This window comes from Streptomyces sp. NBC_00503 (genome assembly GCF_036346895.1).
In the GTDB taxonomy this organism is placed as follows: Bacteria; Actinomycetota; Actinomycetes; order Streptomycetales; family Streptomycetaceae; genus Streptomyces.
Genome location: NZ_CP107855.1, coordinates 3,679,983 through 3,734,850, shown reverse-complemented (window position 1 = coordinate 3,734,850; position 54,868 = coordinate 3,679,983). Strand labels below are relative to the sequence as shown.

The window sequence follows — 54,868 nt, the reverse complement described above, 5'->3', positions numbered from 1 at the left end:
GGTGGCGTGGGCGCGGCGTAGGCGCGGGACGCCAGGGCTACGACGCCCAGGTGGACGGTGGCGATCACGCCGGCCCGGAGCCGGAGGCTAGCGGGCATAGGTGAACCCTCCGAACTCCTTGATGGCTTTGCTGATGTCGTCGGAAGGGGACGCGACCGCGTCGCCGGGGACCGGCGCCGGACCGTCCTGCTGGCTGTCGGAGAGGACCTTCCAGTCTCCGCCCGCCCAGACGAGTTCGAAGGTCCAGGTCTTCCAGGTGGTGCGCACCGGGTCGGTGGACTTCGCGCCGGACATGCCGATGAGGCCCGTGTACCAGACGGCGACCTTCGCGTTGGTGGGGCTGTAGTTGTCGATGCGGGTGCCCACGGGGACGGCGCGGGTGACGAAGGTGTTGCCCTGCGGGGGGCTGCCGTTCGCGTCGAGGCCCAGTCTGGCCAGGAACGCGGGCGAGTAGGCCTCGTCCTGGGGGCCCTTGAGCCGGGCCGCGGCGTCCGGGGTGTAGATCCCGTCCACGAGGGCGTGTCTGGTGTTCTTCTTGAACATGCCGTCAGAGCCCAGCGCCACCGCGTAGTTGGCGGCCGCCGACTGGGCGCCCTGTTCGTTCTGACCGAAGCCCCTGGGGATGCCTGCGGATTTTCCGTCCACCGGGGGGACGCCTGTGGCTGCCGTGGGGTTGGCGGTTGCCGGTTTGTCCGAGGTGGGGGGTGTTTCGGGGGTGTGGGACTGGTTCGCGAAGGCGATGGCTGCGATCAGGAGGACCACCACGCCCACGACTGCGATCAGGCCGCGGGAGGGGCGGCGGGGGGTGGTGTAGGGGTCTGAGGATTCTGGGAGGCGGGTGCGGGTTTGGCCCGTGCCGCCTACTTCGCCGTGGCCCGCGCCGCCGCCACCGTATTGGTCGTCGTTGCTCATTCGGTGTTCGCCCCCTCCGCGTCGTACGACGGTAGCGCTGATATCCGCGTAGGCGCGGCGTAGTGAGTCCGCATCAGGGCTCTGGCTAGACAGCCATTCCGTAGACGATGGTGAAGAGGGTGCCGAGGGAGCCGATGATGAAGACGCCCGTCAGGCCGGCCACGATGAGGCCCTTGCCCTGTTCCGCGCTGAAGGTGTCGCGCAGGGCCGTCGCGCCGATGCGCTGTTTGGCTGCGCCCCAGATGGCGATGCCCAGGCAGAGGAGGATGGCGACGGCCATGACCACCTCGACCATGACCTTCGCTTCGTTGCCGAGACTGCCGAACGGCCCCCAGTTCGGGGCGATTCCGCCGATGATGGTGGTGATGTCGCCTTTTTCGGCTGCCAGGATCATGTAACTCACCGCCCCTGCACGGGTAGTTCTTGTTGCCCGTGCCCGGACGGCAGGGGTCACGCACTATCTTCGCTGATGAAACAGCCGTCGTATGTCGACTTGGCGGCTCTCTTTACCCGATCTGCGTTCCCGGGTTGCGCCCGTGTGCTCTGACCTGCGTCAGGGCGGCGTGTGGGGGAAAGAACGTATGGTCACTCTGTGTATCACGGTGGGTGACCCCGGGCAATGATTGCGTGCCCGCCGTACGGGGTGACTGTCGAGGGGCCGCCGTTCGGCTCAGTGGGCCGGTGTGTCGTTCGACCAACCCGATGACATATGTCCGACATTCCGTCAGTCGTTCCATCCGCGCGCGGTGTTGCGGGGGATGCTCCTCGTCGTTCGGTGTGCCGATGCAAGGAGTGAACGGATGGGTTCCGTGAGCAGAGTGGGTCGCAAGGCATGGCTGGCCGGTGGTCTCGCGGTGCCGCTGGTGCTGGCGTCGTTCGCGGGTGGCTCCGCTCCCGCGATGGCCGCGGGGACGTCGGTCAGGGGCGGTGGCTGTGACGACGCGGTGGTGCGGACGCTGCCGGCGCCGGCCTCGGCGGGGTCTGCCCGGGCGGCGACGGGGCGGGGTGGCGGGTGTCCCGGGCCGCGGGGGCCCAAGGGGCCGAAGGGTGACCGCGGGCCCAAGGGGGATCGGGGGCCGGCGGGTGCGCCCGGGCCCTGCTCGGACGTGGACACGGCCAGGGGGCAGAGCAACCTGGAGTTCACGGCGGCGCTGAGCGGGGGCAAGGCCTTCCTGGGGAGGCGCGAGACGAGGCCGTCGAACGGCCCCTACGTGTGGAAGGACCTCACCACCGCGGCGAACCCGGGGTTCCCCAGGAACGCGTGCAGTGTCTCGCTCGGTATCGACGTGTTCACCGCGTACGTGAAGGTGCTGACGACCACGGGGGACGTGTACGAGAACTTCTGCACCTACACCCCCGCGGGCGTACTGACCTGTCCGTCGGGCTGGACGGCGATCGTCAAGCCCTGACTGACGGGCGGTTGTGTCTTCCGTCGGTGTCGCGTTCGGGGCACGAGCCGGGCGCGGCGCCGGCGGGACGAGGGTGCACCGGCGTCGGTGGTTGGTTACGCGAGCCAGTGCGCCGGGTGGGTCAGGTGGGGCGGGAGCTGGGTGGCGGGGGTGCCCTTGGCCGCGTTGAGCTGGGGCTGGGTGAGGAAGAGGGTGTCCCTGAGGTCGGTCCCGCGCAGGTCGGTGTCGCGGAAGTCCGCGCCGATCAGGTCGGCGGAGCGCAGGTCGGCGCCGCTGAGGTCGGCCGCGATCAGGTAGGCCCCGCGGAGGTTCGCGCCGCGCAGGTCAGCGCCGGAGAGGCGGGCGCCCATCAGGTCGGCGCCGCGGTGGTTCTTCTTGCGGCCGGGCACCTTGGCCCGTACGAGCTCGCTGGCCTTGAGGAGGAGGGCGTTGACCTCCTGGCGCAGGGGGCCGATGTCGAGGGTCGCGAGGGCTTCGGGGGTGGCCTCCGTCCAGCGCGCGGTGTCGGCCTGTGCCGTGCGCAGCTGCGTGTGGACGGGGCGGGCGGCCGGGAGGGCGAGAGCTTCGGAGATGTAGAGGAGCAGCTCGTGCAGGTGCCGCATCACGGGGAAGACCTCGTACATGGCGGCGGCGGTGCCGGGGTGGGTGCGCCAGTCGCGGCCGCCGAAGGTGACCTGTGAGACCTGCTGTCCCGCGCCGAAGCAGTCGAAGACCGTGCAGCCCTGGAAGCCGGTGTCGCGCAGCCGGGTGTGGATGGAGCAGCGGAAGTCCTGCTGGAGGTTCTTGCAGGGGGTGCCGGCGGGCTTGTTCACGGCGAAGTCGGTGGACTTCGCGAACGGCAGGGCCACGCAGCACAGCGCGAAGCAGTTCCCGCAGTCCGCTTGCAGGACGGGGAGCGGGGAGTGCGGGGGCGAGGGGGGAGCGGGGGGAGGAGGCTTGGGCACGTCGCCATTGTCCCCCGGTGGGGGAGATGGGGTGGCAGGGGGAGTCCGGTGGGTGCGGGGATGCGGAAAGCGCTTGATCGTGGGGGAGGGCGCGGCGAGCATCGGTTCATGACCGAAGTGCTGGCAGTCGCCCTCATCACCTTCCTCGCCGTCATCAGTCCCGGTGCGGACTTCGCCATGGTGGTCCGCAACAGCTACCTCTACGGGCGCCCCACCGGGCTGCTCGCGGCCGCCGGGGTCGCGGCGGGCGTGCTGGTGCACGTCTCGTACACGATGCTCGGGGTCGGCCTGCTGATCGCCTCCTCGGCCGGGCTGTTCACGGCGATCAAGCTCGCGGGCGCCGCGTACCTGGTGTGGGTCGGTGTGAAGACCTTCCGGTCGCGGGCCGAGGTGACCGTGGACCTGGAGGAGAAGGCCGGGCTGACGCCGTTCGGGGCGCTTCGGACCGGGTTCCTGACCAATGTGCTCAATCCGAAGACCACGCTGTTCGTCGTGTCCACCTTCACCCAGGTGGTCGGGCCGGGGACGCCGGTGTGGCAGCAGGCCGGGTACGGGCTGTTCATGTCGGCGGCGCACCTGGGCTGGTTCGGGGCGGTGGCGCTGTTCTTCTCCAACTCCCGTCTGCGCGACCGGATGCTGAAGGCGCAGAAGGCGCTCAACCGGGCCATCGGCTCGGTGCTGGTGGGGCTCGGGGTGGGGCTGGGCTTCGCCCGCTGAGGCGTGCTGAGGCCCGCGGAGGCCCGCTGAGGCCCGATGAAGGTCTGGCGGGGGCGGGTTACCTGTCGGTAGCGTGCCGCTCATGGGCGATGCAGAGGGCGTAGAGGGTGCAGAGGACGTAGAGGGGTTCTACGAGCGGATCGATGCGGGCCGGTTCCGGGCCACCGCCTACACGCGCGGGCCGTGGGATCCCGGTGCGCAGCACGCCGGTCCGCCGGCCGCGCTGCTCGGGCGGGCGATCGAGGAACGGCCGGGCGCGCGCGAGGACATGAGGATCGCCCGGATCACCTACGAGATCCTGCGCCCGGTGCCGCTCGGGCCGTTGGAGCTGACCACCAGCGTGCTCCGGGCCGGTCGTGGCACCGAGGTGGTCGAGGCAGCCCTGGCTCCGGCCGGGGCCGCGCCCGTGATGCTGGCGCGTGCCCTGCGGATCCGGACGGCGCCGGATTCCGTACCGGCCGTGGCGGCGGGGCCGGAGCTGCCGCCGCCGGGGGAGGTGGGGGTGACGCCGTTCTTCCCGGTGCCGTGGGAGACGGGCTACCACTCGGCGATGGAGACGCGTTTCACCGAGGGGGCCTTCGTCGAACTGGGGCCGGGGACCTGCTGGATGCGGATGAGGGTGCCGCTGGTCGCCGGGGAGGAGCCCAGGCCCCTGGACCGGGTCCTGGTCGCGGCGGACTCGGGCAACGGCATCAGCTCGGTGCTGGACTTCGGGCGCTACGTCTTCGTCAACGGGGACCTGACCGTCCATCTGCACCGCCATCCGGTGGGCGAGTGGGTGTGCGTGGAGGCCCGTACGAGTGTGGACGCGGCCGGGATCGGTCTCGCGGACGCGCGGTTGCACGATGAGAAGGGGCCGATCGGGCGGAGCGCGCAGAGTCTGTTCGTGGCGCCGCGGGATGCCGGGGGACGATAGAAAGTACGTCGTATTTTCGGATGAGTTGGGCCGATTCCCTCGGACACCGAGCTCAATGGCTTGCGGCGTAACGGTTTCCACGGCGCCCCCAAACGGGATGATTCGACACGGGGTGGCGGGAGCTCCGGGAAAAGCCGTTCGATGGGGGAAGGTTGGCGGGTGCGCAAGGTCTGGGTGGTCGGTGGAATCAGCTTCGGGGCGTGCCTGTGCTTTCTCGCCCTGCTCGTCGTCGGTACGTACTCGGCCGCCGCGGGCATCGCCAGTGGCGGCGGCGGTGGCCTCGTGGGGCTCAGCAAGGGGGCCGTCCCGGGGAAGTACCAGAGCCTCGTGGAGAAGTGGGGCCGGCTCTGCCCCACGCTCACCCCGCCCGTGCTGGCCGCCCAGCTGTACTCGGAGAGCGGCTGGAACCCGAGCGCGGTGAGCCCGGCGGACGCCCGGGGCATCGCGCAGTTCATCCCGGGGACCTGGGCCACGCACGGCATCGACGGCGACGGTGACGGCGACCGCGACATCTGGGATCCCAACGACGCGATCCCGTCGGCGGCGTCGTACGACTGCGAGCTGGCGCGCTACGTGTCCAAGGTGCCCGGCGACCCCGTGAAGAACATGCTCGCCGCCTACAACGCGGGGCCGGGCGCGGTGACGCAGTACCAGGGCGTCCCGCCGTTCCAGGAGACCCAGGGGTACGTGAAGACGATCACGACCCTGGCCAAGAGCTTCGAGGCCCCCGTGGGGCGGGTGGCGCCCTCGCAACAGGCCGCCGGGGCGATCTACTTCGCGCAGAAGCAGCTGGGGACGCCGTACCTGTGGGGAGGCAACGGGACGGCCGACCAGGGCGGGCGCTTCGACTGCTCGGGGCTGACCAAGGCCGCGTACGAGTCGGTGGGGATCGAGCTGCCCCGGGTGGCGAACGACCAGTACAACGCCGGTTCGCATCCCGCGCGGGCGGACCTGCTGCCGGGTGATCTGGTCTTCTTCTCCGACGATCTGACGAACTCTCGGGAGATCCGGCACGTCGGGCTCTACGTGGGCGGCGGCTACATGATCAACGCCCCGTTCACCGGCGCCGTGATCCGTTTCGACAAGATCGACACGCCCGACTACTTCGGTGCGACCCGGGTCACCAAGGACGGTGCGGAAGCACTGCCGAAGCGCGAAGGCACCGGCAACGCAGCGTGAAGCCAAGGCCCTGAGCTGCGACGATGAGTCACTCTTCGATAACGTTGGAGTGATCATTCGGTGGAGAGTGGAACGCGGCCGCCAGAACGGGCGTTCCATGGTCAAGGGGACCGAACCACATACTGGATCATCGGGTTGATCACGGGGGGCGTAGGGGCGCACACCGGGGTGCGTCCGCGGGGGTACCGAAGCAAGGGCAAGGGGCCGCATCACCATGGCTGGACTCACAACTGGTGGGCCGAACGTGGATGTAAGCCTGCTGTACGAGATCAACGGACTGGCCCGGCAGGCCCCTCAGTGGCTGGACCGGGCGGTCTCGGTCGTCGGTGAGTACGGGATCCTGCTGGCCCTCGTGCTCCTGGTGCTCTGGTGCTGGCGCGGTGCGCGCCGGCTGGACGAGGCCGCGGCCGTCGAATCCTTCGCCGCGCTCGTGTGGGCGCCGCTCGCCGCCGGGGCCGCGCTGCTCCTGAACGTCCCGCTGCGGGAGTTCGTGGGCCGGCCGCGGCCGGCCGCGCAGCACGACGGGGTCGAGGTGCTGGATCCCGGCGCCGGGATCGGACACAGCGCGTTCTCGTTCGTCAGCGACCACGCCACGCTCGCGATGGCGCTGGGCGTCGGCCTGTTCGTCGCCCACCGCAGACTCGGCTTCGTCGGGATCGGGCTGGCGCTTGTGGAAGGCTTCACCCGGGTCTACCTGGGCGTGCACTACCCGACCGACGTCATCGGCGGGTTCGCGTTGGGCACCGCGGTGGTGCTGCTGCTCGCCCCGCTCGCGATGGCCCTGCTGACCCCGGTGGTGCGGGCCGTCGCCCGGTCGCCGCGGCTGGGCGTACTGGTCCGCGCGCGCGGCCGGGTACTGGCCCGGCCGGTGGACCTGCCGCAGGCGCAGGGGCCGCGGGACAAGGGACTCGCGGCGTAGGCCGTCTGCCGGGCCCCGGGCTCGGCGGGTCAGGCGCGGCCGTAGTGGTCCCAGGCCGACAGCAGGAGCGCCGCCAGGAGGCAGAGGGCGGCCACCCCGAAGCAGAGGCGGACCGCAGCGGGGCGGGAGCGCGGGGGCGGGGTCACGGCTCGCCGCCACCGTCCGTGCCGCCGGTGCCTTCCGTGGGGGAGTCCGGGTCCTCGCGTCGGTAGCGCGAGCGCAGCCACAGGCCGGTCGCGGCGGCCGCGGTGGTGGTGACTCCGATGGCCAGGGCCACTTCGCCGGGCCCGTCGGCCGTTCCCACGGGGCTGGCCCGGGCCGGGGCGGCCGGGGCGAGCGCGATCAGCAGGGCCCAGAGGAGGGCGGCGAGTCGTGGCGCGGGTCCGGGCATGAGTCAAGGGCATCCGCTCCCGGGTGCGTCGGCCACCGGAGCCGTCCGAACGGGCGAACGGGCGAACGGGCGAACCGGGCGCCTGGGCTATGGCGTGATGTGGGCTCCCGCATCCTTGCGGGCCAGGTCGCGGGAGCGGCGGGCCGGGCCGCGCCAGCCGCAGCTGCAGACGGCGAGGCAGAAGGAGCCCCGGTCCGCGGTGCTCGTGGTGTGTCCGGCGGGCGGGCGGTCCGGTGTCCCGGGGTCGCGGGGCAGCGGCACGGCGGCAAGCGGAGCGGCAAGAGTCGCTTTCGTGTGCGGTTCCACGCCACCACGGTACCCGGGCCGGGCGGGGTACGGGACTGTCCTGCGCGGGCGGATCCTCCGGGTGCCCGGTCGGGGGCGCGACCGGCCGCCGCCCGGCCGTTTGCCCGGGTGTGTGCCGGGGTGTACGCCCCGGCGTGCGGCCCGGCCCGGGGGGCTCCCGCCGGTTCGCGCGGGGTTCACGCCGGCTTCGCAAGGGGGATTCGCGGAGTTGGCGAGCCGTTCGTGGAAGGGCCGGGGCCGTGACGGGAGCCCCGGGACCTCGTTAAGCGGAGCGGGTGGGCCTCGGGCAAACAGCGGTCACGCGTTGGGGGTTGGCAGGCGATGGTGGTGCACCGGCACGGGAGACGGCTGGGAAGCGCGGGTGAGACGGCGTTCGCCGTCGGCCTGGCTCTGACGTTGGCGGCATTGAGCGGGTGCGGCGGCGAAGCGGCCGCCGGGGACGACGGCCGCCCCGGCGGCGATCCGGTGGCCACGATCCGCGGAGCCGCCGACGTGCTCGCGAGGACCGGCAGCGCGCGGGCCCGTACGGCGATGGAGATGGCGACCGGCGGGACCAGGGTCACCATCCGCGGCGAGGGCGGGGTCGATTTCAAGAACCGGATGGGCCAGCTCCTGGTCATGCTCCCGGACGACGCCAAGGGCAAGGCCGAACACCGGCCCATCACCGAGCTGCTGGTCCCCGGCGCGCTCTACATGAAGAACCGCGGCGCGGGCGTTCCCGACGACAAGTGGGTACGGGTGGACACGACGGCCCTGGCCGACGGGAACCTCGTCACGGGCGGGGCCACCGACCCGATGGCCGCCGCCGAGCTGCTGCGCGGCGCGCAGGAGGTGACGTACGTGGGCGAGACCGAGGTGGCGGGGACCAAGGTGCGGCACTACCGGGGTACGACCGACATCGTGCGGGCCGCGGCGGATGCCTCGCCGGCGGTGAAGGCCGCGCTGGAAGCGGCGGCGAAAGGGTTCAGCAAGGACGCGGTGCCGTTCGACGCGTACCTCGACGCGGAGGGCCGGCTGCGGAAGGTCCGGCACCGTTTCACCTACGTCAACAATGGCGTGATCGATGTCTCCTCCACCACGCTGCTCTACGGGTTCGGGACTCCGGTCACCGTGGTCCTGCCGGCCGAAGGGGACATCTACGCGGGGAAGATCGCCGACTAGCGGTCCGGGCCCGTGCGGGCGGCGCGATCGGGCCACGGGCGCTCATCGGTCCCGTGTGAGGGGCCGGAAATGGTCCATCCGTGTCATGCGCGCGGCGCCCTGCCGTCCTTACTCTGAGGAACCGAGCGCCGGCGACCCGACGACGGCAAAGAGAGGTGGAACGCGTGACTCCCGCAGGCGGTACGACCGTGCAGGACTACGTGGCCCTCGCCGAGATCGAGTTGTGCGGCGAGCTGATCATCGCGGCCTCGGCCGCGAACGAGGACCGGCTCAGCCAGGACCGGATCGACGAAGTACTGATGGGGCGCTAGCCGCCCGCCCCACCCGCCACCCGCGGATCGAAGCCTCCCCCGCAGTACCGTCCCCGTCCCCGTCCCCCGCCGCCGACCCCGGGACCGTGCGGTTCAGGTGCGCAGCAGCCGCGCGATCGCCTTCGTCGCTTCCTCGACCTTGGCGTCGATCTCGCCCCCGCCCTTGACGGCCGCGTCCGCGACACAGTGCCGCAGGTGCTCCTCCAGCAGCTGGAGCGCGAAGGACTGGAGCGCCTTCGTGCTCGCCGAGACCTGGGTGAGTATGTCGATGCAGTAGACGTCCTCGTCGACGAGGCGCTGGAGTCCCCGGATCTGGCCCTCGATCCGGCGCAGCCTCTTGAGGTGCTCGTCCTTCTGGTGGTGGTAGCCGTGCACGGCTGCGGCCTCGGCCGCCTCGGTGCCCGCTTCGGCTCCGGAGCCCTCCGCCTGGATGGCAGTCATGCGTCCTCCCGTGGTCCGGATCGAGGGGTGTATACCCCTCATGGGTATATGATACCGGGCCCCGTCCGTGGGGGCAGGGGCCCGTGGTCCTCACTCTGCCTGATGGAGGACACTGGGGAACTGCCGGTTAGCCGTGGCCGGGGGATGCGCCTAGCATCAGCCTGACCGAATCCAATGCACCCCGAGGACCTCACGTGCGATTTCGTCTGACCCCCAGGGAGACGAGCTTCTACGACATGTTCGCCGCATCCGCGGACAACATCGTCACGGGCTCGAAGCTCCTGATGGAACTGCTCGGAGCGGACTCCTCCGCCCGGGCCGAGATCGCGGAGCGGATGCGGGCAGCGGAGCACGCGGGGGATGACGCCACCCACGCGATCTTCCACCAGCTCAACTCCTCCTTCATCACGCCGTTCGACCGCGAGGACATCTACAACCTGGCGTCCTGCCTCGACGACATCATGGACTTCATGGAGGAGGCGGTCGACCTGGTCGTCCTCTACAACGTGGAGGAGCTCCCCAAGGGAGTCGAGCAGCAGATCGAGGTACTGGCGCGCGCGGCCGAGCTGACCGCCGAGGCGATGCCGCACCTGCGGACCATGGAGAACCTGACCGAGTACTGGATCGAGGTCAACCGCCTCGAGAACCAGGCCGACCAGATCCACCGCAAGCTGCTCGCCCAGCTCTTCAACGGCAAGTACGACGCCATCGAGGTGCTGAAGCTCAAGCAGATCGTCGACGTGCTCGAAGAGGCGGCCGACGCGTTCGAGCACGTCGCGAACACGGTGGAGACCATCGCGGTCAAGGAGTCCTGAACCTCGTGGACACCTTCGCTCTGATCGTGACCATCGGTGTCGCGCTCGGTTTCACGTACACCAACGGGTTCCACGACTCGGCGAACGCGATCGCGACCTCGGTCTCGACCCGCGCGCTGACCCCGCGCGCCGCGCTCGCGATGGCCGCGGTGATGAACCTCGCCGGTGCCTTCCTGGGCAGCGGGGTCGCCAAGACGGTCAGTGAGGGGCTCATCGAGACCCCGCACGGCAACCGGGGGATGTGGATCCTCTTCGCGGCGCTGGTCGGCGCGATCGTGTGGAACCTGATCACCTGGTACTTCGGCCTGCCCTCGTCCTCCTCGCACGCGCTGTTCGGCGGCATGGTGGGCGCGGCGCTGGCGGGCGGCACCGAGGTGCTGTGGTCGGGCGTGGTCGACAAGGTCGTCATCCCGATGTTCATCTCGCCGGTCGTCGGCCTCGTCGTCGGTTACCTGGTGATGGTCGCCATCCTGTGGATGTTCCGCCGCTCCAACCCGCACAAGGCCAAGCGCGGTTTCCGCATCGCGCAGACCGTCTCGGCGGCCGGCATGGCGCTCGGCCATGGTCTGCAGGACGCGCAGAAGACCATGGGCATCGTGATGATGGCCCTGGTCATCGCCGATGTGCAGAACGCGGGCGACGAGATTCCGGTCTGGGTCAAGATCGTGTGCGCCGTGATGCTGTCGCTGGGTACCTACGCGGGCGGCTGGCGGATCATGCGGACCCTCGGCCGCAAGATCATCGAGCTGGACCCGCCGCAGGGCTTCGCGGCGGAGACCACCGGCGCCTCGATCATGTTCGGTTCGGCCTACCTCTTCCACGCGCCGATCTCCACCACCCACGTGATCACCTCGGCGATCATGGGTGTGGGTGCGACCAAGCGGGTGAACGCGGTCCGCTGGGGCGTGGCCAAGAACATCATCCTCGGCTGGTTCATCACCATGCCGGCTGCGGCGCTCGTCGCCGCGGTCTGCTTCTGGATCGTGAACCTGGCCTTCGTGCAGTAGCCGTGGCGCGAAAGCACTGAGAACGAAAGCGGGCCGGCTCCCCCCACCCAGGGGGAGCCGGCCCTTTCGCCTTGCGGTGGCACCGCCATGCAGCACCGCAGGACGCTCAGACATCCAGGGGCTTCGGTTTAGCCGAAGCGGCCCGAGATGTAGTCCTCGGTCGCCTGCACGGACGGGTTCGAGAAGATCCGGTCCGTGTCGTCGATCTCGACCAGCTTTCCGGGCTGGCCGACCGCGGAGAGGTTGAAGAAGGCGGTGCGGTCGGAGACGCGGGCCGCCTGCTGCATGTTGTGCGTCACGATGACGATCGTGAAGCGCTCCTTGAGCTCGCCGATCAGGTCCTCGATGGCGAGGGTGGAGATCGGGTCGAGGGCCGAGCAGGGCTCGTCCATCAGGAGGACCTGGGGCTCGACCGCGATGGCGCGGGCGATGCACAGGCGCTGCTGCTGGCCGCCGGAGAGGCCGGAGCCCGGCTTGTTCAGGCGGTCCTTGACCTCGTTCCAGAGGTTGGCGCCCTGGAGCGACTTCTCGACGATGTCGGTCAGCTCGGACTTCTTGAAGGAGCCGTTCAGCCGCAGGCCCGCCGCCACGTTGTCGAAGATCGACATGGTGGGGAAGGGGTTCGGGCGCTGGAAGACCATGCCGACCGTGCGGCGGACCGCGACCGGGTCCACGCCGGGGCCGTACAGGTTCTCGTCGTCCAGCAGCACCTTGCCCTCCACGCGGCCACCGGGGGTGACCTCGTGCATGCGGTTCAGGGTGCGCAGGAAGGTGGACTTGCCGCAGCCGGAGGGGCCGATGAAGGCGGTCACGGAGCGGGGCTCCACGGTCATCGAGATGTCGTCGATGGCCTTGTGGGTGCCGTAGAAGGCGGACAGTCCGCTGACGTCGATTCGCTTAGCCATGAGGGGTCACTTCGCTTTCGGGTGGTCGCGTCAGCGACCGGTCTTGGGAGCCTTCCAGCGGGCGATGCCGCGGGCCACCAGATTGAGGATCATGACGAAGGCGATCAGGACGAGCGCTGCGGCCCATGCCCGGTCGTAGGAGGCGTCACTGCCGACCTTGTACTGCTCCCAGATGTACAGGGGGAGCGAGGACTGAGCACCTTCGAAGGGGTTTCCGTTGATCAGCTGGGAGCCGAAGACCAGCAGCATGATCGGCGCGGTCTCGCCGGCGATGCGGGCGACGGCCAGCATCACGCCGGTGGAGATGCCGCCGATCGCGGTGGGCAGCACGACCTTGAGGATCATGCGCCACTTCGGCACACCAAGGGCCAGGGCGGCCTCGCGCAGCTCGTTGGGGACGAGCTTGAGCATCTCTTCGGTGGAGCGGACCACGACGGGCATCATCAGGATCGACAGGGCCAGCGAGCCGGCGAAGCCGGAGGGGCCGAAGCCGAGCATCAGGTTCCAGGTCGTCAGGATGAACAGACCCGCGACGATGGAGGGGATGCCGGTCATGACGTCGACGAAGAACGTCACGGCCTTGGCGAGCGAGCCCCGGCCGTACTCGACCAGGTAGACGGCGGTCAGCAGGCCGATGGGCGCGGAGATCGCGGTGGCCAGGCCGACCTGCTCGATGGTGCCGAGCAGCGCGTGGTAGACGCCGCCGCCGTGGTCGAAGGCGGTGACGCCGTTCATCGAGTGGCTGAGGAAGTTGCCGTCGAGGAGCTTGATGCCGCGGCTGATGGTGGTCCACAGCAGCGAGAGCAGCGGGATGACCGCGAGCAGGAAGCAGACCCAGACCACGGAGGTGGCGACCCGGTCCTTGGCCTGGCGGCGGTTCTCGATGACCGAGCTGGCCGTGTACGTGATGACCACGAACAGGATGGCGGCGAGCAGGCCCCACTGGATCCTGCTGTGGAGGCCGAAGCCGGCGCCGAGGGCGCAGCCGAGGGCGACCGAGAGGGCCGCGATGCCGGCCGGGGCCCAGCGGGGCAGGCTGCCCTGCGTCAGGCTGGTGGGGGCGACGGACTTGCGGGCCCGGGAGGGGCGCGGGTCCTGGAGTGCGTGGCTCATCAGGCGTTCGCCCCCGAGAAGTCCTTGCGACGGGCGATGATCAGCCGGGCTGCGCCGTTGACCAGCAGGGTGAGCAGGAAGAGCACGAGGCCGGAGGCGATCAGGGCGTCGCGGCCGAACTCGTTGGCCTCGTCGAACTTCGCGGCGATGTTCTGCGCGAAGGTGCCGCCGCCCGGGTCCAGGATGTGGCCGGAGATCAGGAAGCTCGGGGACAGCACGGTGGCGACGGCCATGGTCTCGCCGAGTGCGCGGCCGAGGCCGAGCATCGAGGCGGAGATGACTCCGGAGCGGCCGAAGGGCAGCACCGACATGCGGATGACTTCCCAGCGGGTCGCGCCGAGGGCCAGGGCGGCTTCCTCGTTCATGCGCGGGACCTGGAGGAAGACCTCGCGGCTGACGCTGGTCACGATCGGGAGGATCATGATCGCGAGCAGGATGCCGACGGTGAAGAGCGAGCGCGCGACGCCGACCTGGGTCTTGTCGAAGACGTAGGTCCAGCCCATGTACTGGTCGAGCCAGCTGTTGAGGCCGCCGAGGTACGGGACGAGGAAGAGCGCGCCCCAGATGCCGTAGATGATCGAGGGCACTGCGGCGAGCAGGTCGACCACGTAGGCGAGCGGGGAGGCCAGCTTGCGCGGCGCGTAGTGCGAGATGAACAGGGCGATGCCGACAGCGATCGGAACCGCGATGACCATCGCGATGATCGAGCTGACGACGGTGCCGAAGAGCAGGACGGCGATGCCGAAGACGGGGGGCTTGGCCGACGCGTTCCAGTCGAACGTGGTGAGGAAGTTGCCCTCGTTGTCGGCCAGAGCGATCGAAGCGCGGTAGGTGAGGAAGACGGCGATCGACGCCATGATCACCAGGAGCAGGATGCCGGAGCCCTTGGAAAGGCCGGCGAAGACCTTGTCACCGGCGCGGCCGGTGGACCTTCCGCTCTTGGCGACAGGCGGAGCCGTGTCTATCTGGGTGGGTGTGGTGGAAGCCATGGTCTTTCCGGTCTGGATGGGGGGCAGGCCCCCTGGCGGCGGTGCACCGGATCCCCTGGGTGGAGGGGAGGGTCCCCGGGCCGGGCCGCTCCCCGGACGGGGGGAGCGGCCCGGATGGTCCGGGGGTCGGGATTAGGCGAGCTTCGCGATGACCTCGCGGACCTTGGCGTTGATCTCGGTCGGGATCGGGGCGTAGCCGATCTCGGAGAGCGCCTTCTGGCCGGCGTCGGAAGCGGTGTAGTTCAGGAAGGACTTCACGGTGGCGAGCGTCTCGGGCTTGTTGCCCTTGTCGCAGACGACCTCGTAGGTCACCAGGATGATCGGGTAGGCGCCCTCGGCCTTGGTGGTGTAGTCGAGCTTCAGGGCCAGGTCGTCACCGGTGCCGGCGATCTTGGCGGCGGCGATGGCCTTGGAGGCGTTCTCGCTGCTGGCCTTGACCGGAGCGGCGGCGCCCGTGTTCACGTCCACGGTCTTGATGGACTGCGAGGAGGCGTACGAGAGCTCGAAGTAGCCGATCGCACCGTCAACGGCCTTGACCTGCGAGGCGACACCGGCGGAGCCGGAGGCGGCCTGGCCACCCGGGGCCGGCCACTTCTTCGCGGCGTCGTACGTCCACGCCTCGGGGGCGGCGGCCTTGAGGTACTTGCCCAGGTTCTCGGTGGTGCCCGAGTCCTCGGAGCGGTGGAAGGCCTGGATCGCGGTGGAGGGAAGCGTGACGCCGGGGTTCAGCTTCTTGATCGCCTCGTCGTCCCACTTCTTGATCTTGTCGTTGAAGATCGCGGCGATGGTGGGGGCGTCCAGCGTCAGCTTGTCCACGCCGGCGACGTTGAAGCCGATGGCGATGGGGCCGCCGACCATCGGCAGGTCGATGCCCTGACCGCCGGTGCAGACCTTCTTCGACTCCTCGACGGCGTCGGGCTTCAGCGCGGAGTCCGAACCGGCGAAACCGACGGTGCCCTGGTTGAACGCGACGATGCCCTCACCGGAGGAGGAGGACTTGTAGTTCACCTCGACGCCGGAGCAGGCCGCCATGTAGTTCTTGATCCACAGGTCGACCGCGTTCTTCTGCGCGGAAGAGCCGGAGGCGAGCAGCTTGCCCTTCGCCCCGTCACACTTGACGTCGCTCGTGGCGGCGCTCGGCTTGCCGGACGCGGAGGTGTCCGTCTTGGTGTTGTCGTCCGAGCCGCACGCCGTGAGGACCAGGGCGCTGGACACGACGAGCGCGCCGAGGGCGGAGGCACGAAGCATGTTCTTGCGCTGAAGCTTCACTTTCGGGTGTTTCCTTCCAGAAGCCGCCGGCCGCTTTCTGTATCGGGGCGGCGTGCGAAGAGGACTACGTCGGTTGCTCGGGGGAATCGTCGCCTTCGCGGTGACTCGCACCTTGCATCTACGAAGTTAGGCAGATCAGGTGAAGCGGCCGACCGCGGTAGGTGAACGGATGGTGAACCGTGGCGGGCGGGGTGGTGTGTCCGGACGGCTCCACCCCCTGCCGTAATCCGACGTTATCTTGCCGTTACCGTTACGTGACCGGATTCGGCCTCGTGGACGGCGTGGCCGGAATTCGGCTGCCAGATGTGGTGGAAGGTCAGCCGGGAGGCCTCGACCTCGTGGCGCTGGTCCGCGTGCAGGATGCCCAGGGCGTAGGCCGTCGCGGGGGCGATACGGGGCGTGCGCGCGGCCGTGGCCGAGGCCGCCGCGGCCTCCGCCGCGTCGCGGTGGCGGTCCAGGGCCTCGCCCGCGGCCGCATGCCGGGCCACGTCCTCGCCCAGCGCCTCCCGTGCGTAGCGGTGCACCCGCAGGAGGCGGCGCACCTCGTTCCAGGGGCCGTCGTGGTCCGCGTTGTACGGGTGCGCGGGGCAGGGGGCGGGGAGGGAGGCCACTGCCGCGGACAGGCGGGATCCGGCCACTTCCGTCAGCGGTACCAGCACCTGGTCCACCCGGCCCCGGGCCGCGACCGCGTCCAGCGGGACCTCGGAGGCCAGCACCGCGACCGAGTCCGCGACCGCGTGGAAGCGGGAGGAGCCCAGCGCCTGGAGCGTGGCCGAGTGGGCCCGGGTGCGCGACAGCGTGAGCTGGCGCTCCAGCAGGGCGCCCGCGCGCGCCGAGCCCACGGTGAGGGAGCCCGAGGCGCCGCCCCGCGGGGCGGGGACCTCCGGGGAGCCCGACAGCCGGTGCAGGGCGTCCATCAGCCGGGTCAGGCGGGCGGCGTACGCGTGCTCGTCGGCCAGGGTCGAGGAGAGCCAGACCAGCTCGGTGCGCAGCGAGTCCGCCCAGGCCGAGTCGGCCACCGCTCTGAAGGTGGAGAGGGACGAGGCGATGCGGCGCGCGGCCCCCCGCAGGCTGCGCGCCGCCTCGGTGCCCTCGGCCGGCCCGCTCGCCGCGCCCTCATCGTGTAGGCGCAGTCCCCGTAGGAAAGCGGTGGCCTGCGAGCGCAGGTAGACGCCGAGCACGTCACCTGCCGTAATCGCGGTCGGGTCATGGTTTGGCTGAGCCACGCCGGCGCCTCCGGGCGTCTATGAGCATCTCCTGAACGTGCCGCAGCGGCTGGCCCTCGCCGTCCGTGCTGTGCCGGGTCCACTCGCCGTCCGGGCCCAGGTGCCAGGAGGAGGTGGCGTCGGACATGCCGGTTTCCAGCAGCCGGTCCAGTGCCGCGCGGTGGGCCGGGTCGGCGACCCTGACCAGTGCCTCGATACGGCGGTCGAGGTTGCGGTGCATCATGTCGGCGCTGCCTATGTACACCTCGGGTTCGCCGCCGTTGCCGAAGGCGAAGACCCGGGAGTGCTCCAGGAAGCGGCCGAGGATCGAGCGGACCCGGATGTTCTCCGAGAGCCCGGGGACCCCGGGGCGGATCGCGCAGATGCCGCGGACCCAGATGTCGATGGGCACCCCCGCCTGCGAGGCCCGGTAGAGGGAGTCGATGAGCGCCTCGTCGACGATGGAGTTCATCTTGAGGCGCACGTACGCGGGGCGGCCGGCCCGGTGGTGGGCGGCCTCCTTGTCGATCCGGGAGATCAGGCCGCCGCGCAGCGAGCGCGGGGCCACGAGCAGCCGGCGGTAGGTCTCGCGGCGCGAGTAGCCCGACAGCCGGTTGAAGAGGTCGGAGAGGTCCGCGCCGACCTGCGGGTCGGCGGTGAGCAGCCCGAGGTCCTCGTAGAGCCGTGCCGTCTTGGGGTGGTAGTTGCCGGTGCCGACGTGGGAGTAGCGGCGCAGCTGGTCGCCCTCCTGGCGGACGACGAGCGACAGCTTGCAGTGGGTCTTGAGGCCGACGAGGCCGTAGACCACGTGGCAGCCGGACTCCTCCAGCTTGCGGGCCCACTTGATGTTGGCCTGCTCGTCGAAGCGGGCCTTGATCTCGACGAGTACGAGGACCTGCTTGCCGGCTTCGGCGGCGTCGATCAGGGCGTCCACGATCGGGGAGTCGCCGGAGGTCCGGTACAGCGTCTGCTTGATCGCCAGGACGTCCGGGTCGGCGGCGGCCTGCTCCAGGAAGGCCTGCACCGAGGTGGAGAAGGAGTCGTAGGGGTGGTGCAGCAGCACGTCCCGTTCGCGCAGCGCGGCGAAGATGTCGGGGGCGGACGCGGACTCGACCTCGGCCAGGTCGCGGTGGGTGCCGGCGACGAACTTCGTGAACTTCAGCTCCGGCCGGTCCAGCGAGGCGATCCCGAAGAGCGCGGTCAGGTCCAGGGGGCCGGGCAGCGGGTACACCTCGGAGGCGTTGACCTTGAGCTCCTGCACGAGGAGGTCCAGGACGCCGGGGTCGATGGACTCCTCGACCTCGAGGCGGACCGGCGGGCCGAAGCGGCGCCGCATGAGCTCCTTCTCCAGGGCCTGGAGGAGGTTCTCGGCGTCGTCCTCCTCGACCTCGAGGTCCTCGTTGCGGGTCACGCGGAACATGTGGTGCGCGAGCACCTCCATGCCGGGGAACAGCTCCTCCAGGTGCGCGGCGATGACGTCCTCCAGCGGGACGTAGCGCTGCGGGGAGGCCTCCAGGAAGCGGGAGAGGAGCGGCGGGACCTTGACCCGGGCGAAGTGGCGGTGGCCGCTGACGGGATTGCGCACGACCACGGCCAGGTTCAGCGAGAGGCCGGAGATGTACGGGAACGGGTGCGCGGGGTCCACGGCCAGCGGGGTGAGCACCGGGAAGATCTGGTTGCGGAACAGGGTGAAGAGGCGCGCCTGCTCCTTCTCGGTCAGGTCGTGCCACCGGATGAGGTGGACGCCTTCCTCGGCGAGCTGGGGGGAGATGTCCTGCTGGAAGCAGGCGGCGTGGCGGGCCATGAGCTCACGGGAGCGGGTCCAGATCTGGTCCAGCACCTCGCGGGGCTGCAGCCCCGAGGCCGAGCGGGTGGCGACCCCGGTCGCGATGCGGCGCTTGAGGCCGGCGACGCGGACCATGAAGAACTCGTCGAGGTTGCTCGCGAAGATCGCCAGGAAGTTCGCCCGCTCCAGGAGCGGGGTGGCGGGGTCCTCGGCGAGCTCCAGCACCCGTTCGTTGAAGGCGAGCCAGCTGCGCTCCCGGTCCAGGAAGCGGCCCGGGGGCAGCTCACCGCCGTCCTTGTCGTCGTAGGCGTCCAGGTCCGCGTCGAGATCCGGTTCCAGATCGACGTGCGGGCGGTGGGCGGCTATGGAGCCGAGGCGTGCGTGTGCGCCGGTGGCCGCGCGCGCGGCCACGGCCTCGGGCGTGGCGGCGGCGGCCGCCACGGAGGCGGAGATGTCCGCTGCCGTGGGTGCGGACGGCGACGCGAACGTGTGCGACGGCTGCTGGCTGGGGACCTCGGTGGGGCTGGCGCTGGGCTTGTGGCTCATGACTCCATTCTTCCGCGCACGCGGCAGGACAGGCGCGTCGGAAGTGTCGGCCGTCAGTCGGAGTCGGGGCTGCATGGGGTCAGCTTCGCGACCGCGCATTAATGCGCGGTTAATGGCGTATGGCTTCCGGGGGCCGGGAGGGCGGCTGCCTGTCGGCTTGCGCCGTGCGGGTGACGGGTGGCGGTGGATACGGGGCTGCGGAGCCCCAGGCCCCGGGGGCTGCGCCCGGGGCCCCTGGGGCTCCGCCCCAGACCCCGCGCCTCAAACGCCGGCGGGGCTGGATTTGGCCGGCGTCCGCGGGCACGTGCGCGCTGGCGGGGCTGGAATACGGTCAGCTCTCCGTGCGGTACATCAGGTCGACCTCGTGGGTGGTGAAGCCGAGGCCCGCGTAGACGGCGAGGGCCGCCGGGTTGTCGGCGTCCACGTAGAGCATGGCGGTGGGCAGGCCGGCGGCCGCGAGGTGGTGGAGGCCGATCGCGGTGAGGGCCTTGCCGAGGCCGCCGCCCTGCGCGCCGGGGCGTACGCCGACCACGTAGACCTCGCCGAGCTGCTGCTCGGCGTGGACCTTCGTCCAGTGGAAGCCGACGAGTTCGCCGTCGCGCTCGGCGAGGAAGAAGCCCTTGGCGTCGAACCAGGGCTGCGCGATCCGGTCGTTGAGGTCCCGCTGGGTGAGCGAGCCCTGCTCGGGGTGGTGGGCGAAGGCGGCCGCGTTGACGGCGAGCCACGCGGCGTCGTCGGCCCCGGGCACGAAGGTCCGTACGGTCACGCCCGGCGGCAGGACCGGCTCCGGCAGCGGGGCCGCGTCGGTGCCGGCTCCGCCGAGCGGGCGGCGCAGCTGGCGCAGCTCGCGGAACAGGGTCAGGCCGAGGACCTGCGCGAGGTGGCGGGCCGCGGACTTGCCGCCGTGGGCCCATACCCGGATCCGCTTGCCGGAGGCGGCCAGCAGGGCGGTGCCCAGTGCCCGGCCGTGGCCGCGGCCGCGCATCGAGGGGTGGACGACGAGCTCGGCGGCGGGGGCCTCCACCGGGTCGGTGTCCTCCAGTTGCCCGTATCCGGCGAGCCGGCCCGTCTCGGTGAGCAGGAAGTGCCGGATCCCCTCGCGCGCTCCGCCGCGCAGCTGGAGGCGGCCCTGTTCGGACACGGCGGTGGTGCCGTCGGTGCGGGCCGCGTCCTCGATCAGGGCGAGGACGGCGTCGGCCTGCTCCTCCGTCAGCTCGTCGAGGGTCTGGATCTGCCGTCCCGGCTCCGGGGCCGTTGCTGCGTCGTCAGTCATGGGGCGAGCCTACGACCCCGGCGGGGGCCCGTCAGGGTGCGGCCCGGCAGTGGTCTGCCGTGGGGTCCGTCCGCCGGGCTGTCTTGCGCATGTAACCAGCTCGATACCCCATACCCCCTGTCGCGCTACGCGCGTTGACAATAGGCTGCGGCGAACCTCCCAAGTCGTATCGCTGTCCACAAAGGGGAACAAATGTCAGCGACGCCACAACGGCACCGCCGAGCCCGCCGGTTGACCCTCACCGCTCTCGCCGTCACCGCGGCGGCCGGTGCGATGGTCGCCGCCGCACTGCCGGCCGGTGCCGCGAGTGGTGGCGGTGGCGGCCATGACCACGGCCGCACCGTCGACGTGCAGATGCTGTCCTTCAACGACCTCCACGGAACCCTGGAGCCCCCGCAGGGCTCCTCGGGCAACGTGAGTGAGCGTCAGGCAGACGGCACCACCAAAGCCATACCCGCGGGCGGTGTCGAGTACCTGGCGACCGGCCTGCGCGAGGCCCGCAAGGGTCACAAGTACTCCGTCACCGCGGCGGCCGGCGACATGATCGGCGCCAGCCCGATGCTGTCCGGCCTCTTCCACGACGAGCCGACCATCGAGGCCCTCAACGACCTCGACCTGGACGTCACCAGCGTCGGCAACCACGAGTTCGACGAGGGCAAGACCGAACTGCGCCGCATGCAGTACGGCGGCTGCCACCCGGTCGAGGGCTGCTTCGAGAAGGGCAAGACCTTCGAGGGCGCCGACTTCAAGTACCTCGCCGCGAACGTGGTGGACGAGAAGACCAAGCGCCCGATGCTCAACCCCACCTTCATCTGGAAGAAGGGGGACGTGAAGATCGGCTTCATCGGCGTCACCCTGGAGGGCACTCCGGACGTCGTGACCGCCGACGGGGTCAAGGGCCTCAAGTTCGGCGACGAGGTCGAGACGATCAACAAGTACGCCGAGCAGCTGAACAAGCAGGGCGTGAAGTCGATCGTGGCGCTGATCCACGAGGGCGGCCTGCCCGCGAGCGGCGCGTACAACTACGACTGCAACGTGCCGGGCGCCGGCGCCGGGATCTCCGGTGCCATCGTCGACATCGCGAAGAACGTCTCGCCGAAGGTCGACGCCCTGGTCACCGGCCACACGCACCAGGCGTACGCGTGCAACATCCCCGACCCGGCGGGCAACCCGCGCACGGTCACCTCGGCCGCCTCCTACGGCCGGCTGTTCACGGACACCACGCTCACGTACGACCGCAGGACCAAGGACATCGTCCGTACGCCGGTCAGCTCTCCGAAGCCGGTCCAGACGGTCGTCAACCGCACCCAGCCCAAGGCCCCGGACCTGACCGCGCTGATCCAGCGGTGGAACGCGCTGGCCGCGCCGGTCGCGAACCGTCCGATGGGCTACATCACCGCGGACATCTCCGGCCGCGGCTCGGAGGCCTACGAGAAGCCGCTCGGCGACGTGATCGCCGACGCGCAGCTCGAGGCGCTGTCCCCGGCCGCCAAGGGCGGCGCGCAGCTCGCCATCATGAACCCGGGCGGCATCCGCGCCGACCTCGCCTACAAGGCGGCGGGCAGTGAGGGCGACGGCGTGGTCACGTACGGCGAGTCGTACACGGTCCAGCCGTTCACCAACATGATGAACGTCGTGGACCTGACCGGCGCCCAGCTGGTCACCGCGCTCCAGCAGCAGGTCAGCGGCCCGGTCAACGGCCCGAACCCGAAGATCCTGCAGATCTCCAAGGGCCTCACCTACACCCTGGACACCACGAAGGCGGGCGCGGACCGCATCGTCGTGGACTCGGTGAAGCTGAACGGTGCGGCGATCGACCCGGCGAAGACCTACCGGGTCGCGATGAACGAGTTCCTCGCGGGCGGCGGTGACGGCTTCACCGTCCTGAAGGAGCACAAGAACAAGCTGGTGGGCGCATCCGACCTGGACTGCTTCAACGCCTACCTGACCGGCCACTCCTCGGCGGCGGCGCCGCTGGCTCCGCCGGTGGCGGACCGGATCACGGTCATCAAGTAAGCGGTCATCAAGTAGTACGTACGCCAGTACGCGAGGGGCGGTGGGCCGTGACGGCCCGCCGCCCCTTCGGCGTTATCGCAGACCGGCCAGGAAGGTCCGGACGGCACCGTGGAAGCCCTCCGGGTCGGTGAAGGGCAGGAAGTGCTCGCCGTCCAGGGGCGTGTACGAGGTCCCGGGCCGCTTCGAGACCATCGCGTCGGCCTGCGCCTGCGGGAGCGAGGCGCTGCGGGTGCCGTGGATCAGGAGTGCCGGGCAGCTGCTCGCGAGCCAGGCGGCCCAGTGGTCGCCGCGGCAGGCCTCGACGGAGTCGAGCATGTCCTGCGGGTGGAACGGCAGCCGCCAGCCGCCGTCGGGGAGCGGGCGCAGGGCCTGGGCGACGAACTGGGAGCCCACCGGCCCGGCCGCGGCGAGGAGTTCCTCGCGGGTGGGCGCGGTGTAGCGCATGTCCCGGAGGAACTCCGTCCACGCGCCGTCCGCCGGGTCGACCTCCAGCGCGGCCTCCGCGTCGATGAGCACCGAGATCCGGTCGGGGTGGGCGGCGGCCAGGTGGACGGCGTTGAGTCCGCCGAGGGAGTAGCCGAGGAGGGCGACGGGGGCGTCGAGGCCGAGGTGGTCGAGGAGCGCGACGGCGTCGGAGACGTAGCCGGCGCGGCTGTAGTCGGGGGCCCGGTCGGAGTCGCCGTGGCCGCGCTGGTCGGGGGCGATGACCCGCCACTCGTCGCCGAGGGCCTGGGCGAGTCCGGCGAAGGCGAGGCCTTCGGACATGCCCCCGTGCAGGGCGAGCAGGGGGCGGCCGGGGCCGCCGAAGTCCAGGTACGACAGCGTGCGGCCTTCGATGGTCAGCGTGTTGCGCATGGTTCTGCTCTCCCCTGCTGGTCCTGCGGCGACGGTGTGTTCCGCCCGTGTCCCGCGGTGTCTGATCCGAAGCCTGCCAGGATTTGGGCAAGCGCGCAATACAAACGTCTTGGGCGGTTGCCCAAGAGAGGGCGCGGCTACGATCCCGGCATGGGAAATCGCGAGGACCTGCTGGCCGGAGCGCGCCGCTGCCTGGAGGAGAAGGGCTACCTGCGCACGACCGTGCGCGACATCGCCTCGGCGTCGAAGGTGAGCATGGCCGCGATCGGCTACCACTTCGGCTCCCGCGAGGCCCTGCTCAACCTCGCCCTCTTCGCCGCCATGGACGAGTGGGCCGCCGGTTCCGGGCGGCTCGCCGGGCAGGGGGACACCGCCGCGGAGCGGTACGCCGACACCTGGGACCGCAAGATCCGGGACTTCGGCGACATGCGCTGGCTCTGGATCGCCAACGTCGAGGCCTTCGTCCACGCGCAGTCCGCGCCCGAGCTGCTCGCCATCCTCGCCGAGGGCCAACGCCGGTCCCGGCGCATGGTGGCCGCGCAGCTGTCCGGGGTCCCCGAGAGCGAGGTCGCGGAGGAGGACGTACGGGCCCTCGGGTCGGTGCACATCGCCCTGCTGACCGGGGTGATGGTGCAGGCCCTGACGGACCCGGAGCAGGCGCCGACGGGACGCGAACTGGCCCAAGGGCTGCGCACCATGGCGGAGTTGCTCGAAAGATGAGCGTTACCGACGGGTAGTAAACCCCGGTCCGGCACGCCATACTCCGTTCCCATCACCGGGTCGGCAAAGGGGCGGGCATGGCACTGGATCGTCGGACATTTCTGGTCGGGGCGATGGCGGCGGGCGCGGCGGCGGGACTCGCGGCGGCGGTCCCACCGGCCTCCGCGAGCACCCTGGGGACCCAGGACTGGATGGCCGGGATCGGGGACTCCACCGCACTGCAGCGGATGACCCTCCCCGGCACCCACGACTCCGGCGCCACCCGGGGCGGGCTCTACGTCGCCTGCCAGAACACCTCGATCGCGCAGCAGCTCGACTCCGGCATCCGGTTCCTCGACGTCCGCTGCCGGGTGACCGGCGGATCGTTCGCGATCCACCACGCGGCGTACTACCAGAACCTGATGTTCGGCGACGTCCTGGTCGCCTGCTGGAACTTCCTCGCCGCGCACCCCTCCGAGACCGTGCTGATGCGGCTCAAGCAGGAGTACTCAGAGGAGAGCGACGCCACCTTCCGCGCCGTCTTCGACGACTACCTCGACAACCGGGGCTGGCGGCCGCTGTTCAAGATCGCCGACTCGGTGCCCACCCTCGGACAGGCGCGCGGCAAGGTGCTGCTGCTCCCCGACAACGGCGGGCTGCCCGGCGGGCTGCGCTACGGCGACGGCAACGTCTTCGACATCCAGGACGACTACATGGCCGAGCCCTTCGCCAAGCGGGGCAAGATCGAGGACCAGTTCCGCAAGGCGGCGACCCAGCCCGGGAAGTTCTTCATGAACTACACCAGCACCGCCGCGGCCCTGCCGCCGCGCTGGAACTCCGACCGCCTCAACCCGCAGGTGCACTCCTTCGTCGACGGCTCGGAGCTCGCCGGCCGGACCGGGCTGGGGATCGTCCCGATGGACTTCCCCAACACCCGCTCCGGGCTGGTCGCCTCACTGATCCGGCACAACTGACGGCCGGGCCGGGGGCGGCGGCAGCGGCGGGGTCGGCGGCGGGTTCGGGGCGCCGGGGATGCGCAGCACCGCCTCCGTGCCCGACCCGCCGTCCCGCGGGGCCCGCAGCTCGGCCGTGCCGCCCGCGCGCAGCACCGTACGGGCCACGATGGACAGGCCCAGGCCGCTGCCGGGCAGGGCGCGGGCCGACGGGGAGCGCCAGAACCGCTCGAAGACGTGCGGGAGGTCGTCGGCCGGGATGCCGGGACCGTGGTCCCGTACGGTCAGCTCGCCCGCGCGCAGCGAGACCACGACGGTGCTGCCCGGCGGGCTGAACTTCACCGCGTTGTCCAGGACGTTGACGACCGCCCGCTCCAGGGCCGCCGCCTCTCCGCGCACGTACCAGGGCGCCATGTCCGAGTGGAACTCCAGCTCCGGACCGCGCAGCCGGGCCCGGGAGAGCGCGGTGCCCGCGATCTCGTGCAGGGCCACCACGCCCAGCGGGCCGGGCGAGGCCGCGTCCGGGCGGGAGAGCTCCTGCAAGTCGCCGATGAGCGCGGCCAGTTCCGTCATCTGCGCCTTGACCGAGGCCAGCAGCTCCTTGCGGTCCTCGGGCGGGATGGCCCGGCCGGTGTCCTCGCTGCGCGCGAGCAGCTCGATGTTGGTGCGCAGCGAGGTGAGCGGGGTGCGCAGTTCGTGCCCGGCGTCGGCGATCAGCTGCGCCTGGCGTTCCTGGGAGGAGGCGAGCGCGGCCGTCATGGAGTTGAAGGAGCGTGACAGGCGGGCGATCTCGTCGTCGCCCTCGTCGGGGATCCGTACGGTCAGGTCCTCGGTGCGGGCGATGTGCTCGACGGCGCCGGTCAGTTCGTCGACCGGGCGCAGCCCCGTACGGGCCACCCACAGGCCGGCCGCGCCCGCGCCGACGATGCCGATGCCGGAGACGAGGAGCAGCACCCAGGCCAGGGTGGACAGGGGCTTGTCCACGTCGGCGAGCGGTTTGGCGACGGAGATCCCGAAGACCGGAGAGCCCGGCTGGGCCTGCGCGGTCCGGGTGTAGACGCGCATCTCGGTGCCGTCGGCGGTGGTCGCGTCGTGCAGGGCGCCCGTGCGGCTCCCGCCCGCGGCGATCTGCTTGTCCAGGGCGGTCACCGGCAGGGTCGTGGTTCCGCTGACCCAGCAGTGGTTGCCGTCGGCCGTTACGATCTGCACGACCGCGTTGAGGTTCCCGGCGATCTCCTGGCCGGGCTGGCTCGGCGGCTTGTCCACGCAGGCGCCGTCGCGGATGGTCCGCAGCACCTGCGCGGAGACGTTCGTGGACATCAGGGAGCTGTCCAGCTGGTCGCGCAGCTGCGCCCGCACCATCACCCAGGACACGGCGGCCACGGCCGCGACGGCCAGTGCCACCGCGACCGTGACCAGCAGGGCGAGGCGCGAGCGCAGCGGCAGCCCGCGGAATCTGGCGGCGGGGCTCACTCCGGACCGCCGGTGTGGTCGCCGGCTCCGGCGGCGCGCAGTACGTAGCCCACCCCGCGCACGGTGTGGACCAGGCGGGGCTCGCCGCCGGCCTCGGTCTTGCGGCGCAGGTACATCACGTACACGTCCAGGGAGTTGGAGCTGGGCTCGAAGTCGAAGCCCCACACGGTCTTGAGGATCTGCTCGCGGGTCAGGACCTGGCGCGGGTGCGCGAGGAACATCTCCAGCAGGGTGAACTCGGTACGGGTCAGCTCCACCGGGCGCCCGGCCCGGGTGACCTCGCGGGTGGCGAGGTCCATGCGCAGGTCGCCGAAGACCAGGGCGTTGTCGTCCCCGGGGTGGCCGCCGCCGTCGGAGGGGGCGGCGTAGGCGCTGCGGCGCAGCAGGGCGCGGACGCGGGCGAAGAGCTCGTCCAGTTCGAAGGGCTTGACCAGGTAGTCGTCGGCGCCCGCGTCGAGTCCGGTGACGCGGTCGCCGACCGTGTCGCGGGCGGTCAGCATCAGGACGGGCGTGGTGCTGCCCGCGGCGCGCAGCCGGCGGGCGGCCGTCAGACCGTCCATCCGGGGCATCTGGATGTCGAGGACGATCAGGTCCGGGGCGTACGAGGCCGCCTTGTCGAGGGCGTCGAGCCCGTCGACGGCGGTCTGCACGCCGTATCCCTCGAAGGCGAGGCTGCGGCGCAGGGCTTCGCGTACGGCCGGCTCGTCGTCGACGACGAGGATGCGCTGCGGGTCGCCTTCGGTGGTCATGTCGCTCTCCCCCGGGGGTGGTGGTCGGTCCTACCAGGCTCGCACGGGGCGGCCCTAGTACGAGGTTCCGAAGCCGTTGGCGGCGCTGCCGGAGTCGCTGTTGCCGCTGTTCGCGTTGCCCGCGCCGCCGGGGCCGCCGTTGCGGAGGGAGGACAGGTCGGCCTTGATGGTGTTGACCGGGATGGCGAACCCGAGGCCGACGCTGCCGGCGCTGGAGCCGCCGCTGGAGGGGGAGTAGATCGCGGAGGGCATGCCGACGATCTCGCCGTTCATGTTGACGAGGGCGCCGCCGGAGTTGCCGGGGTTGAGGGAGGCGTCGGTCTGGATGGCCTTGTACGAGGTGGTGTTGGAGCCGGTGTTCCCGTTGAACTGCTGGCCGCCGTAGGAGAACGGGAAGCCGCCCTGGGGGGACTGCTGCTGCTCGGACTTGGGGACGTTGACCTCGCGGTTCAGCGCGGAGACGATGCCGCTGGTGACCGTGCCGGTGAGCCGGTCGGGGGAGCCGATGGCGACGACCTCGTCGCCGACCTTGAGCTTGTCGGAGTCGCCGAGGTTGGCGGGCTTGAGGTCCTTGGCGCCCTCGAGCTTGATGAGGGCCAGGTCCTTGTCCGGGTCCGTGCCGACGATCTTGGCGCTGTACTTCTTGCCGTCGCTCATCGTCACCTGGATCTTGGTGGCGCCGTCGACGACGTGGTTGTTGGTGACGATCTCGCCGGATTCGGTGATCACGATGCCGGAGCCGGTGCCCTGGCCGGACGCGGTGCTGGTGTCGATGCGGACGACCGAGGGGCTGACGTTCTCGGCGACGCCGGAGACGGTGCCGTTGTTCGACTGGGAGATGGGGCTGCCGTTGACGCCCGTTCCGTTGCCGCCCGCGGTACCGAGGTACTGCTGCACGGCCGCGGCCGTTCCGCCGCCGATCACGGCGGCGGCGAGGGCGACGGCGGCGAGGAGGGCGACGGGGCGCTTGGCCCGGGCGTGCCCCTGCGGGGCGGGGGCCGGTGCCGGGGCTTCGCCCCAGGTGGCCCAGCCGCCGTTGCCGCCGTCACCGGCGCCCGCGCCGGGCTGGGGGACGGGCTGGGGGACGGTCTCGCCCTGGATCACCGGGGGCGTGTGCGCCTCGTGCCAGCCCGGGGCGGGGGCCGGGGGGTAGGCGGGCGGCGGGGGGTACGAGGCCTCGTGGGCCAGCCGGTCACGTCCGCGCTGCCAGTCCTCGCCGAAGGGGGCGGGCTGCTGGTGGCGGTTGTCCTGGGGGTACTCGCCTTCGCGGCGGAAGCTCTCGGTCATGGATACGACTCTGTCCGCGGATCATGAGAGCTTCCTGAGTCCCCGCTGAGAAGCCCGACAGAACCGCGTATGCCCGATATAAGCCCGGGCCGCGACCGTACCCTTGCCGGGCCCTTGAGCCGACTCCTAGCGGCAGCCGCAGGAGCGGCGGATCACCAGGGCCGAGGGGAACTGCTTGAGGCGCTCGCGGCGGGAGCCGGCCACGCGCAGGCCGTCGTCCAGGACGAGGTCCACCGCGGCGCGGGCCATCGCCGGGCGGTCCGAGGCGACCGTGGTCAGCGGCGGGTCCGTGAGGGCCGCCTCCTTCACGTCGTCGAAGCCCGCGACCGCGAGCTGCTCGGGGACGTCGATGCGGAGCTCGCGCGCGGCCCGCAGCACGCCGATCGCCTGGTCGTCCGTGGCGCAGAAGATCGCCGTCGGCCGGTCGGGCCGGGCCAGGACCTCCAGGGCGACCTTGTACGCGTCGTAGCGGTTGTACGGGGCTTCGATGATCCGGCCCTCGGTCGAGCGGCCGGACTCCTGCATGGCCCGGCGCCAGCCCTCGACGTGGTCGGCCACCGGGTCGCCCACGGACGGGGTGTTCTCGACCCCGCCGATGCAGGCGACGTACTCGTGCCCGTGCTCGAGGAGGTGGCGGGTGGCGAGCTGTGCGCCGCCGATGTCGTCCGTGACGACCGCGACGTCGTCGATGGCCTCGGGGCGCTCGTGGAGGAGGACGACCCGGGCGTCCCAGGCCTCGATCTCGCTGGCCGCCTGCTCGCTCATGCCCTGGCTGACCAGGATCAGTCCGGAGACCCGCATTCCGAGGAAGGCCCGCAGGTAGTGGACCTCGCGCTCGGTGCGGTAGTCGGAGTTCCCGACCAGCACCATCTTTCCGCGCTCGGCGGCGGCCTGCTCGACCGCGTGCGCCATCTCCGCGAAGAACGGCTGACGGGCATCGGGGACGATCATGCCTATGAGGTCGGTGCGCCGTGAGGCCATCGCCTGGGCGACCCGGTCCGGGCGGTAGCCCAGATCCTTGATCGCGGCGAGGACACGCTCGCGCGTGGCCGGGGCAACCGGCCGGGGTCCGTTGTTGATCACGTAGCTCACGACGGCGGTAGAAGTACCCGCAAGTCGTGCCACGTCATCCCGCGTCACCTTGGCCACGCGCGGAAGTCTACGCGGGGTGACCTACCTCTGGGCAGGGCGTCCGGAGGAGGTCATTCCCACAGGGGTTCCCGCGCCCGCCCTAGTCCATCCGGGTGAGCGCGGCCGCCGCCTGTGCCGCGGCCTCCGCCGCCGCCTTCGTGGCCGCCTGGGCCGCCGCTTCCGCCGCCGCCCGCTCGACCTTCTCCGGGGTGACGAAGCGGTAGCCGACGTTGCGGACGGTACCGATCAGCGACTCGTGCTCGGGCCCGAGTTTCGCGCGCAGACGCCGTACGTGCACGTCCACGGTCCGGGTGCCGCCGAAGTAGTCGTAGCCCCAGACCTCCTGCAGCAGCTGGGCGCGGGTGAAGACCCGGCCCGGGTGCTGCGCGAGGTACTTGAGCAGCTCGAACTCCTTGAAGGTGAGGTCCAGGACCCGCCCCTTCAGCTTCGCCGAGTACGTGGCCTCGTCGACCGACAGGTCGCCGTTGCGGATCTCCATCGGGGAGTCGTCCGCACCGAGCTGCTGGCGGCCGGTGGCCAGGCGCAGCCGGGCCTCGACCTCGGCCGGGCCCGCGGTGTCGAGGAGGACGTCGTCGATGCCCCAGTCGGCGGTGACGGCCGCGAGGCCGCCCTCGGTGACGACGAGGATGAGCGGGCAGCCCGGTCCCGTGGAGCGGAGCAGCTGGCAGAGCGAGCGGACCTGCGGGAGGTCGCGCCGGCCGTCGACCAGGATCACGTCGGCGCCGGGGGTGTCCACCAGGGCGGGGCCCTCGGCGGGCGCCACCCGGACGGAGTGGAGCAGCAGACCGAGTGCGGGCAGCACTTCGGTCGACGGCTGCAGGGCATTGGTCAGGAGCAGGAGAGAGCTCATGCCCGACCACCTGCCCGGTTGGGGCTGTGGGATGCGCGCTGATGCGCACAAACGGTTCGCTGGTCCATCACGTCGGTTCCTCCTCGGTCCCGTCGAGGACTTTCGCGGCACTGCTTCGTACGACTTGCCTGGTGTCCGCCCGGTCCCCGCGCCCTGAGGTCCGGATGGATACCACTGTTCTCGGTCCGTTCAACGTGCTGAAAGCACAAAAGGACCCGGGGGCTACGTTGCCCGGATCCTCTCGGCAGCAGAATAGCCCACCCTCCCCGGCCGGGCCGAGGCTTGGGAGGGGGCCTCTTCTGTGGTTCCCGCCACCTCCGCCCCTGCTTATCCACCGGTTTCACCGGATCGGTGGACCTGCTGCGGGCTGCCTGGGCGCACGCCGGGCGCGCGCAGGCACGCCGGGATCGGCGGCGCGAGGGTTCATGATGGAGGCCGACGGCAGAGCGCCGACGAGAGGAGCGTGCAGTGGCAACCGGAACCATCCGCTACTGGGCGGCGGCGAAGTCCGCGGCCGGGACGGCGGAGGAGCCGTATTCGGCGCGGACCCTCGCCGAGGCGCTCGAAGCCGTGCGGGAACGCCATCCCGGGGAGCTGACCCGGGTCCTGCTGCGCTGCTCCTTCCTCGTGAACGAACAGCCTGTGGGCAAGCGCCCGCACGATTCCGTCGAGCTGACCGAGGGGGGCACCGTCGAGGTGCTCCCGCCGTTCGCGGGCGGGTGAGCGGAGTCTCATGAGCACGCCCGAGGAACAGCAGCAGTACCAGCAGCAGCAGTACCCGCAGGAGGCTTACCAGCAGGAGCCGTACCCGCAGGAGGCGCACCAGCAGGAGAGCGTGGCGCAGGAGCCGGATCCCTACGGGACCCAGACCTGGCAGTCCCAGACCTGGGACACCTCGTACCAGCCGGTGCAGGCCCCGCTGGACGGCGTACCGGCCCAGCACCCGTTGGCCCCCGAGGGCTGGTTCCGCGACGAGCAGCAGGTCCAGGCCCCGGCGCCCGGGTCCGACTGGCCGCAGCAGGGCCAGCAGCAGCCGCAGCAGCCGCAGCAGGGCCAGCAGCAGGCCCAGCAGCCCCAGCAGCCCTACGCGGATCCCTACGCCGCACCCGCGTACCTGCAGACGGCCGCCCCCGACCACTGGTTCCGCGAGGAGCCGCAGGCCCCGGCGGCGGCGCAGCAGCAGGCCCAGCCGCAGCAGCAGTGGGGCGACACCGCGTACCTGCCCCCGTACCCGGGTCCGGCCGACCCGGGGCAGGTGCAGGCACAGGCACAGGCACAGGTGCAGGCGCACGCTCCCACTCCTGCTCCCGCTCCCGCTCCGGAGTGGGTCGACCAGACCGCGTACCTGCCGCCGCAGGCGGCGCCCGAAGCCGTGGCCCCGGCCCTTGCCGCGGACCCGGCCGGAGCCCCCGTCGGTGAGGAGCCCGCCTGGTCTCCGCCCACCCTCGCCGGCAATACGCTCCGCGCCGTCGACCCCGCGCAGGCCCGCGCCGAAGGCCGCTCGCCGATCATCGATCCCGGCCCGCAGGCGGCCATACTGACGGCCGTCCTGGGCCTGGTCATCGCCGCGGCCGCCGCCCTGGGCAGGCTGGCCCTGCTCGCACCCCTGATCGCCCTCCAGGGCCTCACCGCGGCCGGCTGGTTCCGGCTCAACGGCATGTGGCCGGCCCGTCAGGGCATCGCGCTGGCCTTCGCCGGAGCCGTGGTCGCCGACGTGGCCGTGCTCGCGGTGGACGAGGCGAACGGGCCCGGCGCGATCATCGGCACGCTGGGCGCCTGGGTGCTGCTCACGCTGGTCCTCCAGCTGCGCAGCCAGGCCGATCCGGACGAGCGGATGTCCGGGCTGATGGCCTCGGTGGCCTCGGCCGCGCTGGCCATCGTCTGCGCCGGCTGGCTCGCGGCCGGAGGCGCCGCCGCGACCGTGGGCGGGGTTGCCGTGGCGGTGGCCGTCTTCGCCCGGGCGCTCCCGCTGCCCACCGTGCCCTCGGTCGGCGTCTCGCTGGCTGCCGCGGCCGGTGCGGGCATCGCGGTGGGCGGTATGACCTCCGTCGGGGCCGGCGGTGCGCTGATCGGCCTGGCGGCCGGGGTGTGCGCGCTGATCGGGCTGCGCGTGGCGGCGTACGACTACCCGTCGAAGTTCGTCCACATGACGGCCGGTGTCGCGCTGCCGCTGGCCGCGGCGGCTCCGGCGGTCTACCTGATCGGCCGGGTGGTGGGCTGACGGGCCCGGCCCTGACGGCGGCTCCGGCGCCCCTCACGACGGCCCCGGCCCTGACGGCGGCCCCGGCGCCCCTCACGGCGGCCGGGGCTCACCTCACAGGTCGCTGACGGGCGGCATGGTCAACTGGGCCCCACGGACCAACTATCTGGGGGGTGGGCGCGTGCGTGTCCTGCGTGTCGTTCTGGTTGTCGGAGTACTGCTGGGCGGGCTGTTCGTGGGGCTGGACCGGTGGGCGGCCGGTTATGCCGAGAACCGGATGGCGGAGCGCATCCAGGCGCACGAGGGCGGGCTGCCGGGCGTGCGCGTGGACATCCAGGGGTTCCCGTTCCTGACCCAGGCGCTCGCCCACGACCTGGACGAGGTCGACCTGAAGGTGTCCGACCTCGGGGTGACCACGCCGGAGGGCGGCCGCACGAGCCTGTCGGACCTGCGGATCGCCTTCCACGGGGTGAAGCTGAACGGCGACTACAGCGGCGGTACCGCCAAGACCGCCGAGGGCTCCGCACTGCTCACCTACCACGACCTGAGCCTGGCCGCGCAGCCCGGCGTGACCCTCGCCTACGGCGGGGCGCCGGGCAAGGTGAAGGTCACCGCGACCTTCGACTTCCTCGGCCGCAAGGTGACCCGCAGCGTGGTGTCGACGGTCTCCCTGGTGGACGCGAAGGACGCCAAGGACGGGAAGGGCGGCAAGACCGTCCGGGTGCGCGCCGACGAGGTGCCGGGCGAGGGGATCCCGGGCATCGAGGCCGCGGTGCGCAAGTTCACGGACTTCGACCGGCAGCTCGACAGCCGGCTGACGTCCGGCATCCAGCTGACCGCGCTGACCTCCGACGAGGCGGGCATCCACCTCACGCTGGGCGGTACGAACCTGGCGCTGGCCGGATAGTGAGACGCGGGGGTCCGTTCCGCAGATGGGACGGGCCCCACGGGGCCCTCCGGAGGCGGTGCGGCGGCCGTGCGGGATCATCTGATCCCACTATGCGGACGATCCTGTCTCGGAATATGACACGACGGTGACAGGGCGGCCGATTCGTCCCTACGATCCATGGCTATGAAGCATCAGCAGGCGGACCTCACGAAGCGGCGGGCAGTAGACCTGTGTCGCGTCGCCGCCATGCTCTGTCGATCCATGTGACGTGTGAGCGCATCCCGCTCCATAGCCGGACGACGGCCTTCCGCTTTCCCGTGTGACCACGTGTGACCACCTCTGCCCCCGCCCTCCTGAAGCCTTCCCGCAACAGGATCCGCGAGCGCACCCGGACCCACCGGAAACACGCCCCCGCACCACCAGCACCACCCCGCCGCACACTGCCCCGGAGGAGAACACCATGAGCCGCAGCGACGTCCTCGTAGACGCCGACTGGGTCGAGGCCCACCTGAACGACGCGAACGTCGTCATCGTCGAGGTGGACGAGGACACGTCCGCGTACGACAAGAACCACATCACCAACGCCGTCCGGATCGACTGGAAGCGCGACCTCCAGGACCCGGTGCGCCGCGACTTCGTGGACCAGGAGGGCTTCGAGAAGCTCCTCTCCGCCAAGGGCATCTCCAACGACGACACCGTCGTCCTCTACGGCGGCAACAACAACTGGTTCGCGTCCTACGCCTACTGGTACTTCAAGCTCTACGGCCACCAGGACGTCCGCCTGCTCGACGGCGGCCGCAAGAAGTGGGAGCTCGACTCCCGCGACCTGGTCGACGGCACCGAGGTCCCCAACCGCCCGGCCACCGCGTACAAGGCCCAGGCCCAGGACACCTCGATCCGCGCCTTCCGTGACGACGCGGTCGCCGCGATCGGCACGAAGAACCTGGTCGACGTCCGCTCGCCCGACGAGTTCTCCGGCAAGCTGCTCGCGCCGGCGCACCTCCCGCAGGAGCAGTCGCAGCGTCCGGGTCACATCCCGAGCGCCCGCAACATCCCGTGGTCGAAGAACGCCAACGACGACGGCACCTTCAAGTCCGACGAGGAGCTCACCGCCCTCTACCAGGCCGAGCAGGTCGACCTGGCGAAGGACACCATCGCGTACTGCCGCATCGGTGAGCGTTCCGCGCTCACCTGGTTCGTGCTGCACGAGCTCCTGGGCCAGGAGAACGTCAAGAACTACGACGGCTCGTGGACCGAGTACGGCTCCCTGGTCGGCGTGCCGATCGAGCTCGGCCCCAACAAGTAGTTCCGGGCAACCGGCATTCCGGGCACGCGACGCCCGTAGTCATCCCTCTCTAGGACAGGACAGAGAACATGTGTGGAGCACAGATCGGCGGGCCCGACCTCTCGACGCTCAAGCCCGGTGAGACGGCCATCCAGGGCCAGGTCACCAAGAACGGCGAGCCGGTGTCCGGCTACGTCCGCCTGCTGGACTCGACCGGCGAGTTCACCGCCGAGGTCCCGACCTCGGCGACCGGCCAGTTCCGCTTCTACGCGGCCGAGGGCTCCTGGACGCTGCGCGCCCTGGTCCCCGGCGCCCAGGCGGACCGCGCCGTGGTCGTCGTCGAGACCGGCGGCGTGACGGACGTGGCGATCGCGGTCTGAGCACCGCACGCACCCGCGTGACGAAGGGCCGCACCCCCAGGGCTGGGGGTGCGGCCCTTCGTGCTGCCCCGAGCCCTTCGCACGGGCCGCCTTCGGTCCTACTCTGAAGACATGTACGCCCGGCGCCACCGCGCCTACTTCCTGCTCATGGGCGGATGCCTGTTCCTCTTCGTCTCCGCCTGGGCCTTCGTGCGCCTCTGGTCGGTCGAGGCCGCCGTGGCGATGTGCGTGGTCGCCATGGTCATCCCGCCGGTCGCCGCGATCGTCGCGAACCGACACGGCCCGGACGACCGGTGGTGGGACGACCCCTCGGGCGATCCGAAGTCCGACGAGTGGTGGGACGAACTGGACGGAAAGCGGCATCTAGGGGACTGAACCCCGCTGAGATAAAAATGTAATAAGGATGCGTACAACATCTCCCCACCGCAAGGTGTCCTCTGTGTGCGCGGTGCACCGATCGCGCCTCCAGTCCTGTGGGGGGACTTCTTTTGGAACACGAACAGACCATCCCTGAGCAGCGGAAACAGGAGGAGAACGCCCCGGAACCGGGCACTCCCGACGCCGCCGCCGACGCTGCTCCCGACGCGGCCCAGCCCGGCCCCCGCCGCCGCGGCGGCGGCCGCACGGTCCTCCTGATCGCAGGCGCAGCCGTCCTCGGCGTCCTGGCGGGCACGATCACCGGCTACGCGATCCAGTACGACCGCGAACCGACCCCGCTGGCACCGCTGGCGCAGGCGCACCTGGTGGCGCCGAAGGCCCTCGCGCCCGACGAAGCCACCACGAACAAGACGATCAACGCCAACCGCTGGCACAAGACGGACGACGACCTCGCGAAGCTGCTGATCGAGGCGCCGGGCGGGGCGAAGAAGGAGGGCTCGGGCTACATCACCCCCGACTTCCTCGCGCTGGACTTCGAGCACCCGGACCGCGCGGTGCGCAATTTCGCCGCCACCGGGCTCCGCCGGGCTGCTTCGGCGAACTGGTCGCAGGACGACAGGATCTTCGTCGAGGTGACGCTGCTGCAGTTCAACAACCGCAGCGGAGCGGAGGACTACCAGAGCGATCAGTCCCGTTACATGCCCGAGAAGAAGTACGCGGGCAACGACGGTGTGGCCATCGACGGGCTTCCTTCGAGCCTGGGGCACGTCTGGGTGTATTCGGAGGCCGACGAGAAGCCGGGCTACCTCCCGCTGCGCTCCGCACACGCCATCGCCCGCCGCGGGGACCTCGTCCTCGAAATCCACTACGTGAACAACCAGGGCAAGATCGCCGAAGGCGACGTCATGGAGCTTGCCAAGCGACAGCTGGAGAGACTGTGACCGAGCCCCGGAACGAACTGATCCCGGCCCCGGCCGAGGTCCCGGCCCCCGAGGCGACCGCCGAGGCGGTGGCCCACCCCGTGTCACCCGTGAAGCCCGAGCGGCGGGTCAACCGCAAGGCGGCCGCCCTGGTCGCCGCCGGCGTGGCCGCCGCCGTGCTCGTGGGTGGTGGCGTCTGGGCGTCCTCCGCGATCGCGGACGCGGACCGGGAGGCTCCCACCGCTTACTGGGTGCCCGTCGGCGACCGGGTGGAGAAGTACTCCGAGCCCGGCTCCGTACCGGCCAACGAGCTCACCGGCAAGCTGCTGCCGGTCCCGTCCGGCTTCGTCCTCGGCCCCGACCTGGGGGCGAACGGCAACGACTTCTTCGTCTCCGGGGAACAGGCGGTCGAGGGCTTCAAGGAGTCCCGCGACGGCCTGTCCACCACGGAGCGCAAGCAGCGCGAAGAGATGCTGGCCGAGCTGAAGCTCAAGGGCCTGGCAGGACGGACCTACACCAAGGGTCGGGGCGAATGGGTCGCCGAGGTCCGCATCATGCAGGCCGACCCGAAGGCCGTGGGCAACCTCAGCGAGGTCACCAAGAAGCTCTTCGACCTCACCGGCGACAAGCGCGAGGCGCCGAAGGTGGACGGGTTCCCGGACGCCAAGTGCTCGCTGCTGGCGATGGGGGAGAAGGACAAGGAGACGATCGACTCGATCGACTGCACGGCCGTCGAGGGCGACGTGGCCGTCACCTTCCGCGCTTACGGGCCCAAGCCCTTCTCCGCCTCCGACGCCGTCTCGTTCTTCAAGAACCAGATGAGCCACCTGAAGTCCCCCGGGGAGTCCGCGTGATCGAGCAGAACACCACCGAAGCCGCGTCGGCGCCCCCCGAGGACGCCGTGCCGCAGCCCGTGGCGACGGGCACCGTGCCCGCCCAGGCGGCCGCCCCGGCGGGCGGGATCCAGGACTCCGTGCCCGAGCAGCAGGCCGCCCCGGCCGTCGCGGAGGCCCCCGTGGACGGGGCCGCGCAGGCCGAGGCCTTCGCCGCCGACCCGCTCGCGGCCAACCCCTTCGCCGCGCCGGAGGTCCCGGCCGCGCCCAAGGACCGCCGTAAGCTGTTCGCCGCCCTGCGCTGGACCGCCGCCGTACTCGTCTTCGCCGCCGTCGGCACGGGAGTCGCGTACGAGGTCACCCAGCCCGTGCGCACCGACATCCCGGGCCTGTCCACCAAGGCCGACGGCCGCTGGGCCTACCCGGCGCTGGCCAAGCCGACGCTGCCGCCGGGCGCCGCCCTGCCGTTCGCCAAGGACAACAAGGACGGCATCCACTACGCCGGCCTCACCCAGCTGCTCCTGCCGCCGCCCACCGGCTCCACCCCCGACTCCACGCTGAAGCTGGAGAAGGACGAGGTGGTGGCCACGGACACCTTCCTGGCGGAGTACGAGCCCGCCGCGCACGGGGAGATGAAGGCGCAGTTCGCCAACGAGGGCCTGCGGCAGATCGTCGGCCGGGGCTGGACCACCCCGGACGGCACCCGCACGCGCGTCTACCTGCTCCGCTACCACTCCTCCGGTTTCGCGGACACCTTCAAGGAGTGCAACGTGGGCATGCACCTGAAGGGCGCCAACATCGCGTCGGACACCTCCTGGGCCAAGGCCAAGACCGGCCAGGCCGCGCCCTCCCTCACCGGGGTCTCCCTCTACGCGGAGACGGCCCCGTTCGGCGACGAGCAGGCCAAGGTCGGCTGCGTCCGCGCCGGCGACGTCGTGGCCGTCGTCCTCCAGACCCGCAAGGGCGAGGTGGCCACCGTCCCCTTCCACCAGACGGTGATCCTCCAGCACCAGCTGCTCGGCTAGGGCGGGAACTGGCGGAGCCCTTCGTACGGGCTACCTCACAGAGTGCGCCGGTCCCCAGGCCAGTAGGCTTGGGGACCGGCCCCGTAATGCCGCCATCACACTCCGAGGAGCACCCCGTGCTTGAGGCAGTCTTCACTTCCCTGCTGGTCCTGGTCTGCGTCGGCGTTCTCGCCTTCTCCGGACTGGCCGTGAAGAAGCTGTACCAGGGCCAGCGCTGATCTTCTGATCGGCCGCCGCCCGCCCCGGATACCGGAACCCCTCCCAGAGATCGCTTGAGCCGCCAAAAATGATCCAGATCCCGTCCGACCTGAACCCGAGCCTCGTCCCCCTCGCCTTCCTCCTCGGCAACTGGGAAGGCGCAGGAGTCTTTGACTTCCCCGGTGAGGAGAAGTGCAACTTCGGCCAGGAAGTGGTGTTCAGCCACGACGGCCGGGACTTCCTGGAGTACCACTCGCACAGCTGGGTCCTCGACTCCGAGGGCAACAAGGTGCGGCCGCTGGAGTCCGAGTCCGGCTACTGGCGCATCGACAGCCAGCGCAAGGTCGAGATCGTCATGGTCCGCGACCAGGGCGTCGTGGAGATCTGGTACGGCGACCTCGCCGACCAGAAGCCGCAGATCGACGTCGTCACCGACGCGGTCGCGCGTACCGCCTCCTCCCGTCCGCACAGCGGCGGCAAGCGGCTCTACGGTTACGTCAAGGGCGACCTGATGTGGGTCGGCGAGAAGGCCACCCCGGAGGTGGAGCTGCGCCCGTACAAGTCGGCCCAGCTGAAGAAGGTCGTCACCCCGGAAGAGGTCGCCGAGATGGCGCGCAACCTTCCGGACATGCCGGACGACGGCATCGCCTTCTTCCGGTAGGCCATGCTCCAACGAACGGGAGCCCCCGGCAGCCTCGGCTGCCGGGGGCTCCTGTCGTGTGGCCGGTCGGCCGGTCAGCCGGTGATCGCGACCGGGCCGTCCCAGGCGTTGCGGTCGACGGTCAGGGTGGCGCCGCCGAAGGTCTCGCGCTGGTTGACCTGGTACTGGTGGCCGCGCCGGTGGCCGGTGAACAGGCCGCCGGAGTACGGCCAGCTCCCGGTGGTGTCGGCGGCGCCGTCGTACTTGGCGTACCAGAGGGCCTCGGGCAGATCGGCCTCACCGCGCTCGGCCGCCTTGGCGATGCCGGCGGCGCTGGAGGAGGCGAACCCGTAGAAGCCGGGGCGGTAGGCCTTCGCCTTCACGGCCCGGTCGAAGGCCTTGGTGTAGGTGAGCACCGCGTCCGCGCAGGCGGTGTCGGCGGTGTTGTACGCCTCCATGTCCAGGTACAGCGTGCTGCCCGCCCGCATGCCCAGCGCGGAGGCCTTGGCGGCCGCGTCCGCACCGTCGGCCGCGCCCAGCGACTGCGCGGTGGCCGCGGTGATCTTCTCCGGGCTGGAGCCGGTCTGGCACGGCGGCTGCGCGCCGACGTAGAGCGGGATCAGCTTCCAGCCGGCGGCGCTGACGGTGCTCACCCAGGAGGCGGTGAGCTGCGGTTGCGCGCAGCCGCGGTTCTTGCCGCCGACGTAGACGGCGACGGCCCCGTACGGGGAGGTGCCGCGCCAGGCGTTCATCGTGGAGGCGGGCGGCGCGGTGCAGGTGTCGAAGGCCAGGCCGGTGAAGACCCCGCCCGAGGAGGTGCCGGCCGGGGCGCCGGCGGGGGCGTTCGCACCCGGGGCCTTGGAGCCGCCGGGCGCGGGCGCGGCGGCGGTGCCCGACGCGGACGCGGAGGCGGAGGCCGAAGCCGAGGCCGACGGGGAGGGGGACCCGGACCCGGACGGGGACGGGGAGGCCGAAGCCGTCCCCGCGGCGGAGGCGGCGGCCGAGGCGCCGCCGGATGCCTGTCCGGCCGCCGCCGCGGCGGGGGTACGGGGTTCACCGGCGGGCTTGCCGCAGCCGCTCAGCAGCAGGGTTCCCGCGGCGAGGACGGGTATGGCGGCGAGGAGACGCTGGCGGGTGAGCTGGCGGGGAAGGGGCACGGGGTTCGGGTTCCTTACCGGGCAGGACAAGGGAGGGGGCGGAGGCTGAACTCCTGGAGATCGCGACGCATGCCTATCATCCGGTCCGGACGTGCGGACAGTTGGGGTGACCCGGGCCGAGGCCTACACTGGGCGGGTGGCGACCACCGACAGCAGCGACAGCAAGGCCGGCGCGGTCGGCAAGGCCGGCGCGGCCGAAGCGGACGGCATCACCGGAGCCGAGGGCGGCGACTGGAAGAGCGATCTGCGCCAGCGCGGATACCGGCTCACCCCGCAGCGCCAGCTCGTGCTCGAAGCAGTGGACGCCCTGGAGCACGCCACCCCGGACGAGATCCTCGCCGAGGTGCGCAGGACGGCCTCCGGGGTCAACATCTCCACGGTCTACCGCACGCTGGAGCTCCTGGAGGAGCTGAAGCTGGTCTCGCACGCCCACCTGGGGCACGGGGCCCCCACGTACCACCTCGCCGACCGGCACCACCACATCCACCTGGTCTGCCGCGACTGCACCGGCGTCATCGAGGCGGACGTGGACATCGCGGCCGAGTTCACGGCCAAACTCCGCGACACCTTCGGCTTCGAGACCGACATGAAGCACTTCGCGATCTTCGGCCTCTGCAAGAAGTGCGCCGCCAAGCACCACGACGCGGCGACCTAGGAGACGACCTAGAGGCGCCTCGCGGGAGACGGCCCGGGGAGCCCGGCGGGCAGGGTCGTAGGCTGGTGGCATGACCAGCAGCCCCTTGCTCCATCTCCCCGGCGCCGTACAGGCCGAAGGCCGCGACGAGGGCGTCGCCGCCCACTACGGCGAGCTGTACGGCGAACAGCGCACCCTCGCCGACGGCCGCGGCTTCGTGGACCTCTCCCACCGCGGGGTCGTCACCGTCACCGGCCCGGACCGGCTCAGCTGGCTGCACCTGCTGATCACTCAGCACGTCACCGAGCTTCCGGCGGGCCAGGCCACCGAGGCCCTGATCCTCTCCGCCAACGGCCACATCGAGCACGCGCTCTACCTCGTCGACGACGGGACGACGACGTGGATGCACGTCGAGCCCGGCACCCAGGAGGAGCTGATCGGCTACCTGGAGTCGATGAAGTTCTTCTACCGCGTCGAAGTCACCGATGCCACGGGCGAGTTCGCCGTCGTGCATCTGCCGGCCGGATCCGTTGCCGAGGTCCCCGAGAAGGTGGCCGTACGGGAGACCGCGTACGGCCGTGACCTCTTCCTGCCCCGCGCCGAGCTGGAGGCCTTCGCCGCCGCCCACGGCCCGGCCGTCGGACTGCTCGCCTACGAGGCCCTGCGCGTCGAGGCGCACCGGCCGCGGCTCGGTCTGGAGACCGACCACCGCACCATCCCGCACGAGTTGGGCTGGATCGGCACCGCCGTGCACCTCCAGAAGGGCTGCTACCGCGGCCAGGAGACGGTGGCCCGCGTCCACAACCTGGGGAAGCCGCCGCGCCGCCTGGTCTTCCTGCACCTGGACGGCTCCGAGGTGCTGCTCCCGGCGCACGGAACGCCCGTACGGCTGGCCGCCGACGGCGAGGAGGGCCGCCAGCTGGGCTTCGTGACCACCGCGGTCCGCCACCACGAGCTCGGGCCGATCGCGCTCGCGCTGGTCAAGCGGAACGTTCCGGTGGACGCGCCGCTGCTGGTCGGCAAGACGGCCGCCGCGCAGGAGGTCGTCGTAGCGCCGTAGGCCCCGTAGGTCTCGTAGGCCCCGTAGGCCCCGTAGGCCTAGATGTCGATGACGATGGTGAACGGGCCGTGGTTGGTCAGCGAGACGCGCATGTCCGCGCCGAACCGGCCCGTCTCCACCGTCGCGCCCAGCGCCCGCAGTTGCGCCACGACCTCGTCCACGAGGGGTTCGGCGACCGGGCCGGGCGCGGCCGCGTTCCAGGTGGGGCGGCGGCCCTTGCGGGCGTCTCCGTAGAGGGTGAACTGGGAGATCACCAGCAGCGGCGCGTCCACGTCGCTGCAGGACTTCTCGGCCTCCAGGATCCGCACCGACCACAGCTTGCGCGCCAGCAGCGCCGCCTTCTCCGGGGTGTCGTCGTGGGTCACCCCCACCAGGACGCACAGCCCCTCTCCGACGATCTCCCCGACGGTCTCGCCGGCCACCACGACGCTCGCGCCGTCCACCCTCTGCACCACTGCTCGCATGCCACCTGTGTACCAGGCTTGCACCGTCTCTAGCGATGTCGGCCGGTATTGGCCGAATCGCTGTGTGCCGGACTGGCCGGTTGTCTCCCCGAACGGTCTTGGGAGACGGGGAACAGCGCGAGCTGGTCGCTTCGGTCCCGGCAGGTCTTGTCACCCGGGTGGGGTGTGCCTGTGGTCCTCGGCGGGCTCGTGTTCCCGCGTGCCCTCGGTACGGTGACGGCCTGGCCGGTAGCTCTCCGCCCAACGATCCTCTGGTCGTGGGCGGTCACACCTGGCCGACGCCGTGTCCCGTGTCCGAGGGCGCGTCTGCCGATAGCCACCGCCGCCGCGTGGTGGCCGGTGACGATCGTGGTCTTCGACTGCTGTTGAAGGGGTTGCTTCCAGTGCTGGGCTCCCCAGCGGCTGGTGTAGGCGGGATCGACCGCGATCACGGCGAGGCCGGAGTGGTGGGCCATGCCGGACAGCCGGTCGCGGAAGCGCGCGGTCGGCAGGCCTGCGACGGTGCGGCGGAAGGACTTACCGCGCTTGCCGCGTCCCATTGTTTCGCGGCCGGTGGCGCGGGCGTCGGTTGCGGCCAGCTCGGCAGGGGTCGGAAGAGGTGCCTTGGGGGTGGACCAGGAGGCTACGAGGTACCAGCGTCCGCGTTCCGGGGCGTACGTGATGTCGTAGCGCACCGAACGGTTGGCCGTGGCCCGGTCGAGCCACTCCTCACGGTGGTGGTTGAAGGTGACCGTGCAGGCGAGCCGGTACCGGCCCCGGGGAGCGTTGGCGAGGTGCCTGAGCTTTGCGAGCCCTCGGCCGCCAACCACGATCGCCGGATGTCCGGCCTCGATCCGCCGCTCCACCGCGGCCAGCCGTGCGGTGAGGACCTGTAGCCGGCACTGCTTCTGCGCTCGCTCGGCCCGGCGCCCGCCGGTTGTTCCTCACCGGAACCATCCCCATCCGCACCCGTTCAGCCAGATCAGCACGGGCGAGCTCGCCCAGATGCCGACCGACCACGCGCAACACCTCGCCATCGGGAGAGGACATGTGCAGCCGGTCCCGGATTCGTGCGCCTGCGGGCGCAGACACCGTGAAGGGAGCCTTCAGTGCGCGCAGTACACCATTCCGCTTCTGCCTGTTCCCGCCGCGCGTCACCCGGCCACCCCCTACTCCGTTACCTACAGCAGTACTGGCGTTCCCCATTGAGACTGACGTCTTCGCGAAGTCCGGGGTGCCCTGCCAGCCCGCCGTTCACCCGTTCGAGGTATCCGATGGCCAATCAGAGGCAGAACGAATCAACCGTTGGCCCGTCCGGGGCCGATCGGGTGGAGTGGGACTGCATCGGCACCACGGAGAGTGGCACCATGCACGCAGGCGGTGCCCCCAGCACCGGTCGAGGGGACGGATACGAACGTATGAACATCTCTGGTACCTCCGCACCTGCACCCGCTGCACCCGCTGTGCCTGCCGCATCCGCCGCATCCGCCGGGTCCGTCGCGTCCGTCGCGTCCGTCGCGTCCGCGGACAGCGCGGACCTGCCCGTGCTGCGCCCGCCCGCGCAGCGCACGGGCACCGGATCCGGCCCCGGATCCGGAGAGGCCGCGGCCACGCCGAACACCGCGCTGGGCCTGCCGGAGCTGCGCGCGCTGCGCCGCGACGCGCAGCGCGACGAGGCCGACCTGAGCTACGTACGGCGCCTGCTCCAGGGCCGCATCGACATCCTGCGCGCCGAGCTCGCGCGGCGTACGGATCCCGAGGCGCCGGTGGTGGACCGGCTGTCGGAGATCCTCGCGGACGCCCCGTCCAGCCGCAGCGCCTCCGCCCGGCACGTCACGCTGGGCACCCCGCACGGGGAGGAGTACCGGCTGCTGGCCGCCGAGATGCTGTCCAACGTGGAGCTCTCCGACCTCGGCGCCCGCACCGACGGGGAACTCCACGAGGGCCTGGCCCGGCTGGTGCGCTACGAACAGCAGGTCTCGCGGCGCCGCCAGCAGCTCCAGCGCACGGTCGACGACTGCAGCACGGAGATCACCCGGCGCTACCGGGACGGCGAGGCACAGGTCGACGACCTGCTCGCCTGAGCGGACGGAAATCCGGGCGACGGGGGCGGGTTCGCCGATTAGCGTGGCCTGTTATGAGTGCTGACGTCCGGCCCATCACCGAATCCGAAGTCTCCGACTGGCTGGGGGCGCTGAACACCGGGTTCCTGCGCCCCGGCCGCCCGACCGCCGAAGACGTGGCGCAGTGCGTCGCGAACGAGGCCCCGGGCCTCGCCCGGCACCTGGGCGCCTTCGACCCCCGGACCGGCCGGTGCGTGGCCACCTTCCGGTCCTTCGCGCAGGAACTGACGGTGCCGGGCGGGGCGTTCGTCCCGGTGAGCGCCGTCTCGAACGTGACCGTGCTGCCCACGCACCGCCGCCAGGGGCTGCTGACCCGGATGATGGCCGTCGAACTGGCCGAGGCCAAGGCGCGCGGCGACGTCCTGGCGATGCTGATCGCCGCCGAGTACCCGATCTACGGGCGGTACGGGTACGGGCCCGCGACCTCCGTCTCGGAATGGGAGATCGACGTACCGCGCACCGGACTCGACGCGCAGCGGCCGACGGTGTCCGGTGGGGACGCGGGCGGGCGGATCGACCTGGTGGACGTGGCCGGGGTGCGGGAGGTGGGTCCGGCGCTGCACGAGCGGGTGCGCGCGGCCACGCCCGGCGCGATCCGCCGCGACGAGCGCTGGTGGCGGCTGACCACCGGGGCCGAGGAGTGGTCGTTCCGCCCGTACAAGGAGAAGTTCCACGCGGTGTACCGGACCGCGGAGGGCGAGGTGGCCGGACTGGTCACCTACTCCACGGACGAGAACTGGACGGACGCCAAGGTCCCCCTGAACACCGTGCAGGTCAGGAACTTCCTCGCCGTCACCCCGGAAGCGGAGCGGGCGCTGTGGCACTTCCTGTGCTCCATCGACTGGGTGCTCAAGGTCCGCACCGGCTTCCGCGCCCCCGACGACCTCGTCGCCCGGCTGCTGCCCGACGTGCGCGCCGCCCGGGTGCTGACGGCCGCGGACTGGCTGTGGGTGCGGCTGCTGGACGTCGTACGGGCCCTGCGCGCGAGGACGTACGCCGTGCCGGGGATCCTCGTACTGGAGGTCACCGACCGGGCGGGACTGGCGGACGGCCGCTACCGGCTGGACGCGGGCGCGGGGGACTGCGTACGGACGGACGAGCCGGCCGATCTGCGCCTCGACGTGAGCACGCTGGGGGCGCTGTACCTCGGCGAGGAGTCGGCGGTGCGGCTGGCGGCGCTCGGCGAGATCACCGAGCTCGGGGGATCCACCGGGGCGCTGGCGCTGGCGGACGCGGTGTTCCGCACGCCGCGCCGTCCCTGGTGCCCGGACGTCTTCTGAGCGGGCGGCGCCGCGGGGGGTCGAGACTTATGGCTGGATGCGACAAGGCCACGGAGGCAATGGGCGAGATGGCAACACTGGTGGAACTCCTGCGCGCGGCCGGCTGCGTCTTCGCGGAGGAGGAGGCGGAGCTGCTGACGGCGGCCGCCGAGGACGAGGCGCACCTGGCGGCCCTGGTGGCCCGGCGGGTGGCGGGGGAGCCGCTGGAACACGTCGTCGGCTGGGCGGAGTTCTGCGGTCTGCGCATGGAGGTCGGCGAGGGTGCCTTCGTGCCGCGCAGGCGCAGCGAGTTCCTGGCCCGGGAGGCGGTGGCGCTGGCCCGCCCCGGCGCGGTGGTCGTGGACCTGTGCTGCGGGGTCGGAGCGCTGGGCGCGGCGGTGGCCGCGCAGGTTCCGGGCGCCGAACTGCACGCGGCGGACATCGACCCGGCCGCGCTGGCGTACGCCCGCCGCAACGTGGCCCCGTACGGCGGGCAGGTCTGGGAGGGCGACCTGTACTCCCCGCTTCCCGCCTCGCTGCGGGGCCGGGTGGACATCCTGGTGGTCAACGCCCCCTACGTGCCGACCTCCGAGATCGGCCTGCTCCCGGCGGAGGCCCGCGAACACGAACCGTCCGTCTCCCTCGACGGCGGCACGGACGGCCTGGACATCCACCGCCGGGTGGCGGCGGGCGCCCTGCCCTGGCTCGCCCCGGGCGGCCGCCTCCTGATCGAGACGAGCACCCGCCAGTCCCCGGTCACGGCGTCGGCCCTGACGGCGCAGGGCCTGGCGGTCCGGGCGGTCACCTCGGAGGAGTACTACGCGACGGTGGTCATCGCAACGGCGTAGCCCGCGGGGCGCGGCCGCGAGTGGAGGTTACGGAGGGAGGGGACGACCTGGTCATGGTCGTCCCCTCCCTCTGGACCCGCGCACAGGTGGGAGTTATTGCAAGCAGCTGCTTGCAATAGTTAGCAAGGTGCGGCAGGATCGGGGCATGGCATCGCTCAACGTCGGAAACCTCGGCGAATACCTGCGTGAGCAACGGCGGCAGGCGCAGCTTTCGCTGCGGCAGCTGGCCGATGCGGCGGGGGTGTCGAATCCGTACCTCAGTCAGATCGAGCGCGGGCTGCGCAAGCCGTCCGCGGACATCCTGCAGCAGCTCGCCAAGGCACTGCGGATCTCCGCGGAGACGCTGTACGTGCAGGCCGGGATCCTGGACGAGCGGGACCGCGACGAGGTGGAGACGAGGGCCGCGATCCTCGCCGATCCGTCGATCAGCGAGCAGCAGAAGAACGTGCTGCTCCAGGTCTACGAGTCCTTCCGCAAGGAGAACGCCGCCGCGGCGGAGGCACAGGCCGGGGCACAGGCCGAGGCCGCTGCCGGAGCAGGCGCCGATGTCGATGCCGATTCGCATGCAGAGACGCACCATACGAACTGAGACTGTGATCCGGGAGGACCAGCACATGGCCATCGCCGATGACCTGAAGAAGACCCTCACCGACCCGACCCCGCTCTACTTCGCCGCCGGCACCGCCGACCTCGCCGTGCAGCAGGCCAAGAAGGTGCCCGGTCTCATCGAGCAGCTGCGCGCCGAGGCCCCCGGCCGCATCGAGGCCGTGCGCAACACCGACCCGAAGGTCGTGCAGGAGAAGGCCAAGGAGGCCCAGGAGGCGGTCAGCGCCAAGGTCGCCGAGGTGCTCGGATCGATCGACCCGAAGAAGCTCGGGGAGACCGCCCAGGACCTGGCGCTGCGCGGCGTCGGCGTGGCCGCCGAGTACGCGGTCAAGGCCAAGGAGGCCTACGACAAGGTCGCCGAGCACGGCGAGCAGGCCGTGCGCGCCTGGCGCGGCGAGGTCGCCGAGGAGATCGTCGACATCGCGGTCGTCGTGGAGCCGGAGACCGAGGCCGGGACCGAGGCCGGGACCGAGGGCGAGGTGGCGGCCGAGCCGGCCACCGCCGAGCAGGCCCCGGCGAAGAAGCCCGCCGCGCGCAAGGCCACGGCCAAGAAGGCCGCCGCCGCGTCGGCGGACGAGAGCTGAGAACGCCCGGGAACACCGCGGCGGACCGGGCACCCGAGGGGTGTCCGGTCCGTTGGTGTTTGCGAAGAGGGCTCTGCCGGTAGCGTGGAGGCAGGGCGGCATACGGCATCCGGCTGCGGCGTGCAGCGTGTGAAGCATGAGAAGGCGGTCAGGCGATGTTGATGAACGGTTTCGATAACGGAGTGCTCCCGTTGCTCGGGTTCGCCATGCTCGGGCTCGCCGTCGTGGCCTTCGTGTTCGCGCTGATGGCGCGCGAGGACGCGTACCGGGCGGCCGACAAGCAGACCAAGACCTTCTGGCTGGTCATCCTCGGGATCACCGTCCTCGTGGACTTCTTCCTCGGCATGCTCTTCCTGGAGATCGCCGGCCTCGTCGCCAGCATCGTGTTCTTCGTCGACGTGCGCCCCGCCCTCAAGCAGGTGTCGGGCGGCGGTGGCGGGCGGCGCAGCGGTGGCAGCAGCAGCGACGGGCCGTACGGGCCCTACAACGGCGGACGGTAGGCGGTAGACGTCTCAGGCTGCTTCGCGCGTCTCAGGCTTCGCTGCGTGAAAGCAGGACGACGGCCACGTCGTCCGTCAGTTCCCCGCCGTTGAGGCGGCGGGCCTCGGTGACCGAGGCCTCCAGCAGGCCTTCGCCGCTGAGCCCGGAGTCCAGGTGGCGGTTGATCATCTCGACCATGCCGTCCTGCCCGAGGCGTTCCTTGCCCTTGCCGATCCGGCCCTCGATCAGCCCGTCGGTGTAGAGCATCAGGCTCCACGAGCCGCCCAGTTCGACCTGGCGGCGGGGCCAGCGGGCCCGGGGCAGCAGGCCGAGCGCCGGGCCGCTGTCCTCGTACGGGAGCAGTCGCGCGGGGCGGCCCGGCCGGGAAATCAGGGGCGCCGGATGGCCCGCCAGGCACAGGCCCGCGCGGCGGCCGTCCGGGGCGATGTCCACCGTGCACAGGGTCGCGAAGATCTCCTCGTTGGGCCGCTCGACTTCGAGCACCTCCTGGAGGGTGGCCAGCAGGTCGTCGCCGCACAGTCCGGCCAGCGTCAGCGCGCGCCAGGCGATGCGCAGCTCGACGCCGAGGGCGGCCTCGTCGGGGCCGTGGCCGCAGACGTCGCCGATCATCGCGTGGACGGTGCCGTCGGGGGTGCGGACGGTGTCGTAGAAGTCCCCGCCGAGCAGTGCGCGGCTGCGGCCGGGGCGGTAGCGGGCGGCGAAGCGGAGGTCGGAGCCCTCCAGGAGCGGGTGCGGGAGCAGGCCGCGCTCCAGTCGGGCGTTCTCCTGGGCCCGCAGTTTCGATTCTGCAAGCTTGTACTGGGCGATGTCGGCCCGCTTGCGCTCCACCGCGTAGCGGATGGCGCGGCTGAGGAGCCGTCCGTCGAGCTCGTCGCGGAAGAGGAAGTCCTGGGCCCCTACGCGTACGGCCTCCGCGGCGCGCTCCGCGTCCTCCTCGGAGGTGAGGACCAGGACGGCGTGCCGGGGCGCGATGCGGAGCACCTGGCGGAGCGCGGCGAGGGGGTCGACGGGGTCGCTGCTGCCCGACCCCGACCCCGAGCCGGTGGCGCCGTGGGGGAGGGCGAGGTCGAGGAGGACGCAGTTCACGTCCGGGGTGAGCAGGCGGGTGGCCTCGGTGAGGTTGCGGGCGCTGCGCAGCCGGATGCGGTGGCCGTCGACGTCGAGGATCTCGGGGACGGTGAGGCCGCCTGCGGGGTCGTCCTCGATCACCAGCAGGGTGAGGGAGGCCTGGCCGTAGAGGCTGCCGGTGCCGGGGCCGCCTTCGGCGGGCGAGGTGTCCCTCTGCCGCGGCACGGGTGCGGGCGTGGGTACGGGTGCGGGCATCGTCTCCGGTTCCTTCCCGACCCTTGGGGTGCGCTCGTCCGGGCGACCCTAGCGGGCGGGATGGTGCGAGCGGAATGGCGGGCCCGGTGCGTGGCTCTGTCATATGCGGTTATCGCGGGGGAAAGTCCGCGTCGCCGAATGACCAACGTCACGGCGGTGGCGGTGGGCGTCCCGCCCAGCGAGACGTCGCCGCGGGCCGGGGCCGGGGCCCGGCCGTGGGCCGTCCGCCGCCGACGGTCCCCTGCGCGCCGACGGCCGACAGCCGCCAGCGCGCCGCCCCTGGTCCGCCCTGCCCGCTGCGGTCCGCCAGCAGCCCGCAGCGGTCCCTCCCGCAGCCCGCAGCCCGCAGCGCCCCGCCCTGCCCGCCGCCCGCAGGGGCCGCGCGGCCGGGCCGGGCCTACCCGGCCGGGCCTACGCGTCCGGCCGGGCCTACGCGTCCGGCCGGACCACGGCCTTGATGGGCATGGAGCCCGCGCCCGTCATGGTGACGTTGCGGCCGGGTCGGGGGGCGTGGATGATCGCGCCGTCGCCGACGTACATGCCGACGTGGGTCGCGTCGTCGAAGTAGATGATCAGGTCGCCCGGGCGCATGTCCTTGATCGCCACCTTCGGCAGCCCCAGCTGTTCCTGCGAGGTGCGCGGGATCGTCTTGCCCGCGGCCCGCCAGGCCTGGGAGGTCAGGCCGGAGCAGTCGTAGGAATCCGGGCCCACCGCGCCCCACACGTACGGCTTGCCGATCTGCGCGGCCGCGAAGGCCACGGCCTTCTTGCCGGCCTCAGAGGTGGCCGCGCCCGTGGCGTCCTTCAGCGCGCCGGAGGACAGCCACGCCGTCTGCGCCTTGTACTGGGCTTCCTGCTCCAGCTGGAGCAGCTTGGCCTTCTGCTCGGCCTCCAGCTTGCTCTCCAGCTCCTCCGCGGCCTTGATCTTCTGCTCGATCTCCTTCTTGGAGGCCTCCTGCTTGACCCGGTTGGCCTCCAGGGTCTCCCAGTGCGCGCTCGCGTCCTTCGCGTACTGCCGCAAGTCGCTCTGGGTCCGGTTCAGTTCGGAGAGCAGGTCCGAGGTGGCCTTCTCGCCCTGGCGCAGCCGGTCCGCCCCGTCCAGGAACTGCACGGGGTTGTTGCTCAGGGCCAGTTGGGCGCTCGGCGGCAGCCCGCCCGAGCGGTACTGGGCGCGGGCGGCCGCGCCCGCGCGGCTCTTGAGGGTCTCGATGCGGTCGTTGCCGGCGACGACCAGCTTCGCGATCTCGACGATCTTCGCGGACTGTGTCCTGGTCTCGCTCTCCGCGAGGTTGTAGGCGTCCGTGGCGGTGCCGGCCTGGCGATAGAGGTCCTCTATCTCCTTGCGGACCTGCTCCAGGGACTTGCCCGCCTGCGGCTCGGGCGCCGCGAACGCCGTGCCGCCCGCGAGGCCGGGCGCGGTCAGCAGTGCCATCGCGCACAGCAGAGTGAGGGCGATCGAACCCCGCCGCTGCTTCCTCATGGTCCCCCCAGACACCGGAATGATTAATCGTCAGTAACTTGTCACTGCCTTCGGGATGGTGCCATGAGTCGGTGAATTCCAACACCCTTGTGGATATCCACCCGATCCGTCCCCGTCACCCCCCCCGGACACCACGGACCCCGCCGACACCCACCCCCACCACTTCATCCCACCGGCCTCAACGCTTCCCACCGCACCGTGAGTTCCCCCTGGCGCCACCGGACCGGGCCGTCCGCGAGCGGCCAGTCCCCGGACAGCGCCCGCGCCGTCCGGATCCAGCGCTGCCGCGCCCCGTACGAGGCGTAGGGCGCGGCCGCCGCCCACGCCCGGTCGAAGTCGCGCAGGAACGCGTGCACCGGCTCGCCCGGAACGTTCCGGTGGATCAGCGCCTTCGGCAGCCGTTCCGCCAGGTCCGAGGGGCGCTCCAGGGAGCCGAGCCGGGTCGCGAAGGTCACCGTGCGCGCCCCCTCGGGCCCCAGTGCGACCCATACGTGGCGCCGCCCGATCTCGTCGCAGGTCCCCTCGACCAGCAGCCCGTCCGGGGCCAGCCGGGAACACAAGCGCTCCCAGACCTCCGCGACCTGCTGCTCGTCGTACTGGCGCAGTACGTTCGCCGCGCGGATCAGCGTCGGCCGGACCCCGCCGTCCAGGGGCACCTCGAAGCCGCCGTGCCGGAAGCTCAGGCCCTCCCGCTCGTACGGCTTCGCGCCCGCGACCCGCGCCGGTTCGATCTCGATGCCGACCACCCGCACCCGCGGAGCCGCCTCCCGCAGCCGCGCCAGCAGTTCCACCGCGGTCCAGGGCGCGGCCCCGTAGCCGAGGTCCACCGCCACGGGGGCGTCCGCGCGCCGCAGTACCGCCCCGTGCGTGGCCGCGATCCAGCGGTCCATGCGGCGCAGGCGGTTGGGGTTCGTCGTGCCGCGCGTCACCGTGCCGACGGGGCGGCGCGGGGGAGGGGAAGCGGACGGGGTGGAGCGGGAGGCCATGTGCAGAGAGTAAGCGGAGGGCTCCCGCCCGATAAATATCCGGCAAACGGGTCAGGAAAACCGCCGTCCCCGGAATGCGGGACGCAGCCATCCGGGTTGCACTCCTAGAAGAGCGCCGACCGCGCTCCCCGCGCCATGCCGTCCGAGCGAGAGGAACTGCTCCCTTGAGTCAGTACGTGTCCCGCATCGGCGGCCGGCTCGCCGCGGCCGCGGGCCGCTCCGCCACCCGCCACGACCCGCCGCGCCTGCGCCTGCCCGCCGCCGTCGGCGGCCACCGCAAGCCGCGCCGCGTCGCCATGCTCAGCGTGCACACCTCGCCGCTGCACCAGCCCGGCACGGGCGACGCCGGCGGTATGAACGTGTACATCGTCGAGCTCGCCAAGCGCCTCGCCGCGATCAACATCGAGGTCGAGATCTTCACCCGGGCCACCACCGGCGGCCTGCCGCCCGTGGTCGAGCTCGCGCCCGGAGTCCTCGTACGGCACGTGGACGCGGGCCCGTACGAGGGCCTCGCCAAGGAGGAGCTGCCGGCCCAGCTGTGCGCCTTCACCCATGGCGTGATGCAGGCGTGGGCCCGCCACCGCCCCGGCTACTACGACCTCGTCCACTCCCACTACTGGCTCTCCGGCCACGTCGGCTGGCTCGCCGCCGAACGCTGGGGCGTCCCCCTCGTGCACGCCATGCACACCATGGCCAAGGTCAAGAACGCCGCGCTCGCCGAGGGCGACACCCCCGAGCCCGCCGCCCGCGTCATCGGCGAGACGCAGATCGTGGCCGCCGCCGACCGCCTCATCGCGAACACCGCGGAGGAGGCCGACGAGCTCGTCCGCTACTACGAGGCCGACCCCGGCAAGGTCGCCGTCGTCCACCCCGGCGTGAACCTCGACCGTTTCACCGTCGCAGACGGCCGAGCCGCCGCCCGCGCCCGCCTCGGGCTGCCGCAGGACGCCGTCATCCCGCTCTTCGCGGGCCGCATCCAGCCGCTCAAGGCCCCCGACATCCTGCTGCGCGCCGTCGCCGAGCTGGTGGACCGGGATCCGGCCCTGCGCAGCCGCCTCTTCGTGCCGGTCGTCGGCGGGCCCAGCGGCAGCGGGCTCGCGAAGCCGGAGGGGCTGCAGAAGCTCGCCGCGAAGCTCGGCATCACCGACCTCGTGCACTTCCACCCGCCGGTGGCGCAGGACGCGCTCGCGGACTGGTTCCGGGCGGCGTCCGTGCTGGTCATGCCCTCCTACAGCGAGTCCTTCGGGCTCGTCGCCATAGAGGCCCAGGCCACCGGCACTCCCGTACTGGCGGCCGCCGTCGGCGGGCTGCCGGTCGCCGTCAACGACGGGGTGACGGGCATCCTCGTACCCGGGCACGATCCGGTGGACTACGCCCGTGAGCTACGGCGCTTCGTGCAGGAGCCCGGCCTCTCGGACCGGATGGGCGCGGCGGCGGCGCGGCACGCGCAGTTCTTCGGCTGGGACACCGCCGCGAGCGGCACGGCGGACGTCTACACCGCGGCCATGCACGATCACCGCCGTCACGTACGCTCCCACCATGGCTGACGCTGAAACCGACCCCGCCGCGATCGTCGAGGCGGCCCTGACCGGCGCGGAACTGAGCTGGGAGAACCCCTCGCCCGGCTCCTACGTCGTCCAGCTCCCCGGCACCCGCAAGCTCAGCACCACCTGCTCGCTCAAGGTCGGCAAGCACTCCCTGTCGGTCAACGCCTTCGTGATCCGCCACCCGGACGAGAACGAGGCGGGCGTCCACCGCTGGCTGCTGGAGCGCAACCTCAAGCTGTACGGCCTGTCCTACGCGGTCGACGCGCTCGGCGACGTCTACCTGACGGCCCGCCTCCCCCTGTCCGTGATCACCCCGGACGATCTGGACCGGCTGCTCGGCACGGTCCTGGAGGCGGCGGACGGCGCCTTCAACACCTTGCTGGAGCTGGGCTTCGCCAGTGCCATCCGGCGGGAGTACGAGTGGCGGGTCTCGCGGGGCGAACCGACCTACAACCTGGACGCCTTCAAACACCTCACGCGGCCGTAGGCGCGGCGGCCGGCTGCTCAGGGGCCGGCTGCTCGGAGGCCGGAGCCTCCGCAACCTCGGCCTGAGCAACCTCAGCCTCCGCAACCTCGGCATCCCCCTCGGAGAGCCCCCGCATCAGCAGCCAGTAGCCCGCCGCCGCCATCGTGCCCAGCACCGCCGTCGAGCCCCAGAGCCAGGCCGCGCCGAAGTGCTGGATCGCGAAGCCCGCCATCAGCGGGGCGACCAGCGAGGCCACCGCCCAGGACAGCGTGTACATGCCCTGGTAGCGGCCGCGCCCGTGCAGCGGGGAGAGCCGCGCGACCAGGCCCATCTGGGTCGGAGAGTTGACGATCTCGGCCAGCGTCCACACGCAGACGGTCAGCGCCAGGCTCCACACCGAACCGCCGAAGGCCGTCAGCCCGAACCCGTACCCGGCCAGCAGCGCCGAGACCACCAGCAGCTTCTGCGGATCGCGGTGCTCGATGAACCGGGTGACCGGGATCTGCAGCAGCACGATCAGTACGCCGTTGACGCCGATGACCAGGCCGTAGTCGGC

The 54,868-nt window shown here is 71.5% G+C and carries 60 protein-coding genes (2 of these 60 only partly in view); 33 read left to right on the top strand and 27 right to left on the bottom strand.

Translation table 11 applies throughout. The features are described from left to right. The 3 genes from OG490_RS17465 to OG490_RS17455 all read right to left on the bottom strand — a co-directional run. Nucleotides 1-98, bottom strand: partial view of a hypothetical protein gene (locus OG490_RS17465; RefSeq protein ID WP_330297230.1) — the 5' portion only. 1,234 nt of this gene lie to the left of the window's left edge; the window shows 98 of its 1,332 coding nt (coding positions 1-98); its start codon is at nt 96-98; its stop codon lies beyond the left edge, outside the window. Further along, entirely contained in the window at nt 88-912 is an 825-nt protein-coding gene (locus OG490_RS17460) for a hypothetical protein (RefSeq protein ID WP_330297229.1), read from the bottom strand. Before OG490_RS17460 ends, OG490_RS17465 begins: the two co-directional genes overlap by 11 nt. Before the next feature lie 85 nt (nt 913-997). Then, nucleotides 998-1,306: a hypothetical protein gene (locus tag OG490_RS17455; RefSeq protein WP_136213834.1), complete on the bottom strand. Its 309-nt coding sequence runs from the start codon at nt 1,304-1,306 to the stop codon at nt 998-1,000. 712 nt (nt 1,307-2,018) lie between these two features. Between OG490_RS17455 and OG490_RS17450 the strand changes: the two genes are divergently transcribed. After that, on the top strand, nt 2,019-2,321 hold the full coding sequence (locus OG490_RS17450) for a hypothetical protein (protein WP_330297228.1): 303 nt from the start codon (nt 2,019-2,021) through the stop codon (nt 2,319-2,321). 95 nt (nt 2,322-2,416) lie between these two features. On the opposite strand, the gene OG490_RS17445 is transcribed toward OG490_RS17450, so the two are convergent. Beyond that, a complete protein-coding gene (locus tag OG490_RS17445; RefSeq protein ID WP_330297227.1) occupies nt 2,417-3,265 on the bottom strand; it encodes a pentapeptide repeat-containing protein in 849 nt (282 codons plus the stop codon). Nucleotides 3,266-3,373: 108 nt separating this feature from the next. On the opposite strand from OG490_RS17445, the gene OG490_RS17440 reads away from it, so the two are divergent. The 4 genes from OG490_RS17440 (at nt 3,374) to OG490_RS17425 (ending at nt 6,996) form a co-directional block, all read left to right on the top strand. Next, entirely contained in the window at nt 3,374-3,982 is a 609-nt protein-coding gene (locus OG490_RS17440; RefSeq protein WP_330297226.1) for a LysE family translocator, read from the top strand. Between the two features lie 82 nt (nt 3,983-4,064). Continuing rightward, entirely contained in the window at nt 4,065-4,898 is an 834-nt protein-coding gene (locus tag OG490_RS17435) for a thioesterase family protein (protein ID WP_330297225.1), read from the top strand. Nucleotides 4,899-5,057: 159 nt separating this feature from the next. After that, a complete protein-coding gene (locus OG490_RS17430) occupies nt 5,058-6,077 on the top strand; it encodes a C40 family peptidase (protein WP_330297224.1) in 1,020 nt (339 codons plus the stop codon). Between the two features lie 214 nt (nt 6,078-6,291). Beyond that, nucleotides 6,292-6,996, top strand: coding sequence for a phosphatase PAP2 family protein (locus tag OG490_RS17425; protein WP_330297223.1), 705 nt, complete (start codon nt 6,292-6,294; stop codon nt 6,994-6,996). A 142-nt stretch (nt 6,997-7,138) separates the two neighbouring features. Here the strand turns inward: OG490_RS17425 and OG490_RS17420 are convergent, their stop codons facing one another. Continuing rightward, nucleotides 7,139-7,387: a hypothetical protein gene (locus OG490_RS17420; protein ID WP_330297222.1), complete on the bottom strand. Its 249-nt coding sequence runs from the start codon at nt 7,385-7,387 to the stop codon at nt 7,139-7,141. A gap of 87 nt (nt 7,388-7,474) precedes the next feature. Next, on the bottom strand, nt 7,475-7,693 hold the full coding sequence (locus OG490_RS17415) for a hypothetical protein (RefSeq protein ID WP_330301200.1): 219 nt from the start codon (nt 7,691-7,693) through the stop codon (nt 7,475-7,477). A gap of 321 nt (nt 7,694-8,014) precedes the next feature. On the opposite strand from OG490_RS17415, the gene OG490_RS17410 reads away from it, so the two are divergent. Continuing rightward, nucleotides 8,015-8,854 carry a hypothetical protein gene (locus OG490_RS17410; protein WP_330297221.1) on the top strand — a complete coding sequence of 280 codons (840 nt, stop codon included), beginning with the start codon at nt 8,015-8,017 and terminating at the stop codon, nt 8,852-8,854. Between the two features lie 164 nt (nt 8,855-9,018). After that, the gene (locus OG490_RS17405) at nt 9,019-9,165 is read left to right on the top strand and encodes a hypothetical protein (protein ID WP_330297220.1); all 147 of its coding nucleotides are present in this window, start codon (nt 9,019-9,021) and stop codon (nt 9,163-9,165) included. A 93-nt stretch (nt 9,166-9,258) separates the two neighbouring features. Here the strand turns inward: OG490_RS17405 and OG490_RS17400 are convergent, their stop codons facing one another. Next, on the bottom strand, nt 9,259-9,606 hold the full coding sequence (locus OG490_RS17400) for a metal-sensitive transcriptional regulator (protein WP_330297219.1): 348 nt from the start codon (nt 9,604-9,606) through the stop codon (nt 9,259-9,261). Between the two features lie 194 nt (nt 9,607-9,800). On the opposite strand from OG490_RS17400, the gene OG490_RS17395 reads away from it, so the two are divergent. Both OG490_RS17395 and OG490_RS17390 read left to right on the top strand, forming a co-directional pair. Further along, the gene (locus OG490_RS17395; protein ID WP_150519007.1) at nt 9,801-10,421 is read left to right on the top strand and encodes a DUF47 domain-containing protein; all 621 of its coding nucleotides are present in this window, start codon (nt 9,801-9,803) and stop codon (nt 10,419-10,421) included. A 5-nt stretch (nt 10,422-10,426) separates the two neighbouring features. Then, on the top strand, nt 10,427-11,428 hold the full coding sequence (locus OG490_RS17390; protein ID WP_330297218.1) for an inorganic phosphate transporter: 1,002 nt from the start codon (nt 10,427-10,429) through the stop codon (nt 11,426-11,428). Nucleotides 11,429-11,556: 128 nt separating this feature from the next. Here OG490_RS17390 and pstB read toward each other — a convergent pair whose 3' ends face one another. The 7 genes from pstB to mshD all read right to left on the bottom strand — a co-directional run bounded on the left by pstB (nt 11,557) and on the right by mshD (nt 20,514). Continuing rightward, the gene (gene pstB / locus OG490_RS17385; protein WP_328299559.1) at nt 11,557-12,333 is read right to left on the bottom strand and encodes a phosphate ABC transporter ATP-binding protein PstB; all 777 of its coding nucleotides are present in this window, start codon (nt 12,331-12,333) and stop codon (nt 11,557-11,559) included. 30 nt (nt 12,334-12,363) lie between these two features. Beyond that, entirely contained in the window at nt 12,364-13,446 is a 1,083-nt protein-coding gene (pstA, locus tag OG490_RS17380) for a phosphate ABC transporter permease PstA (RefSeq protein WP_330297217.1), read from the bottom strand. Continuing rightward, nucleotides 13,446-14,435 carry a phosphate ABC transporter permease subunit PstC gene (gene pstC / locus OG490_RS17375; protein ID WP_330297216.1) on the bottom strand — a complete coding sequence of 330 codons (990 nt, stop codon included), beginning with the start codon at nt 14,433-14,435 and terminating at the stop codon, nt 13,446-13,448. Before pstC ends, pstA begins: the two co-directional genes overlap by 1 nt. A 132-nt stretch (nt 14,436-14,567) precedes the next feature. Then, nucleotides 14,568-15,704, bottom strand: coding sequence for a phosphate ABC transporter substrate-binding protein PstS (pstS, locus tag OG490_RS17370; protein ID WP_330297215.1), 1,137 nt, complete (start codon nt 15,702-15,704; stop codon nt 14,568-14,570). A gap of 233 nt (nt 15,705-15,937) precedes the next feature. Next, on the bottom strand, nt 15,938-16,930 hold the full coding sequence (locus OG490_RS17365) for a CHAD domain-containing protein (RefSeq protein WP_330297214.1): 993 nt from the start codon (nt 16,928-16,930) through the stop codon (nt 15,938-15,940). Next, nucleotides 16,911-19,241 carry an RNA degradosome polyphosphate kinase gene (locus tag OG490_RS17360; protein WP_330297213.1) on the bottom strand — a complete coding sequence of 777 codons (2,331 nt, stop codon included), beginning with the start codon at nt 19,239-19,241 and terminating at the stop codon, nt 16,911-16,913. The genes OG490_RS17365 and OG490_RS17360 overlap by 20 nt, the downstream gene beginning before the upstream one ends. A gap of 331 nt (nt 19,242-19,572) precedes the next feature. Continuing rightward, nucleotides 19,573-20,514, bottom strand: a complete 942-nt coding sequence (mshD, locus tag OG490_RS17355; protein WP_330297212.1) for a mycothiol synthase — start codon at nt 20,512-20,514, stop codon at nt 19,573-19,575. A gap of 192 nt (nt 20,515-20,706) precedes the next feature. Here mshD and OG490_RS17350 point away from each other — a divergent pair, with 192 nt between their 5' ends. Next, nucleotides 20,707-22,530, top strand: coding sequence for a bifunctional metallophosphatase/5'-nucleotidase (locus tag OG490_RS17350; protein ID WP_330297211.1), 1,824 nt, complete (start codon nt 20,707-20,709; stop codon nt 22,528-22,530). Nucleotides 22,531-22,602: 72 nt separating this feature from the next. Here the strand turns inward: OG490_RS17350 and OG490_RS17345 are convergent, their stop codons facing one another. Further along, on the bottom strand, nt 22,603-23,385 hold the full coding sequence (locus OG490_RS17345) for an alpha/beta fold hydrolase (protein ID WP_330297210.1): 783 nt from the start codon (nt 23,383-23,385) through the stop codon (nt 22,603-22,605). A 150-nt stretch (nt 23,386-23,535) separates the two neighbouring features. On the opposite strand from OG490_RS17345, the gene OG490_RS17340 reads away from it, so the two are divergent. After that, the gene (locus tag OG490_RS17340; RefSeq protein WP_330297209.1) at nt 23,536-24,105 is read left to right on the top strand and encodes a TetR/AcrR family transcriptional regulator; all 570 of its coding nucleotides are present in this window, start codon (nt 23,536-23,538) and stop codon (nt 24,103-24,105) included. Nucleotides 24,106-24,182: 77 nt separating this feature from the next. Then, a complete protein-coding gene (locus tag OG490_RS17335) occupies nt 24,183-25,058 on the top strand; it encodes a phosphatidylinositol-specific phospholipase C (protein WP_330297208.1) in 876 nt (291 codons plus the stop codon). On the opposite strand, the gene OG490_RS17330 is transcribed toward OG490_RS17335, so the two are convergent. From OG490_RS17330 to OG490_RS17310, 5 genes are all read right to left on the bottom strand, one after another. After that, nucleotides 25,038-26,510 (bottom strand): sensor histidine kinase, encoded by a 1,473-nt coding sequence (locus OG490_RS17330; RefSeq protein ID WP_330297207.1) that lies wholly within the window; start codon nt 26,508-26,510, stop codon nt 25,038-25,040. The two genes, OG490_RS17335 and OG490_RS17330, sit on opposite strands and share 21 nt — an antisense overlap. Beyond that, entirely contained in the window at nt 26,507-27,259 is a 753-nt protein-coding gene (locus tag OG490_RS17325) for a response regulator transcription factor (protein ID WP_330297206.1), read from the bottom strand. Before OG490_RS17325 ends, OG490_RS17330 begins: the two co-directional genes overlap by 4 nt. Before the next feature lie 54 nt (nt 27,260-27,313). Further along, nucleotides 27,314-28,546 (bottom strand): S1C family serine protease, encoded by a 1,233-nt coding sequence (locus tag OG490_RS17320; RefSeq protein ID WP_330297205.1) that lies wholly within the window; start codon nt 28,544-28,546, stop codon nt 27,314-27,316. Between the two features lie 126 nt (nt 28,547-28,672). Further along, entirely contained in the window at nt 28,673-29,695 is a 1,023-nt protein-coding gene (locus OG490_RS17315; RefSeq protein WP_330297204.1) for a LacI family DNA-binding transcriptional regulator, read from the bottom strand. 82 nt (nt 29,696-29,777) lie between these two features. Beyond that, a complete protein-coding gene (locus tag OG490_RS17310) occupies nt 29,778-30,548 on the bottom strand; it encodes a response regulator transcription factor (RefSeq protein WP_330297203.1) in 771 nt (256 codons plus the stop codon). A 468-nt stretch (nt 30,549-31,016) separates the two neighbouring features. Here OG490_RS17310 and OG490_RS17305 point away from each other — a divergent pair, with 468 nt between their 5' ends. The 11 genes from OG490_RS17305 to OG490_RS17260 all read left to right on the top strand — a co-directional run bounded on the left by OG490_RS17305 (nt 31,017) and on the right by OG490_RS17260 (nt 39,317). Further along, complete coding sequence (locus OG490_RS17305; RefSeq protein WP_330297202.1) at nt 31,017-31,271, top strand: MoaD/ThiS family protein; 255 nt, start codon at nt 31,017-31,019, stop codon at nt 31,269-31,271. 10 nt (nt 31,272-31,281) lie between these two features. Then, nucleotides 31,282-32,769 carry a hypothetical protein gene (locus OG490_RS17300; protein ID WP_330297201.1) on the top strand — a complete coding sequence of 496 codons (1,488 nt, stop codon included), beginning with the start codon at nt 31,282-31,284 and terminating at the stop codon, nt 32,767-32,769. Between the two features lie 160 nt (nt 32,770-32,929). After that, nucleotides 32,930-33,655, top strand: coding sequence for an LmeA family phospholipid-binding protein (locus OG490_RS17295; protein ID WP_330297200.1), 726 nt, complete (start codon nt 32,930-32,932; stop codon nt 33,653-33,655). A 159-nt stretch (nt 33,656-33,814) separates the two neighbouring features. After that, nucleotides 33,815-33,904 carry an Ms5788A family Cys-rich leader peptide gene (locus tag OG490_RS39200; protein ID WP_350875872.1) on the top strand — a complete coding sequence of 30 codons (90 nt, stop codon included), beginning with the start codon at nt 33,815-33,817 and terminating at the stop codon, nt 33,902-33,904. A 193-nt stretch (nt 33,905-34,097) separates the two neighbouring features. Then, a complete protein-coding gene (locus tag OG490_RS17290; RefSeq protein WP_330297199.1) occupies nt 34,098-34,943 on the top strand; it encodes a sulfurtransferase in 846 nt (281 codons plus the stop codon). Nucleotides 34,944-35,011: 68 nt separating this feature from the next. Next, nucleotides 35,012-35,302: a DUF1416 domain-containing protein gene (locus tag OG490_RS17285; RefSeq protein WP_330297198.1), complete on the top strand. Its 291-nt coding sequence runs from the start codon at nt 35,012-35,014 to the stop codon at nt 35,300-35,302. A gap of 63 nt (nt 35,303-35,365) precedes the next feature. Then, nucleotides 35,366-35,677, top strand: a complete 312-nt coding sequence (locus tag OG490_RS17280; protein WP_443065957.1) for a DUF3099 domain-containing protein — start codon at nt 35,366-35,368, stop codon at nt 35,675-35,677. 113 nt (nt 35,678-35,790) lie between these two features. Continuing rightward, a complete protein-coding gene (locus tag OG490_RS17275) occupies nt 35,791-36,621 on the top strand; it encodes a hypothetical protein (RefSeq protein WP_330297196.1) in 831 nt (276 codons plus the stop codon). Next, entirely contained in the window at nt 36,618-37,454 is an 837-nt protein-coding gene (locus OG490_RS17270) for a hypothetical protein (protein ID WP_330297195.1), read from the top strand. The genes OG490_RS17275 and OG490_RS17270 overlap by 4 nt, the downstream gene beginning before the upstream one ends. Next, a complete protein-coding gene (locus tag OG490_RS17265; protein ID WP_330297194.1) occupies nt 37,451-38,458 on the top strand; it encodes a hypothetical protein in 1,008 nt (335 codons plus the stop codon). The genes OG490_RS17270 and OG490_RS17265 overlap by 4 nt, the downstream gene beginning before the upstream one ends. Nucleotides 38,459-38,744: 286 nt before the next feature. Beyond that, nucleotides 38,745-39,317, top strand: a complete 573-nt coding sequence (locus OG490_RS17260) for an FABP family protein (protein WP_330297193.1) — start codon at nt 38,745-38,747, stop codon at nt 39,315-39,317. Nucleotides 39,318-39,391: 74 nt separating this feature from the next. On the opposite strand, the gene OG490_RS17255 is transcribed toward OG490_RS17260, so the two are convergent. Then, nucleotides 39,392-40,087, bottom strand: a complete 696-nt coding sequence (locus OG490_RS17255) for a glycoside hydrolase domain-containing protein (protein ID WP_330300963.1) — start codon at nt 40,085-40,087, stop codon at nt 39,392-39,394. A 574-nt stretch (nt 40,088-40,661) separates the two neighbouring features. Here OG490_RS17255 and OG490_RS17250 point away from each other — a divergent pair. Continuing rightward, nucleotides 40,662-41,108, top strand: coding sequence for a Fur family transcriptional regulator (locus tag OG490_RS17250; protein ID WP_330300962.1), 447 nt, complete (start codon nt 40,662-40,664; stop codon nt 41,106-41,108). 70 nt (nt 41,109-41,178) lie between these two features. Continuing rightward, nucleotides 41,179-42,147, top strand: coding sequence for a CAF17-like 4Fe-4S cluster assembly/insertion protein YgfZ (gene ygfZ / locus OG490_RS17245; protein WP_330297192.1), 969 nt, complete (start codon nt 41,179-41,181; stop codon nt 42,145-42,147). 38 nt (nt 42,148-42,185) lie between these two features. Here the strand turns inward: ygfZ and dtd are convergent, their stop codons facing one another. Next, nucleotides 42,186-42,611: a D-aminoacyl-tRNA deacylase gene (gene dtd / locus OG490_RS17240; protein ID WP_328299532.1), complete on the bottom strand. Its 426-nt coding sequence runs from the start codon at nt 42,609-42,611 to the stop codon at nt 42,186-42,188. A gap of 29 nt (nt 42,612-42,640) precedes the next feature. Further along, nucleotides 42,641-43,420: a hypothetical protein gene (locus tag OG490_RS17235; protein WP_330297191.1), complete on the bottom strand. Its 780-nt coding sequence runs from the start codon at nt 43,418-43,420 to the stop codon at nt 42,641-42,643. 588 nt (nt 43,421-44,008) lie between these two features. Between OG490_RS17235 and OG490_RS17230 the strand changes: the two genes are divergently transcribed. From OG490_RS17230 to OG490_RS17205, 6 genes are all read left to right on the top strand, one after another. Next, entirely contained in the window at nt 44,009-44,674 is a 666-nt protein-coding gene (locus OG490_RS17230; protein ID WP_330297190.1) for an RsiG family protein, read from the top strand. 53 nt (nt 44,675-44,727) lie between these two features. Then, on the top strand, nt 44,728-45,993 hold the full coding sequence (locus OG490_RS17225) for a GNAT family N-acetyltransferase (protein WP_330297189.1): 1,266 nt from the start codon (nt 44,728-44,730) through the stop codon (nt 45,991-45,993). Between the two features lie 68 nt (nt 45,994-46,061). Beyond that, nucleotides 46,062-46,820 (top strand): putative protein N(5)-glutamine methyltransferase, encoded by a 759-nt coding sequence (locus OG490_RS17220; protein WP_443065832.1) that lies wholly within the window; start codon nt 46,062-46,064, stop codon nt 46,818-46,820. 145 nt (nt 46,821-46,965) lie between these two features. Next, nucleotides 46,966-47,409, top strand: a complete 444-nt coding sequence (locus OG490_RS17215; RefSeq protein WP_330297187.1) for a helix-turn-helix domain-containing protein — start codon at nt 46,966-46,968, stop codon at nt 47,407-47,409. Between the two features lie 25 nt (nt 47,410-47,434). Next, the gene (locus tag OG490_RS17210) at nt 47,435-48,010 is read left to right on the top strand and encodes a hypothetical protein (protein ID WP_330297186.1); all 576 of its coding nucleotides are present in this window, start codon (nt 47,435-47,437) and stop codon (nt 48,008-48,010) included. Nucleotides 48,011-48,165: 155 nt separating this feature from the next. Further along, nucleotides 48,166-48,510: a DUF2516 family protein gene (locus OG490_RS17205; protein ID WP_330297185.1), complete on the top strand. Its 345-nt coding sequence runs from the start codon at nt 48,166-48,168 to the stop codon at nt 48,508-48,510. A 31-nt stretch (nt 48,511-48,541) separates the two neighbouring features. On the opposite strand, the gene OG490_RS17200 is transcribed toward OG490_RS17205, so the two are convergent. The 3 genes from OG490_RS17200 to OG490_RS17190 all read right to left on the bottom strand — a co-directional run bounded on the left by OG490_RS17200 (nt 48,542) and on the right by OG490_RS17190 (nt 52,299). Then, entirely contained in the window at nt 48,542-49,834 is a 1,293-nt protein-coding gene (locus OG490_RS17200; RefSeq protein ID WP_330297184.1) for a PP2C family protein-serine/threonine phosphatase, read from the bottom strand. A 429-nt stretch (nt 49,835-50,263) separates the two neighbouring features. After that, the gene (locus OG490_RS17195; RefSeq protein ID WP_330297183.1) at nt 50,264-51,313 is read right to left on the bottom strand and encodes a C40 family peptidase; all 1,050 of its coding nucleotides are present in this window, start codon (nt 51,311-51,313) and stop codon (nt 50,264-50,266) included. 164 nt (nt 51,314-51,477) lie between these two features. After that, nucleotides 51,478-52,299: a class I SAM-dependent methyltransferase gene (locus OG490_RS17190; protein ID WP_330297182.1), complete on the bottom strand. Its 822-nt coding sequence runs from the start codon at nt 52,297-52,299 to the stop codon at nt 51,478-51,480. A gap of 164 nt (nt 52,300-52,463) precedes the next feature. On the opposite strand from OG490_RS17190, the gene mshA reads away from it, so the two are divergent. Both mshA and OG490_RS17180 read left to right on the top strand, forming a co-directional pair. Beyond that, nucleotides 52,464-53,846: a D-inositol-3-phosphate glycosyltransferase gene (gene mshA, locus OG490_RS17185; RefSeq protein ID WP_443065831.1), complete on the top strand. Its 1,383-nt coding sequence runs from the start codon at nt 52,464-52,466 to the stop codon at nt 53,844-53,846. Beyond that, a complete protein-coding gene (locus tag OG490_RS17180; protein WP_330297181.1) occupies nt 53,839-54,333 on the top strand; it encodes a YbjN domain-containing protein in 495 nt (164 codons plus the stop codon). Before mshA ends, OG490_RS17180 begins: the two co-directional genes overlap by 8 nt. On the opposite strand, the gene OG490_RS17175 is transcribed toward OG490_RS17180, so the two are convergent. Next, nucleotides 54,320-54,868, bottom strand: partial view of an MDR family MFS transporter gene (locus tag OG490_RS17175; RefSeq protein ID WP_330297180.1) — the 3' end only. The gene runs 765 nt beyond the window's last position; 549 of the gene's 1,314 nt are visible here — the last part of the coding sequence; the start codon falls outside the window, past its right edge — the gene reads right to left on this strand; it ends in the stop codon at nt 54,320-54,322. The two genes, OG490_RS17180 and OG490_RS17175, sit on opposite strands and share 14 nt — an antisense overlap.

What these genes read in the sequence shown, in the direction of transcription:
- OG490_RS17460 (WP_330297229.1), bottom strand. Translation starts at nt 912, where the DNA reads ATGAGCAACGACGACCAATACGGTGGCGGCGGCGCGGGCCACGGCGAA.
- OG490_RS17455 (WP_136213834.1), bottom strand. Translation starts at nt 1,306, where the DNA reads ATGATCCTGGCAGCCGAAAAAGGCGACATCACCACCATCATCGGCGGA.
- OG490_RS17440 (WP_330297226.1), top strand. Translation starts at nt 3,374, where the DNA reads ATGACCGAAGTGCTGGCAGTCGCCCTCATCACCTTCCTCGCCGTCATC.
- OG490_RS17435 (WP_330297225.1), top strand. Translation starts at nt 4,065, where the DNA reads ATGGGCGATGCAGAGGGCGTAGAGGGTGCAGAGGACGTAGAGGGGTTC.
- OG490_RS17425 (WP_330297223.1), top strand. Translation starts at nt 6,292, where the DNA reads ATGGCTGGACTCACAACTGGTGGGCCGAACGTGGATGTAAGCCTGCTG.
- OG490_RS17420 (WP_330297222.1), bottom strand. Translation starts at nt 7,387, where the DNA reads ATGCCCGGACCCGCGCCACGACTCGCCGCCCTCCTCTGGGCCCTGCTG.
- OG490_RS17410 (WP_330297221.1), top strand. Translation starts at nt 8,015, where the DNA reads ATGGTGGTGCACCGGCACGGGAGACGGCTGGGAAGCGCGGGTGAGACG.
- OG490_RS17400 (WP_330297219.1), bottom strand. Translation starts at nt 9,606, where the DNA reads ATGACTGCCATCCAGGCGGAGGGCTCCGGAGCCGAAGCGGGCACCGAG.
- pstB (WP_328299559.1), bottom strand. Translation starts at nt 12,333, where the DNA reads ATGGCTAAGCGAATCGACGTCAGCGGACTGTCCGCCTTCTACGGCACC.
- pstA (WP_330297217.1), bottom strand. Translation starts at nt 13,446, where the DNA reads ATGAGCCACGCACTCCAGGACCCGCGCCCCTCCCGGGCCCGCAAGTCC.
- pstC (WP_330297216.1), bottom strand. Translation starts at nt 14,435, where the DNA reads ATGGCTTCCACCACACCCACCCAGATAGACACGGCTCCGCCTGTCGCC.
- OG490_RS17360 (WP_330297213.1), bottom strand. Translation starts at nt 19,241, where the DNA reads ATGAGCCACAAGCCCAGCGCCAGCCCCACCGAGGTCCCCAGCCAGCAG.
- mshD (WP_330297212.1), bottom strand. Translation starts at nt 20,514, where the DNA reads ATGACTGACGACGCAGCAACGGCCCCGGAGCCGGGACGGCAGATCCAG.
- OG490_RS17350 (WP_330297211.1), top strand. Translation starts at nt 20,707, where the DNA reads ATGTCAGCGACGCCACAACGGCACCGCCGAGCCCGCCGGTTGACCCTC.
- OG490_RS17345 (WP_330297210.1), bottom strand. Translation starts at nt 23,385, where the DNA reads ATGCGCAACACGCTGACCATCGAAGGCCGCACGCTGTCGTACCTGGAC.
- OG490_RS17340 (WP_330297209.1), top strand. Translation starts at nt 23,536, where the DNA reads ATGGGAAATCGCGAGGACCTGCTGGCCGGAGCGCGCCGCTGCCTGGAG.
- OG490_RS17335 (WP_330297208.1), top strand. Translation starts at nt 24,183, where the DNA reads ATGGCACTGGATCGTCGGACATTTCTGGTCGGGGCGATGGCGGCGGGC.
- OG490_RS17325 (WP_330297206.1), bottom strand. Translation starts at nt 27,259, where the DNA reads ATGACCACCGAAGGCGACCCGCAGCGCATCCTCGTCGTCGACGACGAG.
- OG490_RS17320 (WP_330297205.1), bottom strand. Translation starts at nt 28,546, where the DNA reads ATGACCGAGAGCTTCCGCCGCGAAGGCGAGTACCCCCAGGACAACCGC.
- OG490_RS17310 (WP_330297203.1), bottom strand. Translation starts at nt 30,548, where the DNA reads ATGAGCTCTCTCCTGCTCCTGACCAATGCCCTGCAGCCGTCGACCGAA.
- OG490_RS17300 (WP_330297201.1), top strand. Translation starts at nt 31,282, where the DNA reads ATGAGCACGCCCGAGGAACAGCAGCAGTACCAGCAGCAGCAGTACCCG.
- OG490_RS39200 (WP_350875872.1), top strand. Translation starts at nt 33,815, where the DNA reads ATGGCTATGAAGCATCAGCAGGCGGACCTCACGAAGCGGCGGGCAGTA.
- OG490_RS17290 (WP_330297199.1), top strand. Translation starts at nt 34,098, where the DNA reads ATGAGCCGCAGCGACGTCCTCGTAGACGCCGACTGGGTCGAGGCCCAC.
- OG490_RS17285 (WP_330297198.1), top strand. Translation starts at nt 35,012, where the DNA reads ATGTGTGGAGCACAGATCGGCGGGCCCGACCTCTCGACGCTCAAGCCC.
- OG490_RS17260 (WP_330297193.1), top strand. Translation starts at nt 38,745, where the DNA reads ATGATCCAGATCCCGTCCGACCTGAACCCGAGCCTCGTCCCCCTCGCC.
- ygfZ (WP_330297192.1), top strand. Translation starts at nt 41,179, where the DNA reads ATGACCAGCAGCCCCTTGCTCCATCTCCCCGGCGCCGTACAGGCCGAA.
- dtd (WP_328299532.1), bottom strand. Translation starts at nt 42,611, where the DNA reads ATGCGAGCAGTGGTGCAGAGGGTGGACGGCGCGAGCGTCGTGGTGGCC.
- OG490_RS17230 (WP_330297190.1), top strand. Translation starts at nt 44,009, where the DNA reads ATGAACATCTCTGGTACCTCCGCACCTGCACCCGCTGCACCCGCTGTG.
- OG490_RS17225 (WP_330297189.1), top strand. Translation starts at nt 44,728, where the DNA reads ATGAGTGCTGACGTCCGGCCCATCACCGAATCCGAAGTCTCCGACTGG.
- OG490_RS17220 (WP_443065832.1), top strand. Translation starts at nt 46,062, where the DNA reads ATGGCAACACTGGTGGAACTCCTGCGCGCGGCCGGCTGCGTCTTCGCG.
- OG490_RS17215 (WP_330297187.1), top strand. Translation starts at nt 46,966, where the DNA reads ATGGCATCGCTCAACGTCGGAAACCTCGGCGAATACCTGCGTGAGCAA.
- OG490_RS17210 (WP_330297186.1), top strand. Translation starts at nt 47,435, where the DNA reads ATGGCCATCGCCGATGACCTGAAGAAGACCCTCACCGACCCGACCCCG.
- OG490_RS17205 (WP_330297185.1), top strand. Translation starts at nt 48,166, where the DNA reads ATGTTGATGAACGGTTTCGATAACGGAGTGCTCCCGTTGCTCGGGTTC.
- OG490_RS17200 (WP_330297184.1), bottom strand. Translation starts at nt 49,834, where the DNA reads ATGCCCGCACCCGTACCCACGCCCGCACCCGTGCCGCGGCAGAGGGAC.
- OG490_RS17195 (WP_330297183.1), bottom strand. Translation starts at nt 51,313, where the DNA reads ATGAGGAAGCAGCGGCGGGGTTCGATCGCCCTCACTCTGCTGTGCGCG.
- OG490_RS17190 (WP_330297182.1), bottom strand. Translation starts at nt 52,299, where the DNA reads ATGGCCTCCCGCTCCACCCCGTCCGCTTCCCCTCCCCCGCGCCGCCCC.
- OG490_RS17180 (WP_330297181.1), top strand. Translation starts at nt 53,839, where the DNA reads ATGGCTGACGCTGAAACCGACCCCGCCGCGATCGTCGAGGCGGCCCTG.